Annotated in this window: 53 protein-coding genes and 1 tRNA gene (1 of these 54 cut by a window edge); 38 read left to right on the top strand and 16 right to left on the bottom strand. The window is 72.4% G+C overall.

What is annotated here, in order from left to right; translation table 11 throughout:
* The 13 genes from CK505_RS05770 to nrdF all read left to right on the top strand — a co-directional run.
* Nucleotides 1-357, top strand: the 3' portion of a protein-coding gene (locus tag CK505_RS05770) for a glutamate-5-semialdehyde dehydrogenase (protein WP_303621201.1). 1002 nt of this gene lie to the left of the window's left edge; the window shows 357 of its 1359 coding nt (coding positions 1003-1359); its start codon lies off the left edge, out of view; the stop codon is at nucleotides 355-357.
* Between the two features lie 122 nt (nucleotides 358-479).
* Nucleotides 480-728: a hypothetical protein gene (locus CK505_RS05765; protein WP_017834605.1), complete on the top strand. Its 249-nt coding sequence runs from the start codon at nucleotides 480-482 to the stop codon at nucleotides 726-728.
* A 67-nt stretch (nucleotides 729-795) separates the two neighbouring features.
* Entirely contained in the window at nucleotides 796-1470 is a 675-nt protein-coding gene (gene nadD, locus CK505_RS05760; protein ID WP_306460803.1) for a nicotinate-nucleotide adenylyltransferase, read from the top strand.
* Complete coding sequence (locus tag CK505_RS05755; protein WP_095650517.1) at nucleotides 1470-2348, top strand: hypothetical protein; 879 nt, start codon at nucleotides 1470-1472, stop codon at nucleotides 2346-2348. Before nadD ends, CK505_RS05755 begins: the two co-directional genes overlap by 1 nt.
* Nucleotides 2349-2464: 116 nt before the next feature.
* Nucleotides 2465-2875 (top strand): ribosome silencing factor, encoded by a 411-nt coding sequence (rsfS, locus tag CK505_RS05750; protein WP_017834607.1) that lies wholly within the window; start codon nucleotides 2465-2467, stop codon nucleotides 2873-2875.
* Between the two features lie 110 nt (nucleotides 2876-2985).
* Nucleotides 2986-3061 (top strand) — tRNA-Ala (locus CK505_RS05745).
* A gap of 240 nt (nucleotides 3062-3301) precedes the next feature.
* Nucleotides 3302-4519: a formaldehyde dehydrogenase, glutathione-independent gene (gene fdhA / locus CK505_RS05740; RefSeq protein WP_031283632.1), complete on the top strand. Its 1218-nt coding sequence runs from the start codon at nucleotides 3302-3304 to the stop codon at nucleotides 4517-4519.
* A 106-nt stretch (nucleotides 4520-4625) separates the two neighbouring features.
* Complete coding sequence (locus CK505_RS05735; protein WP_017834609.1) at nucleotides 4626-5696, top strand: App1 family protein; 1071 nt, start codon at nucleotides 4626-4628, stop codon at nucleotides 5694-5696.
* Between the two features lie 42 nt (nucleotides 5697-5738).
* Complete coding sequence (locus CK505_RS05730) at nucleotides 5739-7250, top strand: aldehyde dehydrogenase family protein (protein ID WP_095650516.1); 1512 nt, start codon at nucleotides 5739-5741, stop codon at nucleotides 7248-7250.
* Between the two features lie 298 nt (nucleotides 7251-7548).
* Complete coding sequence (gene nrdH, locus CK505_RS05725) at nucleotides 7549-7785, top strand: glutaredoxin-like protein NrdH (RefSeq protein WP_017834611.1); 237 nt, start codon at nucleotides 7549-7551, stop codon at nucleotides 7783-7785.
* Nucleotides 7786-7859: 74 nt separating this feature from the next.
* Nucleotides 7860-8357, top strand: coding sequence for a class Ib ribonucleoside-diphosphate reductase assembly flavoprotein NrdI (gene nrdI / locus CK505_RS05720; protein ID WP_081994584.1), 498 nt, complete (start codon nucleotides 7860-7862; stop codon nucleotides 8355-8357).
* Nucleotides 8354-10513 (top strand): class 1b ribonucleoside-diphosphate reductase subunit alpha, encoded by a 2160-nt coding sequence (nrdE, locus tag CK505_RS05715; protein WP_095650515.1) that lies wholly within the window; start codon nucleotides 8354-8356, stop codon nucleotides 10511-10513. Before nrdI ends, nrdE begins: the two co-directional genes overlap by 4 nt.
* A gap of 91 nt (nucleotides 10514-10604) precedes the next feature.
* A complete protein-coding gene (gene nrdF / locus CK505_RS05710) occupies nucleotides 10605-11603 on the top strand; it encodes a class 1b ribonucleoside-diphosphate reductase subunit beta (protein WP_017834614.1) in 999 nt (332 codons plus the stop codon).
* Nucleotides 11604-11712: 109 nt separating this feature from the next.
* On the opposite strand, the gene CK505_RS05705 is transcribed toward nrdF, so the two are convergent.
* From CK505_RS05705 to CK505_RS05695, 3 genes are all read right to left on the bottom strand, one after another.
* Nucleotides 11713-12438, bottom strand: coding sequence for a TIGR02206 family membrane protein (locus CK505_RS05705; RefSeq protein ID WP_095650514.1), 726 nt, complete (start codon nucleotides 12436-12438; stop codon nucleotides 11713-11715).
* A 54-nt stretch (nucleotides 12439-12492) separates the two neighbouring features.
* Nucleotides 12493-12915, bottom strand: coding sequence for a hypothetical protein (locus CK505_RS05700; RefSeq protein WP_095650513.1), 423 nt, complete (start codon nucleotides 12913-12915; stop codon nucleotides 12493-12495).
* 152 nt (nucleotides 12916-13067) lie between these two features.
* Nucleotides 13068-13688, bottom strand: coding sequence for a dihydrofolate reductase family protein (locus CK505_RS05695; RefSeq protein WP_095650512.1), 621 nt, complete (start codon nucleotides 13686-13688; stop codon nucleotides 13068-13070).
* Between the two features lie 303 nt (nucleotides 13689-13991).
* Between CK505_RS05695 and CK505_RS05690 the strand changes: the two genes are divergently transcribed.
* Entirely contained in the window at nucleotides 13992-15500 is a 1509-nt protein-coding gene (locus CK505_RS05690; RefSeq protein WP_095650511.1) for an MFS transporter, read from the top strand.
* 99 nt (nucleotides 15501-15599) lie between these two features.
* On the opposite strand, the gene CK505_RS05685 is transcribed toward CK505_RS05690, so the two are convergent.
* On the bottom strand, nucleotides 15600-16580 hold the full coding sequence (locus tag CK505_RS05685) for a patatin-like phospholipase family protein (protein WP_017834619.1): 981 nt from the start codon (nucleotides 16578-16580) through the stop codon (nucleotides 15600-15602).
* 497 nt (nucleotides 16581-17077) lie between these two features.
* Here CK505_RS05685 and CK505_RS05680 point away from each other — a divergent pair, with 497 nt between their 5' ends.
* A complete protein-coding gene (locus tag CK505_RS05680; RefSeq protein WP_095650510.1) occupies nucleotides 17078-18034 on the top strand; it encodes a M12 family metallopeptidase in 957 nt (318 codons plus the stop codon).
* A gap of 105 nt (nucleotides 18035-18139) precedes the next feature.
* Nucleotides 18140-20347, top strand: coding sequence for a catalase/peroxidase HPI (katG, locus tag CK505_RS05675; RefSeq protein WP_095650509.1), 2208 nt, complete (start codon nucleotides 18140-18142; stop codon nucleotides 20345-20347).
* Here katG and CK505_RS05670 read toward each other — a convergent pair.
* A complete protein-coding gene (locus CK505_RS05670; protein ID WP_095650508.1) occupies nucleotides 20316-21818 on the bottom strand; it encodes an FAD-dependent monooxygenase in 1503 nt (500 codons plus the stop codon). The two genes, katG and CK505_RS05670, sit on opposite strands and share 32 nt — an antisense overlap.
* A gap of 380 nt (nucleotides 21819-22198) precedes the next feature.
* Here CK505_RS05670 and CK505_RS05665 point away from each other — a divergent pair, with 380 nt between their 5' ends.
* Both CK505_RS05665 and CK505_RS05660 read left to right on the top strand, forming a co-directional pair.
* Nucleotides 22199-22813 carry a class I SAM-dependent methyltransferase gene (locus CK505_RS05665; protein ID WP_095650507.1) on the top strand — a complete coding sequence of 205 codons (615 nt, stop codon included), beginning with the start codon at nucleotides 22199-22201 and terminating at the stop codon, nucleotides 22811-22813.
* A gap of 49 nt (nucleotides 22814-22862) precedes the next feature.
* On the top strand, nucleotides 22863-24326 hold the full coding sequence (locus tag CK505_RS05660; protein WP_176475296.1) for a YdiU family protein: 1464 nt from the start codon (nucleotides 22863-22865) through the stop codon (nucleotides 24324-24326).
* A 15-nt stretch (nucleotides 24327-24341) separates the two neighbouring features.
* On the opposite strand, the gene CK505_RS05655 is transcribed toward CK505_RS05660, so the two are convergent.
* Nucleotides 24342-25082, bottom strand: coding sequence for a hypothetical protein (locus CK505_RS05655; protein WP_095650505.1), 741 nt, complete (start codon nucleotides 25080-25082; stop codon nucleotides 24342-24344).
* A 166-nt stretch (nucleotides 25083-25248) separates the two neighbouring features.
* Here CK505_RS05655 and CK505_RS05650 point away from each other — a divergent pair, with 166 nt between their 5' ends.
* A complete protein-coding gene (locus CK505_RS05650; RefSeq protein WP_095650504.1) occupies nucleotides 25249-25461 on the top strand; it encodes a hypothetical protein in 213 nt (70 codons plus the stop codon).
* A 105-nt stretch (nucleotides 25462-25566) separates the two neighbouring features.
* Here the strand turns inward: CK505_RS05650 and CK505_RS05645 are convergent, their stop codons facing one another.
* On the bottom strand, nucleotides 25567-26679 hold the full coding sequence (locus CK505_RS05645; protein ID WP_095650503.1) for an excalibur calcium-binding domain-containing protein: 1113 nt from the start codon (nucleotides 26677-26679) through the stop codon (nucleotides 25567-25569).
* A 265-nt stretch (nucleotides 26680-26944) separates the two neighbouring features.
* On the opposite strand from CK505_RS05645, the gene CK505_RS05640 reads away from it, so the two are divergent.
* Nucleotides 26945-27418, top strand: a complete 474-nt coding sequence (locus tag CK505_RS05640) for a hypothetical protein (protein WP_095650502.1) — start codon at nucleotides 26945-26947, stop codon at nucleotides 27416-27418.
* A gap of 73 nt (nucleotides 27419-27491) precedes the next feature.
* On the opposite strand, the gene CK505_RS05635 is transcribed toward CK505_RS05640, so the two are convergent.
* Nucleotides 27492-28730 (bottom strand): VCBS repeat-containing protein, encoded by a 1239-nt coding sequence (locus CK505_RS05635; protein WP_255250893.1) that lies wholly within the window; start codon nucleotides 28728-28730, stop codon nucleotides 27492-27494.
* 371 nt (nucleotides 28731-29101) lie between these two features.
* Entirely contained in the window at nucleotides 29102-29569 is a 468-nt protein-coding gene (locus tag CK505_RS05630; RefSeq protein ID WP_017834630.1) for an ArsI/CadI family heavy metal resistance metalloenzyme, read from the bottom strand.
* Nucleotides 29570-29823: 254 nt separating this feature from the next.
* Here CK505_RS05630 and CK505_RS05625 point away from each other — a divergent pair, with 254 nt between their 5' ends.
* From CK505_RS05625 to CK505_RS05585, 9 genes are all read left to right on the top strand, one after another.
* Nucleotides 29824-30054, top strand: coding sequence for a hypothetical protein (locus CK505_RS05625; protein WP_017834631.1), 231 nt, complete (start codon nucleotides 29824-29826; stop codon nucleotides 30052-30054).
* Between the two features lie 67 nt (nucleotides 30055-30121).
* Nucleotides 30122-31411: an aminotransferase class V-fold PLP-dependent enzyme gene (locus tag CK505_RS05620; RefSeq protein WP_095650500.1), complete on the top strand. Its 1290-nt coding sequence runs from the start codon at nucleotides 30122-30124 to the stop codon at nucleotides 31409-31411.
* Nucleotides 31408-31872: a Fe-S cluster assembly sulfur transfer protein SufU gene (sufU, locus tag CK505_RS05615; protein WP_035929092.1), complete on the top strand. Its 465-nt coding sequence runs from the start codon at nucleotides 31408-31410 to the stop codon at nucleotides 31870-31872. Before CK505_RS05620 ends, sufU begins: the two co-directional genes overlap by 4 nt.
* 97 nt (nucleotides 31873-31969) lie before the next feature.
* The gene (locus CK505_RS05610; RefSeq protein ID WP_017834634.1) at nucleotides 31970-32821 is read left to right on the top strand and encodes a Rieske (2Fe-2S) protein; all 852 of its coding nucleotides are present in this window, start codon (nucleotides 31970-31972) and stop codon (nucleotides 32819-32821) included.
* Between the two features lie 60 nt (nucleotides 32822-32881).
* On the top strand, nucleotides 32882-33889 hold the full coding sequence (locus CK505_RS05605) for an MsnO8 family LLM class oxidoreductase (protein WP_035929088.1): 1008 nt from the start codon (nucleotides 32882-32884) through the stop codon (nucleotides 33887-33889).
* A 61-nt stretch (nucleotides 33890-33950) separates the two neighbouring features.
* The gene (locus CK505_RS05600) at nucleotides 33951-34520 is read left to right on the top strand and encodes a nucleosidase (protein ID WP_017834636.1); all 570 of its coding nucleotides are present in this window, start codon (nucleotides 33951-33953) and stop codon (nucleotides 34518-34520) included.
* 44 nt (nucleotides 34521-34564) lie between these two features.
* Complete coding sequence (locus tag CK505_RS05595) at nucleotides 34565-35281, top strand: lipoate--protein ligase family protein (RefSeq protein ID WP_095650499.1); 717 nt, start codon at nucleotides 34565-34567, stop codon at nucleotides 35279-35281.
* Nucleotides 35282-35319: 38 nt separating this feature from the next.
* Nucleotides 35320-36153 carry an SOS response-associated peptidase gene (locus CK505_RS05590; protein ID WP_095650498.1) on the top strand — a complete coding sequence of 278 codons (834 nt, stop codon included), beginning with the start codon at nucleotides 35320-35322 and terminating at the stop codon, nucleotides 36151-36153.
* Between the two features lie 14 nt (nucleotides 36154-36167).
* On the top strand, nucleotides 36168-36569 hold the full coding sequence (locus CK505_RS05585; protein ID WP_017834639.1) for a pyridoxamine 5'-phosphate oxidase family protein: 402 nt from the start codon (nucleotides 36168-36170) through the stop codon (nucleotides 36567-36569).
* 124 nt (nucleotides 36570-36693) lie between these two features.
* Here CK505_RS05585 and CK505_RS05580 read toward each other — a convergent pair whose 3' ends face one another.
* The gene (locus CK505_RS05580; protein WP_017834640.1) at nucleotides 36694-37197 is read right to left on the bottom strand and encodes a GNAT family N-acetyltransferase; all 504 of its coding nucleotides are present in this window, start codon (nucleotides 37195-37197) and stop codon (nucleotides 36694-36696) included.
* 301 nt (nucleotides 37198-37498) lie between these two features.
* On the opposite strand from CK505_RS05580, the gene CK505_RS05575 reads away from it, so the two are divergent.
* The 3 genes from CK505_RS05575 (at nucleotide 37499) to CK505_RS05565 (ending at nucleotide 39840) form a co-directional block, all read left to right on the top strand.
* Nucleotides 37499-37822 carry a DUF6504 family protein gene (locus tag CK505_RS05575; RefSeq protein ID WP_017834641.1) on the top strand — a complete coding sequence of 108 codons (324 nt, stop codon included), beginning with the start codon at nucleotides 37499-37501 and terminating at the stop codon, nucleotides 37820-37822.
* Between the two features lie 79 nt (nucleotides 37823-37901).
* On the top strand, nucleotides 37902-38741 hold the full coding sequence (locus CK505_RS05570) for a fumarylacetoacetate hydrolase family protein (protein ID WP_035929081.1): 840 nt from the start codon (nucleotides 37902-37904) through the stop codon (nucleotides 38739-38741).
* A 130-nt stretch (nucleotides 38742-38871) separates the two neighbouring features.
* Nucleotides 38872-39840 carry a TIGR03885 family FMN-dependent LLM class oxidoreductase gene (locus CK505_RS05565; protein ID WP_095650497.1) on the top strand — a complete coding sequence of 323 codons (969 nt, stop codon included), beginning with the start codon at nucleotides 38872-38874 and terminating at the stop codon, nucleotides 39838-39840.
* A gap of 38 nt (nucleotides 39841-39878) precedes the next feature.
* Here CK505_RS05565 and CK505_RS05560 read toward each other — a convergent pair whose 3' ends face one another.
* Complete coding sequence (locus tag CK505_RS05560) at nucleotides 39879-40451, bottom strand: MOSC domain-containing protein (protein ID WP_095650496.1); 573 nt, start codon at nucleotides 40449-40451, stop codon at nucleotides 39879-39881.
* Between the two features lie 255 nt (nucleotides 40452-40706).
* On the opposite strand from CK505_RS05560, the gene CK505_RS05555 reads away from it, so the two are divergent.
* Nucleotides 40707-41282, top strand: coding sequence for a hypothetical protein (locus CK505_RS05555; RefSeq protein WP_095650495.1), 576 nt, complete (start codon nucleotides 40707-40709; stop codon nucleotides 41280-41282).
* A 76-nt stretch (nucleotides 41283-41358) separates the two neighbouring features.
* On the opposite strand, the gene CK505_RS05550 is transcribed toward CK505_RS05555, so the two are convergent.
* Together CK505_RS05550 and CK505_RS05545 are read right to left on the bottom strand one after the other, a co-directional pair.
* Nucleotides 41359-42456: a tartrate dehydrogenase gene (locus CK505_RS05550; protein WP_095650494.1), complete on the bottom strand. Its 1098-nt coding sequence runs from the start codon at nucleotides 42454-42456 to the stop codon at nucleotides 41359-41361.
* A gap of 127 nt (nucleotides 42457-42583) precedes the next feature.
* Nucleotides 42584-43579 (bottom strand): LysR family transcriptional regulator, encoded by a 996-nt coding sequence (locus tag CK505_RS05545; protein ID WP_095650493.1) that lies wholly within the window; start codon nucleotides 43577-43579, stop codon nucleotides 42584-42586.
* A gap of 279 nt (nucleotides 43580-43858) precedes the next feature.
* Between CK505_RS05545 and CK505_RS05540 the strand changes: the two genes are divergently transcribed.
* Both CK505_RS05540 and CK505_RS05535 read left to right on the top strand, forming a co-directional pair.
* Entirely contained in the window at nucleotides 43859-47242 is a 3384-nt protein-coding gene (locus tag CK505_RS05540) for a DNA polymerase III subunit alpha (protein WP_095650492.1), read from the top strand.
* Nucleotides 47243-47427: 185 nt separating this feature from the next.
* A complete protein-coding gene (locus CK505_RS05535; RefSeq protein ID WP_095650491.1) occupies nucleotides 47428-48459 on the top strand; it encodes a DUF2382 domain-containing protein in 1032 nt (343 codons plus the stop codon).
* A gap of 73 nt (nucleotides 48460-48532) precedes the next feature.
* On the opposite strand, the gene CK505_RS05530 is transcribed toward CK505_RS05535, so the two are convergent.
* Nucleotides 48533-49723: an MFS transporter gene (locus CK505_RS05530; RefSeq protein WP_095650490.1), complete on the bottom strand. Its 1191-nt coding sequence runs from the start codon at nucleotides 49721-49723 to the stop codon at nucleotides 48533-48535.
* 205 nt (nucleotides 49724-49928) lie between these two features.
* On the opposite strand from CK505_RS05530, the gene thrS reads away from it, so the two are divergent.
* Nucleotides 49929-52046 carry a threonine--tRNA ligase gene (gene thrS, locus CK505_RS05525; RefSeq protein WP_052133061.1) on the top strand — a complete coding sequence of 706 codons (2118 nt, stop codon included), beginning with the start codon at nucleotides 49929-49931 and terminating at the stop codon, nucleotides 52044-52046.
* Nucleotides 52043-52621, top strand: coding sequence for an HIT domain-containing protein (locus CK505_RS05520; protein WP_095650489.1), 579 nt, complete (start codon nucleotides 52043-52045; stop codon nucleotides 52619-52621). Before thrS ends, CK505_RS05520 begins: the two co-directional genes overlap by 4 nt.
* Before the next feature lie 49 nt (nucleotides 52622-52670).
* On the opposite strand, the gene CK505_RS05515 is transcribed toward CK505_RS05520, so the two are convergent.
* Nucleotides 52671-54758, bottom strand: coding sequence for a M3 family metallopeptidase (locus tag CK505_RS05515; protein WP_095650488.1), 2088 nt, complete (start codon nucleotides 54756-54758; stop codon nucleotides 52671-52673).
* Between the two features lie 203 nt (nucleotides 54759-54961).
* Between CK505_RS05515 and CK505_RS05510 the strand changes: the two genes are divergently transcribed.
* A complete protein-coding gene (locus CK505_RS05510; protein ID WP_176475295.1) occupies nucleotides 54962-56098 on the top strand; it encodes a lycopene cyclase family protein in 1137 nt (378 codons plus the stop codon).
* Nucleotides 56099-56201: 103 nt separating this feature from the next.
* Here CK505_RS05510 and CK505_RS05505 read toward each other — a convergent pair.
* The coding region (locus CK505_RS05505; protein WP_176475294.1) for a transposase at nucleotides 56202-56407 on the bottom strand (206 nt) is incomplete at its 5' end.

Here is a 56407-nt window from a genome sequence, read left to right as displayed (position 1 = left end):
CACCACCTGCGCGCCACCGACGAGGACTGGGGCACCGAATACCTGTCCATGGACCTGGCCGTGAAGGTGGTGGACTCCCTGGACGAGGCGCTCCAGCACATCGACCGGTGGTCCACCCGGCACACCGAGGCGATCGTGACCAACGACCTCGCCTCCGCCGAGCGGTTCGTCGCCGAGATCGACGCCGCCGCGGTCATGGTCAACGCCTCCACCCGCTTCACCGACGGGGGCCAGCTGGGTCTCGGCGCCGAGATCGGCATCTCCACCCAGAAGATGCACGCGCGCGGACCCATGGGCCTGGAGGAGCTGACCACCACGAAGTGGATCGTCCAGGGCGACGGGCACGTCCGCGCCTGAGCCCCGGACGCGGCGGGCCCGCCGCGGATTCAGTACGATGAGAGCCGTCCGGGCCAGCCGGCCGAGGCGGCAGGGCCGTCCACCGACCACCCGCCGCCACGCCGGCGACAGAAGGGATCCCCATGTTTCAGCAGACCGTCACCACCGTCCTCGCAGCCGCCGAGGGCGGGCACGCCGCCGCCGAGGCCGGAGTTCCCCCGTGGGTCTGGGGCGCCTCCGTGTTCGTCGTGCTGATCGGCCTCATGGTGGTGACGCTCTCCTTCGCGAACCGGGGCCTCAGCCCGGAGGTCGGCCAGCACCAGGACCCCGCCGACCTGCCCGCGGACGAGCGAGCCATGCTCGACGAGTACGCGGCCAAGCGCCACGGCTGAGCCGGGGAACCCCATCGTCGTGACGACCGCTCCGCAGGACACCGCCGCCCGGACCCGGGGCCTGCCCCTGACGGGCACGGCCGTCCCGCCCCGGAGGCCGGGCCGCACCCGGCTCGGCGTCATGGGCGGGACGTTCGACCCCATCCACCACGGCCACCTCGTGGCCGCGTCCGAGGTGGCGGGGGAGTTCGACCTCGACGAGGTCGTGTTCGTCCCGACCGGGCACCCCTGGCAGAAGGCCGCCGGGGCGGTGAGCCCCGCGGAGCACCGCTACCTCATGACGGTGATCGCCACGGCCTCCAACCCGCGGTTCACGGTCAGCCGGGTGGACATCGAGCGGGACGGTCCCACGTTCACGGTCGACACCCTGCGGGACCTGAAGCGGCAGCGCCCGGAGGCGGACCTGTTCTTCATCACGGGCGCGGACGTCATGGCGGAGATCCTGACGTGGAAGGGCGCCGAGGAGCTCTGGCAGCTCGCCCACTTCGTCGGCGTCACCCGGCCGGGCCACGACCTGGCCGCGCCCGTGGGCTCCAGCGGCGTGAACCTGCTCGAGGTGCCCGCGATGGCGATCTCCTCCACGGACTGCCGCGCCCGCGTGGCCGAGCACAAGCCCGTTTGGTACCTCGTGCCCGACGGCGTGGTGCAGTACATCAACAAGTACGGCCTCTACCTCGGACCCGAGGACGGGACGACGACGGACCACGTCGGCGCCCGCGGCGTCTCGGCGAAGGCACCCTGATGGCCGGCGAGGACGACGTGCGGGACGGCGCCGCACCGGACCCCGACTGGGCCCCGGCGCCGCCGCCCTCCGGACCGGCGCCCATCATCGACCTCGGGGGGGACGGCGTGCCGGTCCGCCCCGTCAAGCCCCTCGGGCCGCGGCGGCTGGCCCGTCTGCAGCGCGAGCTGGCCGAGCGCGCCCGCGAGCTCGAGGAGGCCGGCGCCGGCCCGGCGGACCCCGAGCTGCTCGAGAAGCAGCGCCGGTTCGCGGAGCTCGCCGCCCAGGCCGGCGCCGCGCAGGCCGACCCGGGCGCTGACACCGCGGTCCGGGAGCCGGTGGCGGCTCCGGAGGCCCCGGCGCCCGGCTCCGCACCGCCCGGCCCGGGGCAGCCCGCTGCGGCCCCGCGTCCTCCGGCGGTGCCGGAGGACCCGCAGGAGCCGCTCGAGCAGATCACCGTCGTGTTCCCCGGCGGCGGCCCGGACGGGCCGGACGAGCACGTGTCCCACGACCCGGTGCACGTCGACCCGGCCCTGTTCAGCAACCGGCTCGCCCCGGAGGACCTGGCGGCGCTCACGCACATCGAGATCGTCGCGCCCACGGATCCCGAGCACCACGGCTCCACACCGGTCGCGCCCGCCGCGGCCGGTGACCACGAGGAGCACGGGCACGCGGAGGACCCACCGGCTCCGCCGGGGGCCGTTCCGTCCGGGCCCGCGGCGTCGTGGCCCGCGGCCGAGGACGATCCGCCGGCCGCCCCCGTGCCGGCCAGCACCGCCGAGGGGCTCGAGCTGCTGGAGCCCCGGGAGTACCGCCGCCGCACGAACGGCGCCTGGTGGTTCCTGCTGCTGGCGGTGCTCGCGGCCCTCGCCGTCGTGCTCGTGCTGTTCGTGCTCTGAGCACCCCGCCGGCTCCACCGCACCGACCGTTCCCGCACCACCCGTACCTGCACGACTCGTCCACTCCAACCGTCCCCACGGGACGGGACCTCCGGTTCGCCGGGAAAGGATCCTCCTTGACTGTCAACGATCTCTCCCTCTCCATCCTCCAGGTCGCGGCCGCCGCGGCGGACGCCAAGCAGGCCCACGACATCGTGGCCCTCGACGTCAGCGAGGCCCTGGGCATCACCGACGCCTTCCTCGTCGCCTCCGCCTCCAACGAGCGGCTCGTCAACGCCGTGGTCGACGAGATCGAGGAGAAGCTCGTCGAGCGCCTCGAGCTGCGCCCGATCCGCCGCGAGGGCCGCTCCGAGGGGCGCTGGGTGCTCCTGGACTACGGCGACGTCGTGATCCACGTGCAGCACGACGAGGACCGGGCGTTCTACGCCCTCGAGCGGCTGTGGCGGGACAGCCCCGTGGTGGACCTCGGACCGCTCTCCGGCCGGACCGCCGCGGCCCCCGCCACCGACGATTTGCCTGGAGCCTGATCGGCTGTCTACTATGAATGCGTTGCCCAGCGAGGCGCTGGAACAACCGGAAAAGGGTGACTGAAAAGGAGCCCGTGAAGGTTGTGATAATGTCTCCGAGGTAACGACCTGGGGCTGTGGCGCAGCTGGTAGCGCATTTGCATGGCATGCAAAGGGTCAGGGGTTCGAGTCCCCTCAGCTCCACCAGGACGAAAGAGCCCGTTCCGCATCACGCGGGGCGGGCTCTTTCGCGTTTTCTCAGCTTCCTTCCCTTCCGTTCGTTGACGCGTCCTGTTACCGTCAGCACCACCGGCGGCCGTCCTCCGTGACCCGGGTCACAGCGAGCTCGAGGCCACAGCGTGGGGAGTTCCGTCGGGGACAAGGGCGTCGACGGTGGAGACCCACCGTGGACGCCCGTGACGGACATCCACCACGGAAGAGGTCATGATGGCAGGGAACAGAGCGGTCGCCTACAAGGGTCCCGGCAAGGTCGAGGTCATCGACACCGAGTACCCGGAGTTCGATCTCAAGGACGCGCCGGGGATCAACCCGGCCAACATCGGCCGGAAGGTCCCGCACGGGGTCATCCTCCGGACCGTGGCCACCAACATCTGCGGCTCGGACCAGCACATGGTGCGCGGGCGCACCACGGCCCCCACGGACCTGGTCCTCGGTCACGAGATCACGGGCGAGGTCATCGAGTGCGGGCCGGACGTCGAGTTCATCAAGGTCGGGGACATCGTCTCCGTCCCGTTCAACATCTCCTGCGGCCGGTGCCGCAACTGCAAGGAGCGCAAGACCGGCATCTGCCTCAACGTCAACCCGGACCGGCCGGGCTCCGCCTACGGCTACGTGGACATGGGCGGCTGGGTCGGCGGTCAGGCCGAGTACGTGCTGGTGCCCTACGCGGACTGGAACCTGCTGAAGTTCCCGGACCGGGACCAGGCCCTGGAGAAGATCATGGACCTGACCATGCTCTCCGACATCCTGCCCACCGGCTACCACGGCGTGGTGACGGCCGGGGTGGGCGTGGGCTCGACCGTCTACATCGCCGGTGCCGGACCGGTGGGCCTGGCCGCGGCGGCCTCGGCGCACCTGCTGGGAGCCGCGGTGGTGATCGTGGGCGACATGAACGAGCAGCGGCTGGCCCAGGCCCGCAGCTTCGGCTGCGAGACCGTCGACGTCTCGAAGGGCTCGCCCGCCGAGCAGATCGAGCAGATCCTGGGTGTCCCGGAGGTCGACTGCGGCGTGGACGCCGTCGGCTTCGAGGCCCGTGGGCACGGCAAGGACGCCTCCCACGAGGCCCCGGCCACCGTGCTCAACTCCCTGATGGACATCACCGCCGCCGGCGGGGCGCTGGGCATTCCGGGCCTGTACGTCACCGGGGATCCCGGAGCCGTGGACGAGGCCGCGAAGAAGGGGTCCCTGTCGATCAGCCTCGGCACGGGATGGGCGAAGTCGCTGTCCTTCACCACGGGGCAGTGCCCGGTGATGAAGTACAACCGGCAGCTGATGATGGCGATCCTGCACGACAAGATCCAGATCGCCAAGGCCGTCAACGCCAAGGCCATCCCGCTGGAGGAGGCGCCGCAGGGCTACGCCGAGTTCGACGCCGGGGCGGCCACCAAGTACGTGCTCAACCCCAACGGCTACATCAAGAACTAGTCCGCGGACCCCGACCGCCCGCGGGGCGGGCCGCACCGGACCTCCGGCGCGGCCCGCCCCGCGGGCGCCGCCGTGTCCGCGGTGTGCCCTGTGGAAGACTGGGCGCATGGCCAAGAAATCCAGCAGCTCGGAGCTCAAGCAGACCGTCGACCAGGTCGCCGAGGAAGCCATCAACGTGGGCTACCGCCTCGAGCAGCGGCTCCACCGGTTCCGGCAGCGGCGCGCCGAGGCCCGCGGGGACATCCCGGTCATGGTGGCCTTCGAGGGCTACGGCTCCGAGCACCACGTGCGGGTCCTGGGCCGGGCCCTGCTGAAGACCCGGGGGCTGATCGAGTCCACCGACGAGAGCGCCGAGTCCATCCGCGGCTGGCGCTCGTTCACCTCCGTGCCCATCGCCTTCGCCCACGTCAACATCTGGATCGACGAGTTCGAGTTCCACCTGGTGGCCGACAAGGGCGGGGTGGTCGACGTCGACCTGCAGGTGTCCCTGGCCCCCGGCGAGCACACCGTGTGGATGCAGACGGAGGGCTCCGAGACGGTCGAGTCCCGCGTGTTCGTCGTGGCCGACGAGCAGCGCATCGGGGTGGTCTCCGACATCGACGACACCGTCATGGTCACCGCCCTGCCCCGGCCCATGCTGGCCGCCTGGAACTCGTTCGTGCTCAACGAGCACGCCCGCACGCCCACCCCCGGGATGGCGGTCATGATGGACCGGCTGCTGCACCGCCACCACGAGGCGCCGTTCCTCTACCTCTCCACGGGGGCGTGGAACGTGGCGCCGACCCTGCGCCGCTTCCTCACGCGCAACGCCTACCCGGCCGGGGCCCTGCTGCTCACCGACTGGGGACCCACCACGGACCGGTGGTTCCGGGCCGGGGCCGCGCACAAGGTGCAGAACCTCGAGCGGCTGGCCCGCAATTTCCCGCACGTGCGCTGGATCCTCATCGGCGACGACGGCCAGCACGACCCCGAGATCTACAGCGGCTTCGTGCACCGCTATCCCGAGCACGTGGCCGCCATCGTGATCCGCAACCTGTCCCCGGCGGAGGCCGTGCTGGCCGGCACCCCGCTGGTCAACGAGGAGCGGCGGGTCACCATCCCCGAGGGCACGCTGTGGATCGAGGGCAACGACGGCGCCTCGATCTCGCGGCAGCTCGCGGAGCACGGCCTGCTCTGACCGGCGGGCTGCGGCGTCCGAGCCGGGCCCTACCCTGGACCCATGACCAGCACCCGCAGCACCCTCCCCGCCCCCGCACCGGCAGACGACCCGGCAGACGACCCGGCAGACGTCCCGGCAGACCCCTCGGCGGACTTCCCGGCCGTGGACGCCGCCGTCGCCGGTGCCCGGGCGGCCTTCGTGCCCGACGTCGACCTCGCGACCCGGCTGGACCGGCTGCACCGGCTCGAGGACCTCGTGCGGGAGAACCGGACGGCGCTCGAGGAGGCGCTGGCCACCGACCTCGGCAAGCCCCCGGCGGAGGCGTGGCTGACCGAGCTCGGCTTCACCCTCGACGAGATCGCCGGCATCCGCAAGGAGCTCGGCCGCTGGATGACCCCGGCCCGCGTCCCCGTCCCGCTGAGCCTCGCCCCGGCCCGCTCCCGCGTGGAGCACCAGCCGCTCGGGACCGTGCTCGTGATGGCGCCGTGGAACTATCCCGTCCAGCTCGTCCTGAGCCCGCTGGCGGGAGCGCTCGCCGCCGGCAACACCGTCGTCGTCAAGCCCTCCGAGGTCTCCGCGACCGTCTCCGGAGTGCTGGCCGAGCTGCTCGAACGCTACCTGGGGGACTGCGTGCGCGTGGTCGAGGGCGGCGTGCCGGAGACCACGAGGCTGCTCGAGCACCGCTTCGACCACGTCTTCTACACCGGCAACGGGACGGTGGCCCGGATCGTGATGGCCGCCGCGGCCCGGCACCTGACCCCGGTGACCCTCGAGCTGGGCGGGAAGTCCCCGGTCTGGGTGGACGGCTCGACCGACCTGCGCACCGCCGCCCGGCGGATCGTGTGGGGGAAGTTCCTCAATGCCGGCCAGACCTGCGTGGCCCCGGACCACGTGCTCGGCACCCCGGAGACGCTCGCCGCCCTCGAGCCGGAGCTCCTGCGGGCCGTGGAGGAGCACTACGGCGAGGACCCGTCCCGCAGCGACTCCTACGGGCGGATCGTCACCGGGCGCCACCTCGACCGGCTGGTGGGGCTCCTGGAGCAGGTCCCCGCCCACGACGTCGTCTGCGGCGGGACCGCCGAGCCGGGGGAGCGCTACCTCGCGCCCACGGTGGTGCGCTCCGCCCCGGACGGCCCGCTCATGGCCGAGGAGCTCTTCGGTCCCGTCCTGCCCCTGGTCCCGGTCGCCTCCGCGGAGCACGCCGTCGAGCTGATCACCGCCGGGGACAAGCCGCTGGCCCTCTACGTGTTCTCCGAGGAGCGCTCGGTCAAGGAGCTGTTCCGCCGGCGCACGTCCTCCGGCGGGCTGTCCTTCAACGCCCCGCTGCTGCACCTGACCAGCCCCGAGCTGCCGTTCGGCGGCGTGGGGGAGAGCGGCACCGGCGCGTACCACGGGAAGTTCTCGTTCACCACGTTCTCCCACGCGCGCGCGGTCCTGGACAAGCCGCTCGCCCCCGACACGCTGCGGGTCGTCTACCCGCCCTACCGCGGCCTGCGCGCCCGCTTGGCGGCCGCGGCGGTCGGGCTGCGCCGGTCCCGCCGCCGGACCCGACACGCCGTGTCCGAAAATTAATCCTGTCCACCGGCCGGGGGTCCCGCGGTGCGCACAGCCTGTGCACAACGGCACCCCGGCGGCGGGATTCCGCGACCCCCCGCGGAGACCCCCTGTGGATGGCCGGCGGTGGTTCTGGGGATAGCGAGAGAGGAGCTGTGGACAACCTCCACCACTGCATCTAGGGGTCGCTTCCCCTTCCTGGCACTAGATGTAGTATTGAAATCAGCCACCCGGAGAGACCCCTTCACCGCCGCAGACCCTGCGGAAGTCCCGGATCTCCCCCACAAACCACCCGATCGACCAAGGGGAAACAGCGATGTCCGTGACCGTGTACAGCAAGCCGGCCTGCGTCCAGTGCAATGCCACCTACCGGGCCCTGACCAAGAAGGGCATCGAGTACAACGTCGTCGACGTCACCGAGGACGAGGCCGCCCTGGCCCACGTCCTGGCCCTCGGCTACCAGCAGGTCCCGGTCGTCGAGACGGCGACCGAGCACTGGTCCGGCTACCGCCCGGACAAGATCACCTCCCTGGCCGTCCTCCTCTCGGCCTGAGGCCGGAGCGCCGCCCGCTTCCCCGCGGCGCCCCGGTCCATCCACCACCGACCCCATTTCGGAGCGCGGAAGCAATGAGCACGCACCACCCCGGCACCCGTCCCGGGACCGCTCAGCAGGACCACGGCGACACCGCCGCGGCACCGGACAGCCACGCCCCACTGGTGGTCTACTTCTCCTCGGTCTCCAACAACACGCACCGCTTCGTCGAGAAGCTCGACGCCCGCGTGCTGCGCCTTCCTCTTCTGACCGGGGAGGAGCCCCCCGAGATCACCGAGCCCTTCGTGCTGGCCGCCCCGACGTACGGGCGGCCCAACGGCAGCGGGGCCGTCCCGCCGCAGGTCGTGAAGTTCCTCAACAAGGAGACCAACCGGCGGTTCCTGCGCGGCGTCATCGGCGCGGGGAACACCAACTTCGGGTCGGCGTTCTGCCTGGCCGCGGACAAGATCGCGGCCAAGTGCGGCGTCCCCGTCCTCTACAAGTTCGAACTCATGGGCACCCCCGAGGATGTCCACCAGGTAAATCAAGGATTGGAACAGTTTTGGCGACAATTTCCGCAGCTCCGGGCGTGAGCGTCGAGCCCGGCCACGAGGACACGCGCGTTCCCGAGAAGTACCGGGGCCTGGGCTACCACGAGCTCAACGCCCTGCTGAACCTCTACGACGCCGACGGCCACATCCAGTTCGACGCCGACCGGCAGGCCGCCCGGCAGTACTTCCTGCAGCACGTGAACAACAACACCGTCTTCTTCCACGACCTCGAGGAGAAGCTCGACTACCTGGTCTCGCACCAGTACTACGAGCCCGAGGTCCTGGCGAAGTACAGCATGGAGTTCATCAAGGAGCTCTCCAAGCGGGCGTACTCCCGGAAGTTCCGCTTCGAGACCTTCCTGGGCGCGTTCAAGTTCTACACGTCCTACACGCTGAAGACCTTCGACGGCCAGCGCTACCTCGAGCGCTTCGAGGACCGCGTGGTCATGGTCTCCCTCTACCTCGCCGACGGCAACGAGCTGCTCGCCACGCAGCTGGTCGACGAGATCATCTCGGGGCGCTTCCAGCCGGCGACCCCCACGTTCCTCAACGCGGGCAAGCAGCAGCGCGGCGAGCTCGTCTCCTGCTTCCTGCTCCGCATCGAGGACAACATGGAGTCCATCGGGCGGTCGATCAACTCCGCCCTGCAGCTGTCCAAGCGCGGCGGCGGCGTGGCGTTCGCGCTGACCAACGTCCGCGAGGCCGGGGCCCCGATCAAGAAGATCGAGAACCAGTCCTCGGGCATCATCCCCATCATGAAGCTGCTGGAGGACTCGTTCTCCTACGCCAACCAGCTGGGCGCCCGCCAGGGCGCGGGCGCGGTATACCTGCACGCCCACCACCCGGACATCTACAGCTTCCTGGACACCAAGCGGGAGAACGCGGACGAGAAGATCCGGATCAAGACCCTCTCCCTGGGGGTGGTCATCCCCGACATCACGTTCGAGCTGGCCAAGAAGAACCAGGACATGTACCTGTTCTCCCCGTACGACGTGGAGCGGGTCTACGGCATGCCGTTCTCCGACGTCAACGTGTCCGAGAAGTACCACGAGATGGTCGCGGACGGCCGGATCACCAAGAAGAAGATCAACGCCCGCGAGTTCTTCCAGACCCTCGCCGAGGTCCAGTTCGAGTCCGGCTACCCGTACGTCATGTTCGAGGACACGGTGAACCGGGCCAACCCGATCGACGGCAAGATCATCATGTCCAACCTCTGCTCCGAGATCCTCCAGGTCTCCGAGCCGTCCACGTACCACGAGGACCTGAACTACGACGAGGTCGGCAAGGACATCTCCTGCAACCTCGGCTCCCTCAACATCGCGCTGACCATGGAGTCCCCGGACTTCGGGCAGTCCGTGGAGACCGCGATCCGCGGGCTCACCGCGGTGTCGGACATGTCCGACATCACCTCGGTGCCCTCGATCGAGCGCGGCAACCAGATGTCCCACGCCGTGGGCCTCGGGCAGATGAACCTGCACGGCTACCTCGCCAAGGAGCACATCCACTACGGCTCCGAGGAGGGCCTCGACTTCACGAACATCTACTTCTACACGGTCACGTACCACGCGGTCCGCGCGTCGAACGAGATCGCGAAGGAGCGCAAGGCGGTGTTCGCCGGCTTCGAGCGGTCCCAGTACGCGTCGGGGGAGTACTTCACCAAGTACACCGACCGTGACTGGGTCCCGGCCACCGGGCGGGTGCGGGAGCTGTTCGCCGAGGCGGGCGTGCACATCCCCACCCGGGCGGACTGGGAGCAGCTCAAGGCCTCGGTCATGGAGCACGGCATGTACAACCAGAATCTGCAGGCCGTGCCGCCGACCGGGTCGATCTCCTACATCAACAACTCGACGTCCTCGATCCACCCGATCGCCTCGAAGATCGAGATCCGGAAGGAGGGCAAGCTGGGCCGCGTGTACTACCCGGCGCCCTTCATGAACAATGAGAACCTGGAGTACTTCCAGGACGCGTACGAGATCGGCTACGAGAAGATCATCGACACCTACGCCGCGGCCACCCAGCACGTGGACCAGGGCCTGTCGCTGACCCTGTTCTTCAAGGACACGGCCACCACCCGGGACATCAACCGGGCGCAGATCTACGCGTGGCGCAAGGGCATCAAGACGATGTACTACTCCCGCATCCGCCAGCTGGCGCTGGAGGGCACCGAGGTCGAGGGCTGCGTCTCCTGCATGCTCTGACCGCCGGAGCCCCGGCGACCACCCCACAACTCCCCGCGCGCGTCCGCAGGACGCGCGCGGGGGTCCACCCCGTTCGAGGAAGAGACAGATCATGACTCTGGAGAAGAGCGAGAGCATCGACAAGGTGCAGCTGCTCCACCACCAGGCCCAGGCCATCAACTGGAACCGGATCGAGGACCCGAAGGACGACGAGGTCTGGGACCGGCTGACCGCGAACTTCTGGCTGCCCGAGAAGGTGCCGATCTCCAACGACGTCCCCTCGTGGAAGACCCTCACCGCGGAGGAGCAGCAGCTCACCATGCGGGTGTTCACCGGTCTGACGCTGCTGGACACCATCCAGGGCACCGTGGGCGCCGTCTCCCTGATCCCGGACGCCGTCACCCTGCACGAGGAGGCGGTGTACACCAACATCGCGTTCATGGAGTCGGTGCACGCGAAGTCCTACTCCTCCATCTTCTCGACGCTGTCCTCCATGAAGGAGATCGACGACGTCTTCCGCTGGTCACGGGAGAACCCGTACCTGCAGAAGAAGGCCGACATCATCATCAAGTACTACAAGGGCGACGACCCGCTGAAGAAGAAGGTGGCCTCGACCCTGCTCGAGTCCTTCCTCTTCTACTCCGGGTTCTACCTGCCCATGTACTGGTCCTCCCGGGCCAAGCTGACGAACACGGCCGACCTGGTGCGCCTCATCATCCGTGACGAGGCCGTGCACGGCTACTACATCGGCTACAAGTTCCAGCGGGCCATGGCCCTGGAGTCCCAGGAGCGCCAGGACGAGCTGAAGCTCTACACCTACGAGCTGCTCGAGGAGCTCTACGAGAACGAGGTGCGCTACACCGAGTCCCTCTACGACGGTGTCGGGTGGACCGAGGACGTCAAGAAGTTCCTGCACTACAACGCCAACAAGGCCCTGAACAACCTGGGCTTCGAGGCGCTGTTCCCCAAGGAGATGACGGACGTCTCGGCGGCCATCCTGTCCGCGCTGTCCCCGAACGCCGACGAGAACCACGACTTCTTCTCCGGCTCGGGCTCCTCCTACGTGATCGGCAAGGCCGTGAACACGGAGGACGAGGACTGGGACTTCTGATCCCGGCCTGAACCATGAGGACGACGACGGCGGTCCGGTCCACCTTCCCTAGGTGGGCCGGACCGCCGTCGTCGACAGGCATGACGCGGTGCCGTGGTGCCGTGCTGCCTCAGCCTTCCGCACCGACCCGGGGCTCGGCCGCGCTCTGTCGCCGGCTCGTCCACGGCCAGGTGATGAGCGCCCAGGCCACGGCGATGATGAGGAACTCCACCAGCAGGTACCACGGCCAGGGCCCGAACAGATCGAGGATCGAGGGGTTGTCCGGCTTGCCGTTGAGGAAGCCGTAGTTGGTCCCCAGCCAGCTGTTGAGTGCGAAGGCAGCCATGGCCCACATGACGGTGACGACCATGGCCAGGCGGTAGCTGCCCCAGTCGACGCGGCCGCGGCGTCCCCAGATCAGGTACAGGGTGGCCCAGAGGACCAGGATGTGCTGGACCCAGAGGTCGATGAAGTCGATGTGGGGGAAGTCCGGCGAGTCGAGTGCCGGGGTGAGGATGGCCTGCGGGTTGAGGGTCAGTCCCCAGTAGTAGGTGAGCGCCGTCGCCCAGCGGGCCCGTGTCCACAGGGCGATGACAGCGACCATCCACGCGAGGTCCGAGAGGTGGACCGGCAGAGAGACGTGGACGTCGAAATTGTCCGGCACCGATCGGTAGACGAGCATCGTCACCGTGTACGTGGTCAGCACCACGGCGAAGGCCCGAGAAAAAACCACCTCGGCCGGGGAATTCCAAAGGCGGCGGCCCAGCATCACCACGAGCACAGCCCCGAGGACGCAGATGCCCAGAGCAGCCCAGTGAGTGGGGCCGTAGGGTACGAAGACCTTCTCGTTCGGCATCGCCGTCCCCCCTCCACCGGGTCTCCTGGGTGGTGCGCCCGTGAGGCCAGGACATCAGATCCGGTCGTCCAGGGCCATGGGCGGGGCAATGTGGACCGGAACCGGCGCCGGACCGCCGTCCGAGCTCTTGGACTTGCCCGGACCGATGCTGCGGGTCACGGAGACCAACTGGTAGGGCCTCTTGGCCCGGGGCCGCGTGTCACGCCGGAGCAGCGCCACCCATCCTTCGCCGGCAACGTCGATCTGCTTCAAGGGCCGGGTGAGATAGCTGACCACCGTCGGCGGCGTGGTCGACCGATCGATGCAGACCCCGCCGACGAGACCGGTGTTGAAATCGCGGGTCCAGGCGTTCTTCGCCGGCGTGGCCGAGGCAATGTGCTCTGCGAACTCCGACGGCACCACGAAGGTCGCGATCCTGCCTTCCACACCCTGCAGCCGCAACGGCACCCGGTACCGCGGTGCCTCCAGCTCGTCCATCCCAGGCCCTTCTTCGCGGGTTCGGACGGCCGCATTATAGCGGATCCCTCTGGATGTCTTCCTCCACGTGATCGACGCGGCGGCGGCACCGGTCACCCGGAGACCCGGTTGCCGGTGAGAGGGATGCGGAGATCAGGGCGTCACGGGGTCGTTCACCGCGTCGGCTGGGAGACGTCCACGCCGGTGACCGGGTTGCCGGCCCGCTCGTAGACGAGCGAGACCGCTCCCTTCGGGAACGCCCGCGGCGGCTGCGCCAGGGTGAAGGCGGCCGGGACGGTGCCGTCGCCGAAGACGCGCTTGCCCGAGCCCAGCACCAGCGGATAGAGGAGCAGGTTCAGCCGGTCGACGAGGTCGTCCCTCAGCAGCGTCCGCACGAGGTCGCCGCTGCCGATGACGTGGATCTCGTCGAACCGGTCCTTGAGGGCTCGCACCTCGGCGGCGACCTCCGTCAGCACCGTGGTTCCCTCCCACGACGGGTCGGTCAGCGTGCGGGACACGACGAACTTCGGCACCGTGTTGAACTTCGCGGCGATCGGGTCGGCGTCGCCGTGGTCCGGCCAGTAGCCGGCGAAGATGTCGTAGGTCCGGCGACCGAGCAGCAGTGCGTCGATGCGCTCGATCCCGGCGCCGATCGTCGCGCCCGATTCGTCGTCGAAGTACGTCCCCTGCCAGCCACCGAGCTCGAAGCCGCCCGCACGGTCCTCGTCGGGCCCGCCCGGCGCCTGGTAGACGCCGTCGAGGGTGAGGAAGAGGTCGACCTGGATGATGCCCATGACGTGGTCCTTCGGTGTGCTCCGACAACATCCGTGGTGCCCAGTTTTTCGCCACGGGATCCGGGGGTCAACCCGTTGCCCCCGGATGACGGCGCGCCCACGCGCGAGCGAGGATCCTCGTGCGTCCTCAGCACGAAGCGCGGGCTCGTCGGCCTCAGAACGGCGGGTTCGTCCGGCGGGGATCGTCCGGTGCGGCGTGCTCGGCCGGACCCGGGAGTGGAGGGCTGCCGGGCGGTCACGGCGGTGTTCCGTCGTCGGCTCCGAGCCGTTAGCCTGTCCGCGCCCGTCACTAGACTGAGCCGCATGAACGAGCAGGAACCGGGCCGGTCCCGGGCCGCCTCGGCACCCGCAGGCCGTGCGGCGCTTCCCGCGGACGCGACCGCCACGTCCGCTCCCATCGATGCCGCCGAGGGGTCGGGGCTGATCGATCCCGAGGCCGTGGACACCTCGGTGCGCAGCCCGGCGCAGCGGTCCCGCACCTTCGCCGGGATCCTGGTGAACACCGCCCTCGCCAACATCACGACCAGCTACCTCTGGTTCGCCCTGACGTTCTGGGTGTATCTGGAGACGCGCAACGTCATCGCCACCGGGGTGGTCGGCGGCGCCTACATGCTGCTCATCGCGCTCTCCAGCATCAGCTTCGGCACCTTCGTGGACCGCTACCGCAAGCTCGCCGTGATGCGCTTCGCCGCAGCCTTCACCCTGGTGATGTTCGTGCTGGCGGGCGTCCTGTTCCTCCTCGCCCCGGCGGCCTCGATGGCGGACCTGACCCGCCCGTGGATCTGGGTCTTCGCCCTGGTCGTCCTGATCGGGGCGGTGGTGGAGAACATGCGCAACATCGCCCTGTCCACCACGGTCACGATCCTCATCGAGCCGGACCGGCGCGCCAACGCCAACGGCCTGGTGGGCATGGTGCAGGGCCTGATGTTCATCGTGACCTCGGTGCTCTCCGGGCTGTCGGTCGGACTGCTGGGCATGGGCTGGACGGTCGTGGTCGCCGTGGCGCTCACGGCCGTGGCCTTCGGGCACCTGTTGACGCTGCGCATGCCCGAGGAGGTGCGCGCCGCGGCCACGGACGCCCACGGCAGCTTCGACCTGCGGGGGGCGTTCGCCGCCGTGCTGGCCGTGTCCGGGCTGTTCGCGCTGATCCTGTTCTCGACGTTCAACAACTTCATCGGCGGCGTCTACATGGCCTTGATGGACCCGTACGGTCTGGAGATGTTTCCCGTGGAGATCTGGGGCGCGGTCTTCGCGCTCGGCGCCACCGGCTTCATCGTGGGCGGGGCGCTGATCGGCAAGTTCGGGCTGGGGTCCAATCCGCTTCGCACCATGTTGTTCGCGGTGATGGCGATGGGCGTGCTCGGCGCGGTGTTCACCGTACGGGAGTGGGCCTGGCTGTACGTCCTGGGCATCTGGCTCTACATGGCGCTCTTCCCCTTCGTGGAGGCGGCGGAACAGACGGTCATCCAGCGGGTCGTGCCGCTGGAGCGGCAGGGCCGTGTCTTCGGCTTCGCCATGGCGTTCGAGTCCGCGGCGGCGCCGGTCACCGCGTTCCTCATCGCACCGATCGCCCAGTTCTGGATCATCCCGTACGCGCGGTCCGCGGAGGGCGGCGCCCAGCTGGCCCCGCTGCTCGGCGAGGGCACCTCGCGCGGCATCGCCCTGGTGTTCCTGGTGGCCGGCATCGTCATGATCGCCGCCGCGCTGCTGGCCTTCCTGACCCCGGTCTACCGCCGGGTCTCGGCGTCGTACGCCCAGGTCGCGGCGGAGGACGCCGCGGACGGCGTCACCGCCTCCCGGTCCTCCGCATGAACGAGTCCCACCGCCGGCCCGGTGAGCCCGGGCTTCCGGCCGGCGGGCGGGACGGGGCCGGCACTCCGGCTCGACCGGATCGGCAGGCCCGGGCACGCCTCAGCGATGGGCGGCGATGTAGGCGTCGAAATCCCACGGCGGTCGGGTGGGCGAGCCGTCGAGGAACTTCTCGGCGGCCGCCCGGCCGCTGCGGTAGAGGAAGTCCCGGTCCTCGTCGGTGAGGTTGAAGTCGGTGGCGCGGATGGTGCCGGTGTCGACGAAGATCGTGCGGGCCTGGGCGTCGGGGGACTCGATGTGCATCTGGTCGTAGAAGCCGGTCATGGTCTTGAGCATCGCCCGGCTCATGCTCACCGGCCCCTTGATCGGGTACCCCGTGCCCTGGACCGCGTCCGGATGGGCCGAGAGCTTGATGCCCAGCGTGGGCCACCGCGGAACGGTGCCCGGCGGGGCGTCGAAGGCGGCGATCGGGAAGTTGGAGAGCATGCCGCCGTCGACCAGCCACGCCTTCTTCCCGTCGGCGGTGTCCCAGCGGACGGGCCGGTAGAAGAACGGGATGGACATCGAGGCCCGGACCGCCTCGACCACGTGCTGGGCGCCCCGGTCACGGCCGAAGTCGTCGTAGTCCCAGGGCAGGTAGCGCAGCCGGCCCCTGCTGATGTCCGAGGCGGTGACCACCAGCCGGTAGGACCGCTCCGGGGCGGGGGGCCGTTCCTCGTCGGTGTAGGGCAGGTCGGCGAAGGTCCGCACCCCGTACTCGTCGAGCTGGGACTGCAACCAGGATCGGAGGTGCTCGCCGAGGTAGATGCCGTTGCGGGCGAGGATCCCTGCGGCCTTGCCCGCGGTGTAGCGCGTGAGGCGGGAGCCGTCGCGGAAGTCCGGGTACTGGACGGAGCCGATGATGTCCACCAGCTTGCTCGCCGGGGCGCCGGCGGCGACCAGGGCCCCGACGATCGCTCCGGCGGAGGTGCCGGCGACCCGTTTGAAGCGGTAGCCGTGCTCCTCGAGGACCTCGATGGCTCCCACCAGGGCGATGCCCTTGACGCCCCCGCCCTCCAGCACCAGGTCGGCATACCGTTCCATGCTGTCCACGCCCCTTCGGCAGGTTCGATCCCCGAGGTCAGTACAGCAAATGCCGTGCGGGCACGGAACGGCTACCCGATATCGGGCCCCGTGTGACGAGAAAGAATTCGCCGGACAACAATCAGCGGTCGCGGAAATTCCCTGGTTTTCCCGTCCGCACACCGAAACACGCTCTGACCAGGGCACGAACCCGTGCACCGGAAATCTTCATCTCGGCGTCACATGGTCACAGCCGCAGCACGGGAACGTCCGTCTGCTTTGACGTGCGACCCACCCGTGATTATGTCGATGCACATCACTCCGCCGGTATTCTCCGTACGCCGCAAAAAAGCGTTGGAGAACGATTGCCGGGGGTCCTCCTGCCACCCCGAACGGGACGTGCGGGAGTCGCGATCACACGACAGGCGCTTGTCCAGGAGCCGAGAACGATGAATTCCTCAGTTCGTCCCTACTGTGCTGCCAAGCCACGCATCGTGCGTCCCCTCCCGGAGGGGCTGGTGGGCATCAGACAGCGCCTCGTCCGGGTGATGGCCCAGAAGTGGGTCAACGGTACCGTGCTCCGCTACGCGTTCCGAGAGGGCCCCGAGCCGCAGCGCCAGGCGGTGCGCAGCGCGTTCCGGGAGTGGAAGGACCTGGAGATCGGCCTCGGATTCCAGGAGGTGGACGAGCCGGGGGAGGCCGAGGTCCGGATCTCCTTCGACCAGGCCGACGGGTCGTGGTCCTATCTGGGCAGGGACGTCCTGACGATCGGCACCCAGGACGCGACCATGAACTTCGGCTGGGACCTGACCGACGAGTACGGGCGCACCACGGCGCTGCACGAGATCGGCCACACGATGGGCCTGCCCCACGAGCACCAGAACCCGTTCGCCGGGATCGTCTGGGACGAGGCGAAGGTCTACGCGTTCTTCGCCGGGGCACCGAACCACTGGTCCCCGGAGACCACGCACCACAACGTCCTGCGCAAACTGGGCCAGGACGAGGTGGAGGGCTCGACCTGGGACCCCGACTCGGTGATGCAGTACTCCTTCCCCGGAGGCCTCATCAAGGAGCCCGCCCGCTACCAGCCGGGCATCAGCCCTCCGGGCGGCCTGTCGGCCAAGGACCAGGACTGGGTGCGGAAGTTCTACCCGGTCCTGCCGCACGTGCTCCCGACGCTCGAGCCGTTCCGGTCCACGCCCCTGACCCTGGTCCCGGGGCAGCAGGCGGACTTCGAGATCACCCCTGCCCTGTCGCGGAAGCACCAGATCGCCACCTTCGGGACGGCGGACACCACCCTGGTGCTCTTCGAGGAGGTCGACGGAGAGCTGCGCTTCCTCGCCGGCGACGAGGACAGCGGGGAGGACCGCAACTCCACCCTGTCGGCGAAGCTCTTCCGGGGGAGGCGGTACGTCGTCCGCGTCAGGCTCGCCTGGGCAGGACAGTCCGGGGACACCGCCATCATGTGCTGGTAGCCGGGGCGGGACCGGCTCGGTTCCCTGAGCGGCGCCCCTCGGCCCAGCACCCCACCCGGCCACCGCCGGCCCCGGACCGGTACCGCCATCCTGGAAGGAAGACCCATGTCCCAGACGCCTGATGCTCCCGTGCACGGCAGCGAGAGCGAGAACCCGGCGATCGACGCGCCCACCCCCAAGACCGGTCAGCCGCGGACGGTCCAGGACTGGTGGCCCAACCAGCTGGACCTGAACGTCCTGCGGAAGCACTCGACCACGACCGACCCGCTGGGCCCCGGCTTCGACTACGCGAAGGAGTTCGCCACGCTCGACGTCGAGGAGCTCAAGCGCGACCTCGTCGAGCTCATGACCACCTCGCAGGACTGGTGGCCCGCCGACTTCGGGCACTACGGAGGGCTGTTCATCCGGATGAGCTGGCACTCGGCCGGCACCTACCGGATCGCGGACGGCCGCGGGGGAGCCGGGGAGGGCGCCCAGCGGTTCGCCCCGCTCAACAGCTGGCCGGACAACGCCAACCTGGACAAGGCCCGGCGTCTGCTGTGGCCGGTCAAGCAGAAGTACGGCCGGAAGATCTCGTGGGCCGACCTGCTGGTGCTCGCCGGGAACGTGGCGCTCGAGTCGATGGGCTTCCGGACGTTCGGCTTCGGTTTCGGGCGCGAGGACGTGTGGGAGCCCGAGGAGATGTTCTGGGGCCCGGAGGACACCTGGCTCGGCGACGAGCGCTACGCCGGCGACCGCGAGCTCTCGGGCCCGCTGGCCGCGGTCCAGATGGGGCTGATCTACGTCAACCCCGAGGGCCCCGGCGGCAACCCCGACCCGCTCGCGTCCGCCCGGGACATCCGCGACACGTTCGGCCGCATGGCGATGAACGACGAGGAGACGGTCGCGCTCATCGCCGGCGGGCACTCCTTCGGGAAGACCCACGGGGCCGGGCCCGCCGATCACGTGGGCCCCGAGCCCGAGGCGTGCCCGGTCACGGGGCAGGGCCTGGGCTGGAGGAGCAGCTACGGGACGGGCAGGGGGCCGGACACGATCACCAGCGGTCTGGAGGTGACCTGGACCAGCACCCCGACCCAGTGGGGCAACGGCTTCTTCGGCAACCTGTTCGACCACGAGTGGGAGCTGACCGAGAGCCCCGCGGGGGCCCACCAGTGGGTCGCCGAGGACGCGACCGAGACCGTCCCGGACGCCTTCGACCCGGGGCGGAAGCACCGGCCGACGATGCTGACGACCGACCTCGCGCTCCGGGCGGATCCGGTGTACGAGAAGATCTCGCGGCGGTTCCACGAGCACCCGGACGAGTTCGCCGAGGCGTTCGCCAAGGCCTGGTACAAGCTGCTGCACCGCGACATGGGCCCGGTCACGCGCTTCCTGGGGCCGTGGGTCCCGGAGCCGCAGCTGTGGCAGGACCCGGTCCCGGCGGTCGACCACGAACTGGTCGGGGACGAGGACGTCGCCGCCCTGAAGGAGACCCTCCTCGGCTCGGGGCTGACCGTGGCGCAGCTGGCCTCCACCGCGTGGGCCTCCGCGGCGAGCTTCCGGGGCACCGACAACCGGGGCGGGGCCAACGGCGCCCGCATCCGGCTCGAGCCGCAGCGCGACTGGGAGGTGAACGAGCCGGAGCGGCTGGCCGAGGTGGTGCGCGTCCTCGAGCAGGTCCGGGAGGACTTCAACGGCGGTCGGTCCGACGGCACGAGGATCTCGCTGGCCGACCTGATCGTGCTCGGCGGCTGCGCGGCCGTCGAGCGCGCGGCCCGGAACGCCGGTCACCCGGTCCAGGTCCCGTTCCGGGCCGGGCGCACGGACGCCGCGCAGGAGCAGACCGACGTCGAGTCCTTCGCGGTGCTCGAGCCGCAGGCCGACGGCTTCCGGAACTTCGTGCAGTCCGACGTGCGGCTCTCGCCCGAGACGCTGCTGCTCGACCGCGCGTACATGCTCAACCTCACCGCCCCCGAGATGACGGTCCTGGTCGGCGGCATGCGGAGCCTGGGGACGAACCACGGGCAGTCGGAGCACGGTGTCCTCACCGACCGGAAGGAGGCGCTGACCAACGACTTCTTCGTCAATCTCCTCGCCGCCGGCACGGAGTGGAGGGCGTCCGAGGATTCGGAGGAGGTCTTCGAGATCCGTGATCTCGCCACGGACGAGCTCAGGTGGACGGCCACCGCCGCCGATCTGGTCTTCGGCTCGCACTCCCAGCTGCGGGCGATCTCGGAGGTCTACGCGAGCGACGACGCGCAGGAGAAGTTCGTGCGCGACTTCGTCGCCGCGTGGGTCAAGGTCATGGAGCTCGACCGGTTCGATCTGCGCTGACGGCACGGTGACCGGCCGGCGGGCCGCACCACGTGGTGAGCGCGGCCTCGAGCCCTGACGTGTCGCCCTCGCCCACCCAGGCCACGTGCCCGTCCGGCCGGATGAGCACCGCGGTGGGCGGGGTGACCGGCCCGAGCACCGGGAGCTCCCAGCGGCCGTGGTGCGCGGCGGTGACCCGTCGCACGCGGTCCGCCCAGGGCCCGATGTCGACACCGCCGGGCGTGCCGAGCTCGAGCAGCACCGGCCGTGCCGCGTGCAGGAGGGCGAAGACCCGCGCCGGGCCGCCGGCCGTGCGGAGGTCGAGATCAGGCATGCGCCGCCCGAGCAGCGGGTGTCCCGCGCCGAGGTCGTAGTGGATGTCCAGGCCGGACATCGTCGCCGCGTACCGCCGGCGCGGCTCGTCCATGGCCAGAAGCTCGGCGACCGTCTCGCCCACGGCCCGGACGCGGTCGTCGGGGCGGCGCAGCGCGACCTGCGCCATGGTGAGGCGCAGCACGCGGGCGGCCACCGGGTGGCGTTCGGCGTGGTAGCTGTCCAGGAGGTCCTCCGGTGAGGTCCCTCCGACGACCTGGGCCAGCTTCCAGCCCAGGTTCACCGCGTCCTGAACCCCGGTGTTGAGGCCCTGCCCACCGTCCGGGGCGTGCACGTGCGCGGCGTCGCCGGCCAGCAGGACGCGCCCGTTCCGGTAGGACGCCGCCTGCCGGGTCGTGTCGGTGAACCGCGTGATCCAGGTGGGGCTGTGCACCCCGTAGTCCGTCCCGTACACCGCGACGAGCGCCGCGCGGAGATCGCGCAGGGTGGGCTCGCGGCCGGGCCCCACATGGTGCTCGGTCACCATGACCCCCGCCGGCCCTCCGTCCTGGGGCGGGCGGAAGGCGTGCTTGCCGACGGCGTCCTGGTGGATGCCCCACTCCGGCTCCTCGGCCAGCTCCACCTCGGCGAGCAGACTGCTCGTCGTCGGGTCCCACCCGGGGAACCCGATGCCCGCAGCCTTCCGGATCCGGCTCCGTCCTCCGTCGCACCCGACGACGTACTGCGCCCGCAGCGGCCGGCCGTCGGCCGGCTCGACGTCGACGCCCGTCCCGTCCTGGGCCACGCCCGTCACCTCGTGCCCGTAGCGGACCGGCACCCCCAGCTCGCCGATCCAGCCGGCCAGGAGCCGCTCGATGTGGTTCTGCCACAGCGCGAGACCGTAGGGGTGCCGGGTGGGGAAGTCGCTGAGGTCCAGGGGGGTGCCGGCGAACCCGGCGACCTGGGCGATCGTGCCCTCGGTGAGGAACCGGTCGGCGACGCCGCGCTGGTCGAGGACCTCGATGGTCCGCGCGTGCAGCCCGCCGGCGCGGGAGCCGACGAGCTCCTGACCGGTCCTCCGCTCGAGGACGACGACGTCGACCCCCGCCAGCGCCAGCTCTCCCGCCAGCATCAGACCCGTCGGCCCGCCGCCGACGACCACCACCTCGTGCTCGTCCATCCGCTGCCCTTCCGTCCGCAGGTGCCGCTCCCGGCCCGAGCATTCTGCGGCCCGACCGGGGTCTTGCCGCAAGCCCCCCGGCGCGCTGTAGCCTGAAAACGGAGGGAAGAGGGCGGGCCCGGTCACCGCCGGTCAGAGCAGTCCTCCGATCTGACCCGCCGTCTCCTGCAGCGCGGGCACGTGGCGCCGCCCTTCCTCACGGGGGCGAGCATGACCCGTGTCGGCTGGCTGGCCGGCGGCAAGATGGTGGTCCACCCCAACCGCGACGTCGACGACGACGGCAACCAGCCCGTCAACCGGGTCGCGGAGCTCGAGGCCCCGCAACGGGCCCGCCGCGACCGGACCGCGGGAGTCCGCCTGGCGGGCGGTACCCTGGCCGTGTGGTCGAGCAGAGCATGTGGATGCAGAAGGTGCGCGCGGATCCCGGGCACTCGTCGTGGTACGTCGAACGGTTCCGGACCATGGCGGCCGCCGGTGAGGACGTCGTGGGGGAGGCGCGGCTGGTCGAGGCCATGGTCCCGCCCGGCTCCCGGATCCTCGACGCCGGGTGCGGTCCCGGCCGGCTGGGCGGCCACCTGCACCGCCGCGGGCACACCGTCGTCGGGATCGACGTCGACCCCGCGCTGGTCTCCGCCGCCCGGGAGGACCACCCGGGTCCCCGGTGGCTCGTGGGGGACCTGGCCGAGCTGGACCTGCCCGCCCGGGGCGTCCCGGAGCCCTTCGACGCCGTGGTGTGCGCCGGCAACGTGATGGCCTTCCTGGCCCCCAGCACGCGCCTCGAGGTGCTGCGCCGTCTCCGCCTCCACCTGGCCGCCGACGGCCGGGTGGCCTTGGGCTTCGGCGCCGGCCGCGGCTACCCGTTCGCGGAGTTCCTGCAGGACGCCGAGCGGGCCGGGCTCGTGCCCGATGTGCTGCTCTCCACCTGGGACCTGCGCCCGTTCCGGGAGGACAGCGACTTCCTCGTGGCCGTGCTGCGGACCGCCGAGCACTCCTGATCCCGCCGACCCCTCGGCGGCGACGGGTCCGCGGGGTAGCGTGGACATCGTGAGCACCGCAGCCCTGTCCACCGTCACCTTCGAGAGCCGCTTCGCCCAGGAGCTGGGGGAGCTGTCCGTGCCCTGGCGGGCCGACGACGTCGCCGAGCCCCGGCTGCTGGTGCTCAACGAGTCCCTCGCCGCCGACCTGGGGCTGGACCCGGAGTGGCTCAGTGGCCCGGAGGGCGCACGCCTGCTGGTCGGCAACCTCGTGCCGCCCGGGGCGACACCGGTGGCGCAGGCCTACTCCGGGCACCAGTTCGGCGCGTTCTCCCCGCGCCTCGGCGACGGGCGCGCCCTGCTGCTGGGCGAGATCGTGGACGCCGGCGGCCGCCGGCGGGACCTGCACCTCAAGGGCTCCGGGCGGACGCCGTTCGCGCGCGGCGGCGACGGTCTCGCGGCGATCGGGCCCATGCTGCGCGAGTACATCGTCAGCGAGGCGATGCACGCCCTGGGCGTCCCCACCACCCGGTCCCTGGCCGTGGTGGCCACCGGGCGGCAGGTGCGCCGCGAGACACTGATGCCGGGGGCTGTGCTCGCCCGGGTGGCGAGCAGCCACCTGCGCGTGGGCACCTTCCAGTACGCCCGCGCCACGGGCGACCCCGACCTCCTGCGCCGGCTCGCCGACCACGCCATCAGCCGCCACCACCCCGGCGCCGCCGGCGCCGAGCACCCGTACCTCGCGCTCTTCGAGGCGGTCGTCGCCGCCCAGGCCTCGCTCGTGGCCCGGTGGATGCTCCTGGGGTTCGTGCACGGGGTGATGAACACCGACAACACGACCATCTCGGGGGAGACCATCGACTACGGCCCGTGCGCGTTCCTGGACGCCTTCGACCCGGCCGCGGTGTACAGCTCGATCGACCACGGCGGGCGCTACTCCTACCGGAACCAGCCGGTCGCCGCGCAGTGGAACCTCGCCCGGCTCGCCGAGGCCATGCTGCCGCTGCTGGACGAGGACCAGGACCGGGCGGTGTCCCTGGCGGAGGGGGCGCTCGGGGCGTTCGTGCCGCAGTACAGCGCGGCCTGGTCCGCGGGGATCCGCTCGAAGCTCGGCTTGCCCGAGGACCTCGACGACGAGGTCGCCTCGTTCCTGGTCGACGACCTGCTCGTGCTGCTCCAGCAGAACCGCGTCGACTGGACCTCGTTCTTCCGCGCCCTCGCCGGGACCGCCCGCACCGGCGCGACCGCCGCGCGCGACCTGGTCCTCGATCTGCCGGCCTTCGACGCCTGGGCCGAGCGCTGGCTCGCCGTGGGGCCGGACCCCGAGGCGATGGACCGCGTGAATCCCGTGCACATCCCCCGCAACCACCTCGTGGAGGAGGCCCTCGCCGCCGCCGTGGACGGCGACCTCGACCCGCTGGGACGGCTCCTGGAGGCGGTGACCGCCCCCTACGAGGAGCGTCCGGGCCTGGAGCGCTACGCCGCCGGCCCCCCGGAGGACTTCGGCGCCTACACGACCTACTGCGGGACCTGAGGCGCCGGCCCGAGGTCAGCCGCGGATGTACTCCCCGGTCACGCTGTCCACGGTGCCGTTCTCGATGCCCGTGCACTGGGCGGCGCCGGCCTCCGTCACCGGGTCGTAGTTGATGCAGAAGGCGTCGTAGTAGGGCACCCCGCTCCGCCACGCGGCCAGTGCCTCCTCGTAGCTGAACTTCGCCGGGAAGGGCACGGCCCCGACGTCCGTGCTGACCTGCACCTGGCAGGTCCCGGGGCCGCCCGGGGCGAAGGCGAGGAGCTGCCCGACGGTGTCGACGACGTCGATCCGGTCCTGGCCGGTGCTCATCGCGGCCTGGTAGGCCCGGCAGATCTCGACGGCCACGGCGCGGTCGTTCGTGTCCGCGGTGAGCCGGTGCACGAGACCGCCGCCCGGGGCCGCCTGCTGCTCGATCCCGGAGACGGTCCCGGCGTAGGGCTGCCCTTCGGGCGTCGTGGAGAACGCGGACCACGCGTCGGCGGGGACGGGCTCCGCGGGCGCGGCCCCGGGCTGCGCCGGCGACTCCGCGGCCGGCTCCTCGTCCGCGTCGTCGGGCTGCGCCGCGGGCTCCGTGGACTCCGGGGGCTCCGTGGGCTCGGGGGTCGACTCGGGAGTCGTCTCCGGGGCCGTGCCCGAGGGGGAGGGCGAGGTCCGGGCGGCGGGGGTGTCCTCCTGGACCGGGGGGTCACCGGCGCAGCCGGCCAGGGCGAGACCGGACGCGAGGAACAGACTGGTGACGACGGCCTTCGTGCTCATGGGGTGCCTCTGCTTCGCTGGGGGGCGGGGTTCCCACTGTAGGCGGGCCGGGCGGCGAACCGGGGTGGCCCGCCGGAGAGTTGCCCACCCAAGAGGGGTCAGACGGGGAGGGGCGGGCCGTGCCACGATGCGGAGGGCATGCCGCAGAACTGTGAAGGGGGCCGCTGTGCCGCACCAGATGACGCTGATGTTCCTCAACATCGCGCTGACCCTCGTCCTCGTCGTGTCGTGCTATCTGCACCTGGGCGGCGGGCGCTGGTGGTTCCCGTGCCTGTGGTTCGTCGGCATGGCCGCGGGGTCCCTGTGGGACGCGCTGCCGCACCGCCGCGCCGCGGAGTTCGCCCGCCGCGCCGGTGGTCGGACCGCCTGGCAGGGCTGAGCGCGGCCGCGCGTCCCCGGCGCCGGCCGGCGGCGGCCGCGGGGACGGTGGGGGCGGCGACGCAGCGGGTGGCGTCCGTCGTGCGGTCCCCGTCCCGCTGTCGTCCTACTCGCACGCGACGCCGTCGGAGTCGCCGTCCATGGCCTCCCGGTAACCGGGCTCCCCGCGCAGCAGCGGTGCGGCGCCGGCCTCCCGGGCGGCCGTGCAGTTGGCGTAGTGCACGGCCGCGGGCACGGGAGCCTGACCGGCCGGGGCCTTCTCGGCGGGCGCCGGGGCGGCCCCGGCGCCTCCGGGGATGTCGCCGAACGGCGTGCCGCCGGGCAGCTGCTGGTCGGGGCAGCCGGAGAGCACCTCGGCCATGGCGGTCTTCTCCGGGGCGGTGACCCACAGGCCGTAGCGGGTCTTCACCGCGATCTGGACGGCCACCATCTCGCAGGCGAAGGCCCGGTTCGGGGGCAGCCACCGCGAGGCGTCCTGGTCGGACTTCGAGCCGTTGGCCGGGCCGTCGACCGTCAGCAGGTTCAGCGGGTCGTTGGCGAGGGCCACGCGGTCGGCCGGGGAGAGCCGGCGCGCCCCGGTGACCCAGGCGTTGCCGAGCGAGACCACGTGGTCCACCTGGACGTCGGCGGAGGTCGCGACCCCGCGGACGAAGTCGATGGACGCCCCCGTGTACGGGTCGGCGAGGGTGCCGGTGTCGACCCTGCACCCGTCGGCGGAGGTGATGCCGGTCAGGTCCCGGGCCAGGACCTCGTTGCGGGAGTCCTCGCAGTCGCCGTCGGCGTCGATCCACCCGCCGAACAGGGCGTCGCGGTCGTAGTCGGACATCGTCCCGGCGGCGGCGACCGGCAGGTCCTCCAGGGCGAGGAACGCCCCCGAGGGCGGGGCGACGGCCCGGACGGGGGTCTCCGACGGCTCCGGGGCGGAGCTCGGCGACGGGGTGACCGTGGTGACCGTCCCCGGTGTCCTCGACGCCGTGGGCGAGGGCGTGCTGCCGGGCTCGGCGCTCGGGGAGGGGGCGGCGGGCACCGTCGTCACGGTCCCCGGGGCGGGGCCGGGGGCCGGGCCGGTGGACGCGGTGCTGGACGCGCAGCCCGCCACCAGCCCGATCGCCAGGACGAGGTGCAGCGGCCCCGCCACGATCCACCGGCCCGCGGCGACACCGCGGCGGGACGCCGGGTCCGCTCCCGGGGCAGGCGAGGGGAAGAGGGTGTTGCGCATGGTGCTCCTGGGGGGACGAGAGGAAGTGCGCCTGGGGGAGGGCACGCGTCGGGGGATCGCGCGGGGCACCCTCCTGTTCTACGTCCGGTGCCCGTCCGGCACCGCACGGCGCGCCGCAGAGGACGGCGGCCCCCGCGTGTGTGACGCCGGAGGTCACCGCGCCGTCCGAGGACGCCCGCGCCATCCCCGGATGAGGGGTCAGACACGCGGGGTCGCCGGGTGCGAGGATGCGGTCACGGGGATCGTCGAACGAGGGGAGGGCCTCGTGCTGACCGTGCGTGACAGGCTGCTCCTGGGGCTCTGGCTCCTGCCGGTGGCCCTCGGTCTCGTCGTGGGGCTGTACGTCGGAGACGACGACGGCACCGTCATGCTGTTCGTCACCGGTCTCGTCGCGGCCCTCTACGTGGCGGTGCTGGTCAGCACCGTCCACACCGGGCGACGCCGACGGACCGAGCCCGCCGCCGAGCCCGCCCCGGAACCGCCGGAACCGTCGGATCTCCCGGAGCACGCGGAGCCGGCCGCCGGGCACGGCCCCGACCCGCCGGGGGCCCCCGGGGAGTCCGGCCGAGCGCTCGCCGCGTCGCGCGTCCTGCCGCTGGTGCTCGCCGTCTCCGCCGCCGTCTACGTCGTCGCGGAGGGCGGCTGGACCTTCGTGGTGGTCGCCGTGCAGCTCGTCACCGTGATCACCATGGCCGCCTACGTGCACGAGCGCGGCGCGGAGCCGAAGCCCGTCACGTAGCACGGCCCCGCCCCTGTCCGTGCGGACGGGGGCGGAGCCGTGGCCCGGCCGCGACGGATCGCGGCCGGCAGGCTCACGAGAGCTGCACGTACGTGGCCGAGTGCCCGAAGCCGACGACGTCGTCGCGGCCGTCGCCGTTGACGTCACCGAGCAGGCGCGGATACCGGTCCTCCGTCCACCCCTGGTCGTAGCCGAAGGCGGCGACCTTCAGGTACACCGGGGCGAAGGTGCCGTCCGCCCGGCCGTGGGCCACGTGGACCCCGGCGTTGCCGAAGCCCACCAGGTCCTGGATGCCGTCGACGTTGATGTCCGCGTGGGTCCGCAGGTGCCGGTCGCCCCGCCACCCCTGGGCCTGGCCGAAGTCGTTCACCCGCAGTGCCACGCCGGTGTAGTTCCCTCCGTTGAGCGAGTGCGCCACGGAGACCCCGGAGTAGCCGAAGCCGATGATGTCCGCCGCGGCGTTGCCGGCGGGGTTGACATTGACGTCGGCCAGCATCCGCGGGTGCTGGCCCACGCGCCAGCCCTGGGCGTAGCCGAAGTTGCGGATCTCCAGCGCGGGCTGGGTGAACGTGTCCCCGAGCGCCGAGAAGTAGGAGACGTACGTGCCGGCGTCCCCGAAGCCCACGATGTCGGCGGTGCTGTTGCCGTCGACGTCCGCGAGCATCCGGGGGTTCTTGTCGACCCGCCAGCCGCGGTCCCAGCCGTAGCTGTCGATGCGCTTGCCGGTCCCGGTGAACGTCCGGTTGGACAGTCCGTGGGAGACGGTGACGCCCGAGTGCCCGAAGCCCACGATGTCGGCGGTCAGGTTGCCGTTGAGGTCGGCGAGCTCGCGCGGGTGCCGGTCGACGCGCCAGCCCTGGTTCCAGCCGAAGTCGCGGACCTTGAGCTGCGGCGCGGTGAAGCTGCCGTCGCCCTGGGAGTAGGCCACGTAGACGCCGGCGTCGCCGAAGCCCACGATGTCGTCCCGGCGGTCGCCGTCGACGTCCGCGAGCGTGCGCACGTGCCGTGCCCCGGACCAGCCCTGCGCGGTGCCGAAGTCGCGCACGCTCATGCGCGGCGCGCCGAAGGTGCCGTCGGCCCGGCCGAAGGCGACCTGGACGCCGGCGCCGCCGAAGCCGACGACGTCGGCGCGGCCGTCGCCGTTGACGTCCGCGAGCTCGCGCACGTGCTGGTCGGTGCGCCAGCCCTGGGCGTAGGAGAACATGGGCTGCGCGGTCGCGGCGTGGGCGGGTGCGCCCACGGCGAGCCCGGCGGTCGCCAGCACGGTGGCCGACGCGCCGGTGAGCACGCGCGAGAGGAGTGGGTGTTTCATGGCGGGTCCCCGAGGTCATGAGACGGATCGTCGGCACGGGCGCCGGTGGCGCGTGCCGGAGTCCTCGGCCGGCCCCCGGCCGACCGGGAGACGTCCCCCGGGACGCGGTGCGCCCCCGGGGAACCGGTGGCACCGGGAACGACGTCCCGGCGCCGAGGCGCAACAGCTGAGGGTGTCAGTTTACTCCTGCAACCAGGTGGTCACCAGGGGCGTTCCCTTTCGTGACGCCATTGGACGGCCCGGTCCACGGGGCTGTCCCGGCCACCACCCCGGCCACTGCTCCGGTCACCGCTCCGGCGGTGCGGCGAGGGCTGTCCTGCGCCCGCCGCGGTCGGCGGCACCCGCCGGAGTCGCCGACCGCGGCGGGGCCGTCACGGGCTGACGGGCTCCGGCCGGGGGTCGGAGGTGCAGCACGAGCCGTCGCCGCCCACCTCGGAGAGCTCCCGGCCGGTCCTGCCCTCCAGGTCGGGCCGGGCGTCGGCGGTGACGGTGTAGACCTCCCACGGCTCCCGGCCCGGTCCGGTCACCCAGACCTTGTCCTGGACGGCGTAGCAGCAGGTGGTCTGCTCCTCCGGGCGGGTGGCCAGGCCGGCGTCGGCCAGGCGCTGCGCGGCCGCCTCGACGATCTCGGTGCTCTCCACCTCCACGCCGAGGTGGTCCATGCGGGTGTCGTCACCGGGTTCGCCCTCCAGCAGCACGAGCTTCAGCGGCGGCTCCGCGATGGCGAAGTTGGCGTAGCCCGGGCGCCGTTTGGCCGGGGCCGTGCGGAACAGGGTGGAGTAGAACTCGATGGAGCGCTCGAGGTCGGCCACACGCAGGGCGAGCTGGACTCTGGACATGACGGGTTCCTTTCGGGTGCGACGAACGCTCCTTGGTATCGACGTCCGTCTATGTGGAAGAGTGCCACCAGCATCGATGGCCGTCAATACGTTCGGGTGTTCTCCTGACAGGCCGCCCACCCGGTCGCCCCGTGGGCCGCCGTCGTCCCGTACCGCCGGCTGGGGCTCCTCGCGCACCGTTCCGGGTTCGCCTTCCGCGGACCGGCGGGAGATCATGGGGGGAGACGGCCCGGCCCGCCACCCGGAAGGACACCATGCGCAAGCACCAGCACGCCGACGACGACGAGCCCCGGCGCAGCCTGTTCCGGCGCTTCGACGACTTCGCCATGCGCTTCTACGGCCCCGCCGTGCGCAGCCCCCGCGACCTCCGGGGCCAGGACCAGCCCAGCGAGCAGACGCAGCAGTGGTACCAGGACCTGCAGGACGAGTTCGTGGTCGAGAAGGACGCGAACGGCAACACCTATCTGCGCCCCCGCCACCGGTAGCCCGCCCGTGACGCCGGGAGGCGCCCGGCCGGAGAACCCCCGGCCCCGGCCCGTACAGTGTCGGAGCATGGAAGGAAACCACGTGCTGCCCCTGACCGATCCCGAGGTGCGTGCGCTGCGGGAGGACTTCCCGCTGCTGACGAACAGCCCGTCGGTCTACCTGGACTCCGGGGCGACCTCGCAGAAGCCCCTGGCCGTCCTGGACGCCGAGCGGGACTTCTACCTGCACCGCAACGCCGCGGTCCACCGCGGCGCCCACGCCCTGGCCGTGGAGGCCACCGACGCCTACGAGGAGGCCCGCCGGGTGGTGGCCGGGTTCGTGGGCGGCACCGAGCGGGAGCTGGTGTGGACCTCCAACGCCACCGAGGCGATCAACCTGATCACCTACTCCTTCTCCAACGCCTCGGCCGGACGCGGGGGAGGGACGGCCGCCCGCTTCCGGCTGGGCCCGGGAGACGAGATCGTCACCACGGAGGCCGAGCACCACGCCAACCTCATCCCGTGGCAGGAGCTGGCCGCCCGCACCGGGGCCGCCCTGCGCTGGATCCCCGTCGATGAGACCGGCGCCCTCGATCTCGGGGCCGCCGCCGAGGTCATCGGCGAGCGCACCCGGGTGGTGGCCTTCAGCCACGTCTCCAACGTCACCGGCGCGATCACCGACGTCGCCCGTCTCGTCGAGCTGGCCCGGGCGGCGGAGGCGCTGACCGTGCTGGACGCCTGCCAGTCGGTGCCGCACCTGCCCGTGGACCTCCCCGCCCTGGGGGTCGACTTCGCGGTGTTCTCCGGGCACAAGATGCTCGGTCCCACCGGCATCGGAGCGCTGTGGGGGCGGTCCGAGCTGCTGGACGCGATGCCCCCGTTCCTCACCGGCGGATCCATGATCACGAAGGTCACGATGGAGTCCGCCCGCTACCTGCCGGCTCCGACCCGCTTCGAGGCCGGCACCCAGCGGGTCGCCCAAGCCGTGGCGCTGGCCGAGGCGGTGCGCTACCTGCAGGGCATCGGGATGGAGCGGGTCGCGGCCCACGAGCACGAGCTGGGGCAGCGGCTCGCGGCCGGTCTCGCCCAGCTGGAGGGGATCCGGCTGATCGGCCCGCCCCCGGGCGCCGAACGGGTGGGTCTGGCGGCCGTGGACGTGGCGGGGGTGCACGCCCACGACGTCGGGCAGGTGCTGGACTCCGCCGGGGTGGCCGTGCGGGTGGGCCACCACTGCGCCCAGCCGCTGCACCGGGCGCTGGGGCTGACCGCCAGCACGCGGGCCAGCGCCTACCTGTACAACACCACCGCCGACGTCGACCGGTTCCTGGCCGAGCTCGCCGGGGTCCGCGGCTACTTCCGCTTGGAGAACACGCGATGAGCGCGCTGGACGGGATGTACCAGGAGGTCATCCTCGACCACGCCAAGCGGCGCTCCGGCGAGGGCCTGGCCGCCCCGGCACCCGGGCACGGGGCCGGGGAGTCCCACCAGTACAACCCCACATGCGGCGACGAGATCACCGTGCGGGTCGAGCTCGCGACCGGCCCCGGGGACGCGGAGCCGGTGGTGACCCGACTCAGCTGGGAGGGCGAGGGCTGCTCGATCTCCATGGCCGCGGCCTCCGTGCTGGCCGAGACCGCCCCCGGGATGACGCGGGCCGAGCTGGTGGAAATGATCGGCGCGTTCCGGGACCTCCTGCGCTCGCGGGGCACCGTGGTCCCCGACGAGGAGGTCCTCGGCGACGCCGCCGCCTTCGCCGGGGTCTCCCGGTTCGTGGCCCGCGTCAAGTGCGCCATGCTCGGCTGGGTCGCCGCCGAGGAGGCCCTCGACCGCGCCGGCTGAACGGCTCCCGGCGCCACCGGTCTTCACACACCAGGACGTCCTTGTCCCGCCCGGCGCGGGGTGGGACACTGACCGCCCCGGCGCTGAGGAGGCGGTCATGACACAGCTCGAGGACCTGGTGGCCCGCGTGGAGACGTGGAAGGCGCTGGACCGGGTGGCCGAGCCCCTGGCCCGCGCCGTGGGCCGGGCGGTGCGGCCCACGCCGGTGCGCAACGTGCTGAGCGGCACAGTGATCGGGCACCCCTTGCACCCCCTCCTCACCGACGTCCCGATCGGTGCGTGGACCATGGCGGCGGTGCTGGACCTGGCCGGCGGCCCCAGAACGGCCCGCGCCGCCGACGTGCTCGTGGCCGCGGGGCTGGCCGCCGCCGTCCCCACGGCGGCGACCGGGCTCAACGACTGGTCCGACACCCAGGGCGCCGACCGGCGCATCGGTCTGGTGCACGCGACCGCCAACAGCGTGGCCCTGACGTTCTACGCGGCCTCGCTCGCCGCCCGGCTCCGGGGCCGGCGCGGCGCCGGCAGGGCCCTCGCCCTGGTCGGCTACGGCTGCGTCACGGGCGGGGGCTACCTGGGCGGCCACCTCGTCTTCGCGCGGGGCGTCAACGTCAACCGCACCGCCTGGCGGAGAGGCCCACGGCGGTGGACCGACGTCCTCGCCGACGCCGAGCTCGCCGCCGGCGAGCACCGACGGGTGCCGGCCGGCAGCGTCTCGGTGCTGCTCGTCCGCGACGGGGACCGGGTCGAGGCCCTCGACAGCGTCTGCAGCCACCTGGGCGGCCCGCTCGAGGAGGGGACGGTCGACGGCGGCTGCGTCACCTGCCCCTGGCACGGCAGCACCTTCCGGCTCGCGGACGGCGCCGTGGTCCGCGGACCGGCGACCGCCGCGCAGCCCAGCTACGAGACCCGCGTCGAGGAGGGACGGATCCAGGTCCGGCGCCGGCCCTGACCGTCCCGGACTCCGGCAGCGGCCCGGAATGCTTCCGGCGCCGCCCGGGTTGTGCGCACCATGGCCCTCTCCGACGTCCCGCTCTCCCTCCTCGACCGCGCCAACACCCGGGACGGCTCCACGGAGGCCGAGGACCTCGCCCGCGTCCTGGAGCGGGCCGAGCGCGCGGAGGAGCTGGGCTACCACCGGTTCTGGGTGGCCGAGCACCACGCGGTGCCCGGGATCGCCGGGTCCGCGCCGGCGGTGCTGATGGCCGCTCTGGCCGCCCGGACCCGACGTCTCCGGATCGGCTCCGGCGGGATCATGCTCCCCAACCACCAGCCCCTCGTGGTCGCCGAGCAGGCCGCCACCCTCGAGGCCCTGCACCCCGGCCGGATCGACCTCGGCGTGGGCCGCTCCCTCGGCTTTACCGCCGCGGTCCGGGACGCGCTGCGCACCGGCAAGGAGGCCGCGGACCGCTTCGGGGACGACCTGGCCGAGCTGCTCGCGCACCTCTCCGGCGCGGCCCCGGTGACCGCCCGGCCCCGCAACCACGCCGCCACGCCGGTCTTCGTCCTGGCGACCGGCGCCGGGGTGGAGACCGCGGCCCGGGCGGGACTCGCCGTGGTGCTCGGCGGCCCGGCGATCTTCCGCGAGGGCCCCGGCGGCGGCGCCGCGGTGCTCGAGCGGTACCGCGCGCAGTTCCGCCCGTCGTCGTGGTGGCCGGAGCCCTACGCGGTGGTCTCGGCGAACGTCGCGGTGGCGCGGACCCGCGCGGCCGCCCGTGAACTGCTGCTGCCCGAGGCCCGCGCCCTGGCCGCCTCCCGCACGCGGGGCGAGTTCCCGCCCCTGGCGCCCGCACGGCCCGCGGAGCCGGACGGGCTCACGGCCCGGGAGCGGGCCCTCGTGCAGGAGACCCTCACGTCCTCCGTCCACGGCACGGCCCCGGAGGTCCGGGACCAGCTGGAACGGCTGCTCGCGCGCACCGGGGCGGACGAGCTGCTCGTGACGGGTGGCGCGCACGATCTCGACGCCCAGGCGGACTCCGACCGGCGGCTCGCCGCGCTGTTCACCACCCGCCCGGCCTGACCTCCCCGCCGGGAGGCCAGGCCGGGCGGGAGCGGGAGGGGAGTGCGGATAGAGTGACGGGGTGCCACAGCTGCTCGTTCTCGCCGCCCACCCCCTGGAGACCAAGTACTTCCCGGAGGACATCGACCTGGTCCTGACCGGTGTCGGGATGTCGGCCGCGGCGGTGCGCACCACCGAGGCGGTGCTGACCCGCTGCCCGGACCCCGCGCGCCGGGCGGAGCTGACGGTGCTCAACATCGGCAGCGCCGGCGCCCTCAAGCACGGGCTGACCGGGGTGCTCGAGCCCTCCCGGATCATCAACCGGGACGTGGACGAGGAGCTGCTGCGCGCGGCCGGGATCCCCGTGGACAACGTCATCGAGCTCGGCGGCGACGGCCCCGTGCTCGCCACCGGGGACTCCTTCGTGGCCGGCGGACCCGCCCGGGACGCCCTGGCCGCCCGGGCGGACCTCGTGGACATGGAGGGCTGGGCGATCGCGGTGGCCTGCCGGCACCTGGGCGTGCCGCTGCGGATGGTCAAGCACGTCTCGGACGCCGCCGACGAGGAGGCGGTCGCGTGGGCCGAGAAGGTCGAGCTCAGCGCCCTGGCCCTGGGGCGCTGGTTCCGCGGCAGCGGGATCACCGGGGCGTGACCTGCCGCAGGACCGTCCGGATCCGCCACTAGACTGGGGCCAGCATGAAACTTCTCCGCCAGCGCGAGTCCCTGGGCGCCCAGCAGGACTACGAGAGCGCCATGACCCTCCTCGCCGACGTGCGCCGCAGCGGGCCCGTCCTGCGCCTGTACGAACCGGCCCCCACGGTCGCCTTCGGCCGCCGGGACGAGCTGCGCCCGGGCTTCCCCGACGCCGCCCGGGCCGCCCGCGAGAGCGGGTTCGAGCCCCTGGTACGCAAGGTGGGGGGCCGCGCCGCGGCCTACCACGGCGGGTGCCTGATCATCGACCACCTCGAGGCCGCCGAGGACCCCACCTCGGGCATCCAGGACCGCTACCGGCTCTTCGGCGACATGATCGTGGCCGCCCTGGAGGAGCTCGAGGTCGAGGCCGACGTCGGCGAGATCCCGGGCGAGTACTGTGCCGGCGAGCACAGCGTGCACGGGACGCACCCGGCGTCGTCGTCCACCCCGGGCCGGAAGGTGAAGCTGGCCGGGACGGCCCAGCGGGTGGTCGCGGGCGCCTGGTACTTCAGCACCGTGCTCGTGGTCGAGCAGTCCGAGCCCATCCGCTCGGTGCTCACCGACGTCTACTCGGCCCTCGACCTGGACTGGGACCCGGCCACCGCCGGGGCCGTGGACGACCTGCGCCCGGGCACCACCGTGGCCGACGTGGAGCACGGGATCCGCAAGGTGTACGGCATGTACTCCCGGTACCTGGGGTACGGGCCGCTCACCGACTGAGCCCCGGCCGCGGGCCGGGCAGACCGAGGAGGCAGCAGATGTGCGGACGCTACGTCATCGCCCGGGCCGTGGGCGACCTCGTCGCCGCGACCGGGGCGGTCCCGGACGAGAGCCTGGGCGAGGCCGACACCGAGCGGCTGCGGGCCAACTGGAACACCGCGCCCACCACCGACGTGCCGATCGTCCTGGAACGCCTCACCGGCGGGAACGGCCGGGACGACGGGGAGCTGGTGCGCGAGCTGCACGTGGCCCGCTGGGGACTGGTCCCGGGCTGGGCCAAGGACCCGGCGGTCGGGTCGAAGATGTTCAACGCCCGCTCGGAGACCGTCCTCGAGAAGCCGTCCTTCCGCAAGGCGGTCCGGGCCCGCCGGTGCGCGGTCCCGGCCAACGGCTACTACGAGTGGAAGAAGGAGCCCGGCGCCGGGAAGGGCGGGCGCAAGCAGCCCTACTACGTCCACCCGGCCGATCCGGAGGAGACCATCTGGTTCGCCGGGATCTACGAGTGGTGGCGGGTGCCCGAGGGCACGGAGCTGCACTCCGCGGCCCTGCAGCCGGGCAGGGACGGCGGCGGGAGCACCTGGTTGCTGTCCTGCTCCATCCTCACCACCGACTCCCCGGAGCCCTCCGACGAGCACCCCGTGCTCACGGAGCTGCACGGTCTGCACGACCGGATGCCGATCCCGCTGGCGCCCGAGCACGTGGGGGACTGGCTGCGCCCCGGGGAGGACGACGCCCCGCAGCTCGTGGACCTGGTCCGGGCCGAGGCGCACCGGACGGCCGCCCGCTGGGTGCTCGACCCGGTGGGCCCGGCGGTCGGCAACGTGCGCAACAACTCCCCGGAGCTCGTCGAGCCGCAGCGGAGCCTGTTCTGAGCCCCCGGGAGCCCGTGGACCGGGTCACCGCCTTCGTCCGCGCCCACGGCGGCGGGGTCGTGGCGACCAACAGCGGCGCCGGCTGCCCCGAGTCCGCGTGGATCAACCTCGCGGCCCTCGGGGACGGGCGGCTGGTCTTCGGCACGAACGAGCGCAGCCGCAAGTACGCCAACCTCCTCGCCGATCCCCGGGTCTCCCTCGTGGTGGTCTCCGGGACGGGCCAGGAGTTCCAGCTCGAGGGCGAGGCCGCCGTGCTGGAGGGCTCCGCCGCGCAGGACGCCGGCGAGGTGCTGGAGTCCCGGCACCCGGGGGCCACGGACAAGGACAGCACCCGGCTCGTGGCGGTGCGCCCCCGCTGGGCGCGGTTCGTCGACATCGCCGCCGATCCCCCCGTCCGGGAGGAGTTCTCGCTCTGAGCCGGTCACAGAAGAGGCCCGGGACCCGCATCGCGGGTCCCGGGCCTCTTCCACGGCCGGGTGCCGGGCCCTGTTCGTGCCGGCGTCCCCTCCGGCGTCCCCCGGTCCGGAGCGCCCGCCGGGCTCAGACGTCGTCCGTCTCGGGGACCCACCGGTTGAAGTCGAGCGTCAGGTAGAGCGCGAGCGCCGCCGCGTTGTCCTCGGCGATCCGCAGGCTGACCTGGTCGTAGCCGTTGTCGTAGAGGGTGCCCATGGCGCAGCGCACCAGCTGCTCGGCCAGGCCCTGGCGGCGGCGGGAGGCCGCCGTGAACAGCTCGAAGATGTAGGGGACGTCAGGGAGGTCGTCGCCGACCCGCCGGGACAGCACGAGCGCGGCGGCCACCACGGTCCCGTCGTCGTCGACCACCACCGGCGAGGCCTCGGGCAGGAAGGGCCCGTACTCCCCGTCGAAGACTCCCCGGATCACCTGGCGGGCCTCCTCCAGACTGGAGACCCCGCCCTGCTCGTAGGAGGAGTAGTAGAGCTGGGCGAGGCTCTCGGCGTCCTCCGGGCCGGACGGACGCAGATTCACCGCGGGCTTCTTGGTGTTCGCCGCGGTGTGGGCGATCAGCGTGATGGTTCCGGTCATGGAAGGCCTCCGTGAGGTCGACGCCGGCTGCTCCGGCGGGGCGGACGAGGGACAGGGGACGTCCGGGAGGGCCGCGCAGGGCAGGCCCTCCGTGCATTCAGCGTATCCATTTCGCTGGGCTTGTCCATGCTTCGCCGTCCTCGATCGCAAAAGTGAACGGCCAGGTCGGAGCGGGTACTTCACGGGAACACCTGTTCCTTTTCCGCGCTCTTCCGGGTTAGCGTGTCGTACATGTGTTCTAGCTTCCAGGGAACAGGGCGCACCGGGGACGGGCGCCGGGCCGAGGGAGAGAGGAGCCGTCGTGGGTTTCCTGACGGAGAGCGTCGACGTGGACTGCGACACGGACGGGGTGCCGGTGGGCGTGCGCTGGCGCGGGCGGGACTACCTGGTGGCCCAGGGGCCCGTGCGCTGGTACGAGCGCCGCGCCTGGTGGTCCGAGGACGCGCGGCTGCCCAAGGACCGGGGGATCGGTGCGGTGGACCAGCAGATGTGGCGGGTCCAGGTGCAGCTGAACACCCGCTCCGAGCTGCTGACCCTCGAGCTCGTCCACACCCTCGACACCGGGCGCTGGCGGCTGCTCGCCGCCACGAGCGCCTCGGGGATCCGCGTGGTGCGCTGCGCGTAGGCCGCCTCGGTGCACCCTCCCGCCGGAGGTGCATAGGATCGTCGGTGGAGACCGCACCGCAGAACGTGAGGGAGCACCCGTGAGACTCGGCACCGTGCGACGAGACGGCACCACCCAGGCCTTCCGGCAGGAGGACGGGCGGACCGTCTATCTCCCCGTCCCCGACGTCGGGGCCCTCCTCGCCGGGGGCGACCTGCGGCTGCCGGGGGAGCCGGGCCCCGCGCCGGCCCCGGAGGACCTGGCGACGCCCGTCCTGCGCCCGGGCAAGATCCTGTGCGCCGGGCTGAACTTCTACGACCACGCGGAGGAGGTCGGCCAGGAGATCCCGGAGCACCCCACGATCTTCGCGAAGTACGCCACCGCGCTCATCGGCCCCACCGACCCCATCGCCATGCCGGAGGAGTCCGAGAAGATCGACTGGGAGGCCGAGCTCACCGTGGTGATCGGCTCGCCCCTGCGCCACGCCACGCCGGACCAGGCGCGGGCCGCGATCGCCGGGTACACCATCATGAACGACATCTCGGTGCGGGACTGGCAGGGCCGGACCTCCGAGTGGTTCCAGGGCAAGAACTTCGACCGCACCACCCCGGTGGGCCCCGTGGTGGTGACCCCTGACGAGATCGACCCCGAGGCGGGACTGGCGATCCGCTGCACCGTGGACGGCGTGCGGCACCAGGACTCCGGCACCGACCGGATGATCTTCTCCGCCGTGGAGCTGGTCGAGTACCTCAGCCGGTTCCTGACCCTCGAGCCCGGGGACCTCGTGGCCTGCGGCACTCCCGCCGGCGTGGGCCTGGCCCAGAAGCCCCGCCGGATCTGGTTGCGGGACGGCCAGGAGGTCGTCACCGAGATCGAGGGCATCGGCGAGCTGCGCAACGTCTGCACCCCCGCCGAGGACCTCCGGGCGGCGGCCGGCTGACCCGGCACCCGTCCCCACCCGGTCCCGTCCTCCCTCTCCTGCTGTCCAGATCCCACTGACCTGATCCCCGTGACCTGATCCCCGTGACCTGATCCCACTGTCCTGTTCCCGCCTTCGACCGGAGGACCCCATGGCGACGATCGGCTTCCACGCCTCCCACGAGCAGATCCCTCCCGAGCAGCTGCTGCGCGACGTCGAGCACGCCCAGCGGGCCGGCTTCGGCGCCGCCATGTGCTCGGACCATCTCGAGCCGTGGTCGCCGCACCAGGGCCACTCCGGGTTCGCCCTGTCCTGGCTGGGCGCCGCCCTGGCCACCACGGACCTGCCCTTCGGGTTCGTGCACGCCCCGGGCCGGCGCTACCACCCCGTGGTCACCGCCCAGGCCACGGCCACCCTCGCCCGCATGTTCCCCGGCCGGATCTGGACCGCTCTGGGCAGCGGACAGAAGCTCAACGAGCGGGCCGTCACCCCGGACTGGCCGGCCAAGGAGCACCGGCAGCGGTTCCTCGAGAGCAGCTTCGACGCCGTCCGCCGGCTGCACGCGGGCGAGGAGGTGTCCTGCCGCGAGCCGTTCCACGCCGACCGCGCCCGGGTCTGGGACCCGCCGGAGGTCCTGCCCGCCCTGCGCGTGGCCGCGCTCACCCCGGCGACGGTCCGCCGCTTCGCCCCCCTGGCCGACGGGTTCATCACCGTCCAGCAGCCCCTCGAGGACCTGCGCCGGATGCTCGAGGCCTGGCGCGAGGCCGGCGGCACCGGGCGGACCGCGCTGCAGGTGCACCTGAGCTGGGCGCCCTCCCCGGAGCAGGCCCGCGCGATCGCCTTCGACCAGTGGCGCACCAACGTCTTCGACCCCGTGACCATGGCCGAGCTCGCTTCGCCCCAGGACTACCTGCGCAAGGCGGTCCAGGAGGACGTGGGGGATGAGCAGATCGCCGGGGCGGTCAACGTCTCCGCCGACCTCGGCCGGCACGCCCAGTGGCTGCACGAGTACGCCGACCTCGGCTTCGACGAGATCTACCTCCACCACGTGGGGCAGGAGCAGGGCCGCTTCCTCGACGCCTTCGGGGAGACGGTGCTGCCCCAGCTGGCGCAGGCCTGACCCGGCGCGGGCCCGGGCGCCGGTCCCGGGTGGGCGGGCTACGGCAGCCGGGACGGGCGCCGCAGCACGGCCGCGCCGGCCAGCTCCGGCTCGAGCGGTACCGGGCTGTGCAGCACGGCCGGTCCGCGGTGCAGGTCGCCGCTGGACAGCGGCCGGCAGCGCAGGCCCCCTCGCCCCCGCATGGCGGCGTGCGCGCCCGGAGCCAGGACCCGGTCCATCCACACGCAGGGGTGGGCCGGGCGCCCGCCCCGCAGCCGCACGAGGGTGCCCTGGGACTCCAGCGCGAACTCCTCGCCCAGCAGCGGGGCCAGGTGGGCGCCCCGGAGGACCACGTTGCGCCGGGTCAGGAGCGGGTCGAAGGGGTCCGTGCGCAGGTCCGCGGCCATGGCCTCGAGCGCCTCGACGGCGAGCAGGGTGACGGCGGCGTCCATGTGCGCGGCCTTGCCGAAGAACCGGTCGCCCACCACGCCCTTGCCGGCCACCAGCTCGACCCGCTCGGCGTCGGTGGTGGGGACCTCCGCCGCGCCGTCCCGGGCGCGGCCGAAGTAGGCGTGCGCCGGTGACACGAGCAGGTGCAGGACCTCCACGTCGTACCGATAGGTCGCCGTCATGGCCCACACCCCTCCGTCGTCGCGGCCGCCGGTCCGGCGCCGCCTCGCTGCCGCCGGACCTCAGCATAGGCAGGGCGGGCGACACCGCGGGGCGCCGGGCCGCGCCGCCCGATCTTCCCTGCACCCGGGGAGCGCCCCGCGAGCCTGTCCCCTTTACGGATGCACACCTGGTGTCCCGGGGTGCGCGCGGGCAAGAATGGCAGCGACGGAGGACAGCCGAGGGGCACCGTGGTCCGGACGGGGGAGGGAGGTCGCGTGTCTGCCAGACGCTCCGCCGGGGGACGGTACCGGCTGGCCGGGCCGGCCGGGTCGGCCGTGGTCGTCCTCCTCGTGGTCCAGCTCCTCCTCCGGGGCGTGATCTCCGTGGCGCAGCTCGCGCTCGGAGCGGCGGCGCTCGTCGTCGTCGCGCTGGTGCTCGGCCAGCGGTTCCTCGTCCCCTGGCTGGCGCGCCGGTCCCCGAACCGGCCGCGCATCACCACGACCCGGGCGTGGACGTGCCCGATGCCCCCGGAGGAGGCCCTCGAGCGGATCCGCACGGCGTTCGAGGACCTTGGCCCGGCGGTCCGCTCCGAGGAGTGCTGCGTGGAGGTCTCGGTGGGCTCGGACGTCACCTTCCGCCGGCGCGGGACGGCCTCCGAGTTCGGGTGGCGGGCCCTGCCCCTGCGGGCCACCTTCCGGGTGGCCCCCCGCGGCGGTGGGTCCGAGGTCTCCGCCGACGTGCGGGACGACCTCGGCTGGTACCCCGAGGCGCCCGGCAGGCTCGTGGAGGACGAGATCGACCGCCGCAGCGCCTCCCTGATCGAGCGGGCGATCTGCGCCACTGGACGCTGACCGCCGCGCCCGGCGCGGCGCCGGCCGGTCCTCGGAGGTGTCCCGGGCGGGGCGGGGGCCGGAGGGACGGGAAGCCTCAGGCGGGGGTCAGGGAGGCGGCCAGGGCGTCGACGACGGCCCGGGTGATCTCGGCGGTGTCGGCGGTGCCGCCGATGTCACGGGTGAGGTGCCCGGCGGCGGTGGTGGCCTCGATCGCGGCCTCCACCCGGCGGGCCTCGGCGTGCAGCCCGAAGTGGTCCAGCATCAGGGCGGCGCTGGCGATCGCCCCGATCGGGTTGCAGATGCCCTGGCCGGCGATGTCCGGGGCGGTGCCGTGGACGGGCTCGAACATCGAGGGGAACCGGCGCTCCGGGTCGAGGTTCGCACTGGCGGCCAGGCCGAGGCTGCCGGCCAGGGCGGAGCCGAGGTCGGAGAGGATGTCGGCGTTGAGGTTGGAGGCCACCACCACGGAGAGCTCCTCGGGGTGCAGGACGAACTTGGCGCTCATCGCGTCCACCAGCACCGACTCCGTCTGCACGTCGGGGTAGTCGGCGGCGACGCGGGCGAAGACCTCGTCCCACAGCACCATGCCGTACTGCTGGGCGTTGGACTTCGTGACGCTGGAGACCTTCTTGACCGTGCGGGTGCGGGCGAGGTCGAAGGCGAAGCGGATGATGCGCTCGCAGCCCTTCTCCGTGAACAGGGAGGACTGGACGGCGACCTCGTTGCCGGGACCCCGGCCGGCGAGGTTCCGCCCGCCGAGCCCGGCGTACTCGCCCTCGCTGTTCTCCCGCACCACGACCCAGTCCAGCTCGGTGTCGTCGGCCTTGCGCAGCGGGGAGACCACGCCGGGGAGGAAGCGCACGGGGCGGATGTTGGCCCACTGGTCGAAGTTCTGGGTGATGTTCAGCCGCAGCCCCCACAGGGACACGTGGTCGGGGACGTTCTCCCACCCCACGGCCCCGAAGTAGATGGCGTCGAAGTCCTGGAGGGTCTCCAGCCCGTCGGCCGGCATCATCACCCCGTGCTGGGCGTAGTACGCACTGCCCCAGGGGAACTTGGTCCAGTCGAAGGAGAACGCCCCGTTCGACTGCTCGGCCACCGCGTCCAGGACCGTGCGGCCGGCGGCGACGACCTCCGGGCCCACGCCGTCGGCGGGGATCGAGGCGATCGTGAAGACCTGGTGCTCGGCCATGGGGTGCTCTCCTTCTCGGGTGCTCTGCTCGTGGTGTCCGCAGCGCAGTGCGGCACCGGGTTCCAGTAGAGCGCCCCGAGCACCATGAGGTCCAAGACCGGAATCCCATCCCCCGGATAGGAATCCCCTATGACACGATCCGCGGCGCGTCCTGCGGCGCCGTCCCCTCCGGCCGGCCCGCCCTCTCGGCCCGGTCCGGCGCCGTTCCCTCGGGTGCCCGGGAGCGGTCCGCGGCGTGCCGGGCCGCGTGCTCGGCGGCGACCGCCAGGAACGCGCGGGCGGCCGGGGTCAGGTGCGCCGGGCGGCTGAGCACGGCCACGTGCAGCACGGTGACCGGTTCGATCCGCAGCACCCGCAGCCCTGCGGCGCGCGCCAGCGGGGTCCAGGAGGAGGGCAGCACCGCGTGCCCGACCCCGGCCAGCACCAGCGGGAGGACCGAGGTGCGGTGGGCGACCTCGGCGGCGATCTCGACCGGCACCCCGCCGGCCAGGGCGTCGTCGATCAGCCGCCGCATCAGCGAGCCCTGCTGGGAGACGACCACCCGGTGCCCGGCCAGGTCCTCCCGGCGGATGGCGTGCCCGTCACCGAAGGTGTCCGCCTGCGGTGCCACGATGAGCACCAGGGGCTGCTGCTCCAGGTGCATCACCTCGACCTCGGCGGAGCGGAACGGGTGCTCCGAGCCCAGGACGCCGATCTCGGCGCGGCCGGTGCGCACCGCGTCGGCCACCTCCTCGGGGGTGAATGCCGCGTCCACGCTGACCGTCACGGCCGGGTGGGCTCCCGCGTAGGCAGCGATCATCGACGTGAGCGGTTCGACGCCGGGGGAGGGCATGGCGACCACGTCCAGGCGGCCGCTGCGCACCCCGCGCAGGTCGTCGACGGCGGACCGGGCGGCCTCCAGGTCCCGGACCACCACCCGGGCCGGGCCCACCAGCTCCTCGCCGGCCTCGCTGAGCACCACCCGCCGCCCGATCCGGTGGAACAGCGGCACCCCCAGTTCCCGCTCGAGGCCCTTGACGGTCTGGGACAGGGAGGGCTGGGCGATGAGCAGCTGCTCCGCGGCGCGGGTGAAGCCGCCGTGGTCCACCACGGCCAGGAAGTACGTGAGCTGCCGGACGTCCATCGTCGTCTCCTCCTGCGTCCGTGCGGCGGGGGTGCGGGCCCCTCGGTGATGCCCGTGGGTGCAGGAAACAACATGCCACAGAAGTGCGGCATCCCCTGTCCCGGAACGAGGGCGTCCCCGTGCGCGGCGCCCCTGCGGGCCGTGGGCGGATCGTCTCCCGCCCGGGCCCGGCGTCCTCCTGGGCCATCCGCGCCGCGACGGACGCCCAGGAGCCGGAGTTCCCGCGGCCCCGGCGGTTTGCAATTGACTTAAGATTCGAACACGTATTCGAATGGGGGCGTGAGCTTTCCGCACCTGCACGTCGCCACCGCCTTCAGCGCCCACTTCGGGGTCAGCCGACCTGCCGTCCTGGCGGCCGCCGCCGCGGCGGACGGCGCGGACGCCCTCGCCTGCACCGACCGGGACGGGCTCTACGGCGCGATCAAGCACCTGGGCGCGTGCCGGGAGCACGGCATCGACCCGGTCCTGGGGGTCGACCTCGCCCTGCTGGACCCCGGCCGCGAGCGCGCCCTCGGCCGCGTGGTGGTCCTGGCGGCCGGCGGCACCGCCGGTGCGGGCTACGCCGCCCTGTGCCGGCTCGTCTCCACCGCCCACGCCGCAGCGGGCCCGCCCGGGGTGACCGCCGCCGAGATCGCGGCCGCCGCACACTCGCCCCGGCACGGGGAGCCGGTCCTGACCGTCCTGCTCGGGCCCGCCTCCGACGTCGGGCAGGAGCTCGCGGCCCGCCGCTACCGCACCGGGCGCGCCGCCCTGGCCCGGTGGCGGACCCTGCTCCCCGCACCGGCGCTCGCCGTGGAGGTGGTCTCGCACCTCGCCGCCCCCGGCACGGCGTGCAGCACCTCCCACGCGGCCCGGATGCTGCGCGCCGCCCTCGAGGCGGGGCTGACCCCCGTGCTGACCAACGCGGTGCGCTACGCCACCCCCGCCGAGGCCGCCACCGCCGACGTCCTCGACGCCGCCCGCGCCCTCACCCCGCTCGAGACCCTCGGGGCGCGCGCCGGCCACGCCCCCGGCGGCAGGGCCGCCGGGCGGACCGGGACGTCCCGGCGGACGACGGCGCCGGAGCCGCTGCAGCCCAACGGCCAGGGCTGGCTCAAGTCCGCCCGGCAGATGCGCGCGCTCGCCGCGGAGATCGCCCGGGCCGCGGACCTCGGCGCGGCCGGGGCCGCGGCCCTGCTGGCGGGCACCCAGCGGGTGGCCGACCGGTGCCGGCTGGACCCGGTCGCCGACTGCGGCTGGGGGCGGCCGGTGGTGCCCGAGGCCTCCGTGCTGGGCCTGGACCGGCCGGCGCCCGCGGAGCTGCGGGCCCGGTGCGAGGCGGGGCTGGGCCGCCGCTACCCGGGCCGCCGCATGACACGGGCCGTGCGGGACCGGCTGGAGCAGGAGCTGGGGGTGATCGAGGACCTCGGCTTCGCCTCCTACTTCCTCACCGTGGCCGAGGTCTCCGCGATGATCGGGCAGATGGGGGTCCGCCACGCCGCCCGCGGCTCGGGGGTGTCCTCGCTCGTCAACTATCTGCTCGACGTCTCCCAGGTGGACCCGCTCGAGCACGAGCTGCTCTTCGAGCGCTTCCTCTCCAACGACCGCTCGACCCTCCCGGACATCGACATCGATGTCGAGTCGGCCGAGCGCCACCGCGTCTACCGGCGGATCTTCGAGCGCTTCGGCCCCGAACGGGTGAGCCTCATGAGCATGCAGAACGCCTACCGGGCCCGCGGTGCCGTCCGGGACGCCGGGCTGGCGCTCGGCATCGACCCCGAGACCGTGGACGGCGCGGCCAAGCAGCTGTGGCACCTGCCGGCCTCGGCGCTGCGGGAGACCATCGCCCGCCAGCCGGAGCTGCGGGACTTCGCCGAGCAGGTGGCCCAGGAGAAGCAGCTCGACCTCCTCGTGGACCTCACCGAGCGCCTGGACCGGCTGCCCCGGCACATCTCCATGCACCCGTGCGGGGTGATCCTGGGGGACCTGAGCCTCCTGGACCGCACCCCGGTGCAGTCCAGTGGGACGGGGATGCCCATGAGCCAGTTCGACAAGCACGACATGGACCCCATGGGCATGCTCAAGCTCGACATCCTCGGCGTGCGGATGCAGTCGGCGCTCGCCCACGCCGTCGACGAGGTGGCCCGCACCCACCCGGACCGGCCCCGCCTGGACCTCGAGGCGATCCCCGTGGACGACGGGAGGACGTTCGAGCTCATCCGCTCGACCCACACCCTGGGGTGCTTCCAGATCGAGTCCCCGGGCCAGCGCGAGCTCATCGGCAAGATGGCGCCCACGAGCTTCCGCGACCTCATCGTGGACATCTCCCTGTTCCGTCCCGGGCCGATGCACTCGGACATGGTGCGCCCCTACCTGGAGCACCGCCACGGCTGGTCCGCGCCCGTCTCGATCCACCCGTCCCTCGACCCGATCCTCGCCGAGACCCACGGCGTGACCGTCTTCCACGAGCAGGTCCTGCGCATCCTCGACACCTTCACCGGATGCGGTCTCGCCCGGGCCGACGAGCTGCGCCGCCGGCTGGGCTCCGAGCGCCAGCTCGAGGTGGAGGAGTTCTTCCGCGAGCGGGCCCGTGCGCGGGACTACCCCCTGGACGTGGTGGACAGGGTCTGGGAGACCCTGGCGGCGTTCGGCTCGTTCGGCTTCTGCAAGGCCCACGGCGCGGCGTTCGCGGTGCCCACCTACCAGTCCGCGTGGCTGAAGGCCCACCACCCGGAGGCGTTCCTCGCGGGGCTGTGGGAGCACGATCCCGGGATGTACCCCAAGCGCCTGCTCGTGGGGGAGGCGCGGCGGATGGGCATCCCCGTCCTGCCCGTGGACGTCAACCGCTCCGACGAGCACTACCGGGTGGAACGGCTCGACGACGACCCCGCCCGCCTGGGCGTGCGCCTGGCCCTCACCGGGATCCACGGGGTCTCCCGGGCAGAGGTCCGCCGGATCGTGGCGGGGCAGCCCTACGCCTCGCTCGCCGAGCTGCGGCAGCGGGCCCGTCCCTCGCGGCGCACCCTCGAGCGTCTCGCCGCCGTGGGGGCCTTCGACGGCCTGCTGCGCCGCTCCGGCGGCCCCGCGTCCCGCGCCGACCTGGTGCACGCCCTGCGGGCCCGGGCGGACAGCGGCCGGCCCGCCCGGCCGGCCGGGGAGGTCGAGGGGCAGCTGGCCCTTCCGCTCGGGGACCTCGAGCTGCGCGCCCTGCCCGCGGAGCGCCCCGAGCCCACCCTGGCGGAGAAGGTCCGCACCGAGCTGGACCTGCTCGCGGTGGACGTCTCGGCGCACCTGCTGGAGAGCTGGGCGCCTCTGCTCGGCGAGCTCGGGGTCACGCCCGCGGAGCGGCTGCTGGAGCTGCGCAACCGGTCCGAGGTGCTCGTGGCGGGGGTGCGGGTCTCGACCATGACCCCGCCCATGCGCAGCGGCCGGCGGGTGGTCTTCGTCAGCCTCGACGACGGCACGGGCGCGGTGGACTGCGCCTTCTTCTCCGACGCCCAGGCCCGCTCGGGGCAGCACCTGTTCGGCACGCGGATGCTGCTGGTGCGGGGCCGGACGCGGCGCACCGGACCGCGGGGGATCAGCATCAGCGCCGAGCAGGCCTGGGACCTGGCCGACCCCGGAACCCCGGCCGCGGTGCGCGCCGCGGCCCCGCCGATCCTCCGGGGAGCGGGGACAGGATGAGCCGGGAGACCGTCCGGATCCAGGGGTTTCACTCTCGGTGAAGCCATTGGCCAGCGAACTGATTGCCAGTATGGTTACTAATAACAGCGGACGAGCTGCACCCCGCCTCCCCGGGCGGAGATCGTCCGCGGCGAGCCCCCCGTCCAGGGGAGCCCGTTGCCTCGCAGAATAGAGAAGGAGTTCTCATGGCTACGTACGACGTGAACGCACTGCTGTCCGCCACCGCCTACGGGTCGGACGGCGACAAGATCGGCAAGGTCGAGCAGGTCTTCCTGGACGACAACACCGAAGAGGTCACCTTCGTGACCGTCAACACCGGTCTCTTCGGCACCAAGGAGAGCTTCGTCCCCGCCGACGGCGCCCAGCAGGACGGCGACCGCCTCGTCCTTCCCTACACCAAGGACGTCGTCAAGGACGCCCCGAACGTGGACGCGGACCAGCACCTCTCCCCGGCCGAGGAGGAGGAGATCTACCGCTACTACAAGATGAACTACTCCGGCACCGACGACCGCGACCGCACCGACCGTGACCGCACCGCCGGCGTTGCCGGCACCGCTGGTGCCGCCGGGACCGCCGGCGCCGCAGGTCTCGCCGACCGCGACGACCGCTACGCCGCGGACACCGACCGCAATGCCGTCCCGGCGACCGGCACTGCCGGCTACCCCGAGAACGACGGGTACACCGACCGCAACAGCACCTCGGGCATTGCCGACGTCGACCGCGACCGTACCGATGTCGACCGTGACCGTGACCGCACCGCCGGGCTCACCGACCGTGACCGCACCGACCGTGTCGACAACGGGGTGGTCCGCCACGAGGAGCAGCTGCACGTCGGCAAGGAGCGTCAGGAGACCGGCCGCGCCCGTCTGCGCAAGTACGTGGTCACGGAGAACGAGACCGTGGACGTGCCCCTCGAGCGCGAAGAGGTCCGTGTCGAGCGCACCCCGCTGAGCGGCACCGAGGCCACCGCCGGCACCATCGGCGAGGAGGACGTCGAGGTGACCCTCCACGAGGAGCGTCCCGTCGTCGCCAAGGAGACCGTGGGGGTCGAGAAGGTCGGCCTGGAGAAGGAGACCGTCCGCGACACCGAGCGCGTCGACGCCGAGGTCCGCAAGGAGCAGGTCGAGGTCGAGACGGACGCCGAGCGCGGCACCGGCCTGACCGACCGCGACCGCGGCACCGGCCTGACCGACGACGATCGCCGCGACCGCATCTGATCGCACCTGATCGACTCCGGGGCCCCCGTCACCGTTCCGGTGACGGGGGCCCCGTCGTCGTGCTGGACACGGTTCACCCCGCTGCCCGCCGGGCCTGCGTGCCGGGCACGGCCGCGTAGTAGACCAGGCCCAGCGCGACCACCGCCGCGGCCGCCACGTACATCCCCCGGTAGCCCAGCGCAGGGACCAGGGCCCCCATGAGCATCGGGCCCAGCGCCACGCCCACGTCCATGCACAGGAAGTAGGTCGAGGTGGACAGCCCCACGCGGGTGAGCGGGGCCGAGCGGACCGCGGCGGCCTGGGCCGCCGAGAGCACCGCCCCGTAGCCCACGCCCAGCACCGTGCCCGAGGCGAGCACGAGGAACGGCGAGTCCGCGGCCGCGAGCAGCAGCAGCGCCACCACGAAGAGCAGCAGCGACGGGTACAGCACCGCGTTGTCCCCGCGCCGGTCCTGCAGCCGGCCCGCGAACGGGCGGCTCACCAGGACGGTGACGGCGTAGGCCACGAAGTACGCGCCCGCGGGGCCCACGAGGTCCGCCTGCACGGCGAACGGGTTGAGGAAGGACAGGACCGCCGAGTACCCCACGCCCACGAAGAGCATGAGCGCCGAGACGGGCAGGGCCCGCGCCTCCACGAACTGCCCCACGGAGAAGGACCGCAGCCCCGCCCGCTGCTCGGCGGAGAGGCTCAGCTCGGGGACCCGGGTGACGGCTCCCACGGCGAGGCCCAGCAGGGCGACCGCCGCGCACACCCCGAAGAGCGTGTCGTAGCCCACCGCCGTGGACAGGCTCAGTCCCGCCAGGGGACCCAGCGCGGCGGCCAGGGTGGTGGAGAGCATGAAGTACCCGGTGCCCTCGCCCCGCCGGTGCGCGGGGATGAGGGCCTGGACGGACGCGGGCAGCACGGTGGTGGCCATGCCGAAGCCCACGCCGTTGAGCACCCGCACCACCAGCAGGCCCCAGAAGCCGGTGTCGAGCAGGTAGGCGGCGGCGCACAGCGCCAGCAGCACGAGCGCGGCGAGCAGCACGCGCCGGCGCCCGAGCAGCTCCATGTACTTGCCGGTGAGCAGCCGCGCCAGGACCGCCCCGACGATGAAGGCACTCGTGGCCACCCCGGCCAGCGCCTCGTCCGTGCCGAAGCGCTCCATGGCGTAGAGCGCCATGACGGTCATCAGCAGGTAGAAGTTCATGGAGATGAGGAACTGGCCCGCCCACATCAGCACGAAGCCGGCGGTCCACAGCCGGTGCGGCGGGGGAGAGGGCACCTCCCCTCCCGGTGCGGGCGGGTCGGGCGGTCCGGGAACGTCTGCGGGCATCGGGTGGCCTCACCTCCGCCGGCCATCATCTCACCGCCGCGGTCCCCACCGGCCGACAGGTACCATCGATGCAGTGCGCGCCGCCCGCCGGTGCCGCTGCCACGCGCCCCCCGTACCGGTGCGTGCCGATCCCGACCCGAGGAGCACCTTCCCCATGACCACCGTGCCCGAGCACCAGCCCGAGTCCGCCCCCCTCACGATCACCGTCGACGGCGAGCAGCGCACGGTGGGGACCGGGACGTCCGCCGCGGACCTGTACCGCGAGGACCGCTCCGTGGTGGTGGCCCGGGTCAACGGCGTGCTCAAGGACCTCGCCACCGGGCTGGCCGACGGGGACGCCGTGGAGAGGGTGCTGATCTCCGAGCCCGAGGGCCTCGAGGTGCTGCGCCACTCCGCCGCCCACGTCATGGCCCAGGCCGTGCAGCAGCTGCACGAGGACGCCAAGCTCGGCATCGGCCCGTACATCACCGACGGCTTCTACTTCGACTTCGACGTCGAGCAGGCGTTCACGCCCGAGGACCTCAAGGCCATCGAGAAGCGGATGCAGCGGATCGTGAACTCCACCCAGTCCTTCCGCCGCCGTGCGGTGAGCGAGGAGGAGGCCCGCGCCGAGATGGCGGACGAGCCGTACAAGCTCGAGCTCATCGGCCTGTCCCAGGGCCCCGGCTCCGGCGCGGACGTGGACGCCGCCGCGGAGGGCGCCTCCGTGGAGGTCGCCGCCGGCGAGCTGACGATCTACGACAACGTGGACCGCAAGACCGGGGAGACGGTCTGGAAGGACCTGTGCCGCGGCCCGCACCTGCCGGACACCAAGCTGATCGGCAACGGCTACGCCCTGATGCGCTCGGCCGCCGCCTACTGGCGCGGCTCCGAGAAGAACAAGCAGCTCCAGCGCATCTACGGCACCGCGTGGCCGTCCAAGGAGGACCTCACCGCGTACAAGAACCGCCTCGCCGAGGCGGAACGGCGCGACCACCGCCGGCTCGGCTCGGAGATGGACCTGTTCTCCTTCCCCGACGAGCTCGGCTCCGGCCTTCCGGTGTTCCACCCCCGGGGCGGGATCATCCGCAAGACCATGGAGGACTACTCCCGCGAGCGGCACACGGAGGCCGGCTACGAGTTCGTCTACACCCCGCACATCACCAAGGGCCACCTCTACGAGGTCTCCGGCCACCTCGACTGGTACCGCGAGGGCATGTTCCCCGCGATGCACGTGGACGAGGAGCGGGACCCGCAGACCGGGGAGCTGACCAAGCAGGGCCAGGACTACTACCTGAAGCCCATGAACTGCCCGATGCACAACCTCATCTTCCGCTCCCGGGGCCGCTCCTACCGGGAGCTGCCGCTGCGCCTATTCGAGTTCGGGCAGGTCTACCGGTACGAGAAGTCCGGCGTGGTGCACGGCCTGACCCGGGTGCGGGGCATGACCCAGGACGACGCCCACATCTACTGCACCCGGGAGCAGATGAAGGCGGAGCTGACCACCACGCTCGGCTTCGTGCTGGACCTGCTCAAGGACTACGGGCTGGACGACTTCTACCTCGAGCTCTCCACCAAGGACCCCGAGAAGTTCGTGGGCTCGGACGAGCTCTGGGAAGAGGCCACCAACACCCTCGCCGAGGTCGCGGCCGAGTCCGGGCTGGACCTGGTCCCGGACGCCGGCGGCGCCGCGTTCTACGGCCCCAAGATCTCGGTGCAGGCCAAGGACGCGATCGGGCGGACCTGGCAGATGTCCACCATCCAGCTCGACTTCAACCTGCCCGAGCGCTTCGACCTCGAGTACCAGGCCGCCGACGGCACCCGGCAGCGGCCCGTGATGATCCACCGTGCCCTGTTCGGCTCCGTGGAGCGGTTCATGGGGGTGCTCGTGGAGCACTACGCCGGGGCGTTCCCGGCGTGGCTGGCCCCCGTCCAGGTCGTGGCGATCCCGGTGGCCGAGGCCTTCAACGACTACCTGCAGGGCGTGGTGGACACGCTGCGGGCCCGCGGTGTGCGCGTGGAGCTCGACGCCGGCTCGGACCGGTTCCCCAAGAAGATCCGCACCGCCTCCAAGGAGAAGGTCCCGTTCGTGCTCATCGCGGGCGGGGAGGACGCCGAGGCGAACGCCGTGTCCTTCCGCTTCCGCGACGGCTCGCAGGACAACGGCGTCCCGGTCGGCGAGGCCGTGGAGCGGATCGTGGCGCACGTCCAGCGGCGGATCAACGAGGAGCCGACGGCCGCCGCCGCCGAGGACCCCCGCGCCGCCGCGGAGACGGCCGGGGTGGGGCAGTGACCGGTACGGGGCCCGACGCCGGGCCCCCGCACCACTGGATCCGCCAGGACGAGTTCGAGATCCCCGGGGTGCCCGACAGCTTCCAGCGGCTGTGGACCCCGCACCGGCTCGCCTACGTGCGCGGCGAGGACCCGTCCGTGCGGGAGGACCCCGGGTGCCCGTTCTGCAACGGCCCGCAGCGCGCGGACGAGGAGTCGCTGATCGTCCACCGCGGCGAGCACTGCTTCGTGATCCTCAACCTGTTCCCGTACAACCCCGGCCACCTCATGGTCTGCCCGTACCGGCACGTGGCCGATCTGACGGAGCTCGAGCCGGCGGAGCTGCGGGAGCTCACGGACCTGACCCGCACCGCGGTCGCCACGATCCGCGGCGTCGCGTCCCCGCACGCCTTCAACGTGGGCATCAACCTGGGGGCCGCGGCCGGCGGCTCCCTCTCGGGGCACCTGCACCAGCACGTGGTCCCGCGCTGGAACGGGGACGCCAACTTCATGCCGGTCCTCGCCGGGACCAAGGCCATCATGCAGACCCTCGGGGACACCCGCCAGGACATCGCCGACGCCTGGCCCGCGGCCTGATCCGCGTCGTCGTCACACCCGGGGCGTCCGCCCCCGGGCGCCGCGGCGCTCAGCCGCGGGCGTCCCGGGCGGGAGCACCGCGCCGCCGGTGGACGAACTCCTCCCGCGCCTGGAGTCCGCGCCGCTCCAGCAGCGCGCCGAGGTGCGGGCGGCGTCCCAGCAGGGCCTCGAAGGCCTCCATCGGGGCGGTCTCGTTGCCCCGGGAGAGCACCTCCTCGGCGAAGCGCCGCCCGTTCTCCCGGGTCGGTCCGCCGCGGGACGCGAACCACTGCGCGGTGTCGGCGTCGAGGATCTCGGACCAGATGTAGGAGTAGTAGCCCGCGGAGTAGCCGCCGGCGAAGATGTGCTTGAAGTACCCGGTCCGGTAGCGCGGGGCGATGCCGTCCACGTCCACCCCGGCGCGGGCGAGCGCCTCCTGCTCCACGGTCCGGGGGCCCGGCAGCTCGGCGGGGTCCTCGATCCCGTGCCACGCGAGATCCAGGTAGGTCGAGGCGAGGTACTCGACGGTCCGGTAGCCCTGCCCGTGCGCGGAGGCCTCCCGCAGGCCCGCGAGGGTCTCTTCGGGGATCGGCTCGCCCGTGCGGTGGTGGCGGGCGTAGTGCCGGAGCACCTCCGGGTGCAGCACCCACATCTCGTGCACCTGGGAGGGGTACTCCACGAAGTCCCGCGGCACCTTCGTCCCGGAGAACGAGGGCAGGTGCACGTCGGAGAGCAGCCCGTGCAGCGCGTGGCCGAACTCGTGGAAGACCGTCACCACCTCGTCCAGGGTCAGCAGCTTGGGCCTGCCCGCGGGCGGCCGGGTGAAGTTCGCGTTGTTGACGACGACGGGGCGCTGACCGGTCAGCCGGTTCTGGTGCACCAGCGATCCCATCCAGGCGCCGCCCTGCTTGGTGGGCCGCGTGAACCAGTCGCCCAGGAACAGCCCCACGCCGCGGCCCGCCTCGTCGGTGACCTCCCACACCCGCACCTGCGGCAGGTAGCCGTCCAGGTCGGGACGCTCGGTGAAGACCAGCCCGTAGAGCTCCCGGGCGGTGCGGAAGATCCCGTGCTCCAGCACGGACTCCAGCTCGAAGTGCTCCCGCAGCGCGGAGGCGTCCACGGCGTAGCGCTCCCGGCGCAGCCGCTCGGCCCAGAACGGCCAGTCCCACGCCTCGATCGGGTGCCCGGCCAGCTGCTCGAGCTCCGCCCGCTCCTCGAGGGCGTTGCGCACGGCGGGGCCGGTGATCCGCTCCAGCATCTCGTGCACCGCCTCCTGGGACGGCGCCGTGTTCCCGGCCATGACGTGGTCGCCGTGGCTGCGGTAGCCGAGCAGCCCGGCCTGCTCCGCGCGCAGCCGGGCGATCCGGGCGGCCACGGGCAGCAGGTCCGTGCGGCTCTGCGAGCCCTCGCCGCCGTGCTCGCCGGTGCCGCGGTTGACGGCGGCCAGATGAATCCGCCGGCGCAGCGCGCGGTCCGTGAGCACCGACAGCACGGGCTGCACGGTGAACAGCGAGGGCGTGAGCAGGTACCGGCCCGGCATCCCGTTCTCGGCGGCCGCGGAGGCGGCGGCCTCGACGTCCGTGGGGGACAGCCCGTCCAGCTCCGCTGGGTCGTCGACGACCACGGCGGAGGCGTTGACCTCCCGGATCAGGTCGTTGCCGTAGCCGATGCTCAGCTCCGAGAGCTCGTCGTTGATCTCCCGGAGCCGCCGCTGGTCGTCCAGGGTCAGCTCCGCGCCGGAGTTCGCGAACCAGGAGACGTACTCGTCCAGGGCGCGCAGCTGCCACGGCTCCAGGTCGGTGCGGTCCACCCGCCGGACCCGCGCGTAGAGCTCCTTGTTGAGCGTGAAGTCCGCCTTGTGCTCCGACAGCCGCGGGGCGAGCTCCTGGTAGATCCGCTGGATGCCCTCCGTGTTGTGCGCCGCGGTCAGCGTGAAGAAGACCGACTCGACCCGGTCCAGGGCCAGGCCCCCGCGCTCGAGGGCCTCGATGGTGTTGGCGAAGGTGGGCGGGTCCGGGTCGGCCAGGATCGCCCGCACGCACTCGAGGTCCTGGGCCATCGCCGCCTCGAAGGCCGGCAGGAAGTGCTCCTCCTTGATCCGCCCGAAGTCGGGCAGCTCGTAGGGGAGCGGGCTGGGGCGCAGGAGTGGGTTGTCCAAGGGCCGGCTTCTGTCGTGGTGGGCGGACGGGTGCGACCAAGACTAGCCTCCCGGTGCAACGGGTGTGGACGCGGGTGCCGCCGCCGATGACGACGTCGACGACCCCTGACGGATCGGCCAGACTGGACCTCGCCCCGAGGGTCACTGACGGTTTCGGGAGTGGCCGCAGAGATGCCTGCGTCCGGAGAAGGAGTGCCGTGCTCATGACCCACCCAGCGAGGGAGTACGACGTCGTCATTGCCGGCGGTGGACTTGCCGGGCGCAGCATCGCCTACTTCCTGAGCCGGGAACCAGGGCTGTCCGGGGCGCGGATCCTCCTCATCGACGACGCCGGAGATCGATACCCCCACCGCTCCCTGATCTACTGGCACGACGACGCCCTCCCGCTGCCCCTGACGCCCGCAGCCACGTTCACGAGCCTCGCGGTTGACGCAGGACCCGCCCAGCGGGTGCTGCCGCTCGAGCGCCACCGCCTGTGCCTCACCTCGTCCCGGACCGTTTTCCGATGCCTCGACGACGTCATCGATGCCAACCCTCAGATCAGCCGTCTCGACGCACGGGTTTCACGCGTACGGGCCCATGCCGACTCGGTGGACGTGGCCCTCTCCGACGGCCGGCTCGTCACGGCATCCCACTGCTTCGACAGCACCTTGCCCCCCACCGGGATCACGGCACCGCTGCTCATGTCGGGTGAGGTTCGTCGGGTGCGGACTGCGCACGACTCCTTCGACCCGTCGATCGCCACCTTCATCGATTTCCGGTCCGGTGAGCACCACCCCGTGCACTTCCACTGCGTCCTGCCGCTCTCAGCCCGAGAAGCCGTCGTCGAAGTCACCCGGATCATGCCGGGGAAGGCTCACACCCCGGAATTCTCGTTCGAACAGGCAACGTCGGACTACCTGCGCAAGGTCTGGGGTGTGAACGAGTACTCGTCGTTGTCCGTGGAGCGAGGGTCCATCCCCCTGGGCATCCGCCCCCGTTCTCCCCGCGGCCGCCATGTGCACACCGGATGTCCCGCCGGGGCCGTCAAGGCCACCACGGGCTACGGCTTCACCCGGATCCTTCGTCAGACCCAGCACATCGCCTCCACGCTGGCCTCCACCGGGTCACCTGACGCTCCCCGGCCGTCCCCACGCTTCCGCTGGTACGACAGACCCGTGCTCAAGATGTGGGAACACGACCCCGAACACGCGGTGCAGTTCATGAAAGCCGCGTTCACCTCCGGCGATGCTGATCTCGTCCTCGACTTCCTCGACGAACGGACCACGTTCGCACAGGAACGGCGGCTGCTCGGGTCCATGCCGGTCACGATGCTCCTGCAGCCGCGTCTCTGGATCTGAGCCCGTCATCAGGACCTCTCGTCCGGCCGAACCGGAACACCAACGGTCGGCACGCGGTCGCGGGACTGTCCGATAAACGGTGTGTGGGGTCCGGCGGTTTTCATCAGTGAGTGGTTCTCTCGAACCGTCCGGCGAAGGTGATCGCGAACGCGTTCAGCGCCGGCTTCCACCTCATCACCCAGCGTGCTCTACCGCCGCCGGTCGGATCAAGAGACCGGGTGACGAGGTAGAGGCACTTCAGCGCAGCAGCCTCGTTCGGGAAGTGCCCGCGCGCCCGCACCGCCCGCCGGTAGCGGGCGTTGATCGACT

The sequence above is a fragment of the Kocuria sp. WN036 genome, from assembly GCF_002287015.1.
Taxonomy (GTDB): domain Bacteria; phylum Actinomycetota; class Actinomycetes; order Actinomycetales; family Micrococcaceae; genus Kocuria; species Kocuria rosea.
This window is presented reverse-complemented; position numbering and strand designations above follow the sequence as displayed.

Coding starts and splice junctions, on each gene's coding strand:
- CK505_RS05765 (WP_017834605.1), top strand. CDS start 480: ATGTTTCAGCAGACCGTCACCACCGTCCTCGCAGCCGCCGAGGGCGGG.
- CK505_RS05755 (WP_095650517.1), top strand. CDS start 1,470: ATGGCCGGCGAGGACGACGTGCGGGACGGCGCCGCACCGGACCCCGAC.
- fdhA (WP_031283632.1), top strand. CDS start 3,302: ATGGCAGGGAACAGAGCGGTCGCCTACAAGGGTCCCGGCAAGGTCGAG.
- CK505_RS05735 (WP_017834609.1), top strand. CDS start 4,626: ATGGCCAAGAAATCCAGCAGCTCGGAGCTCAAGCAGACCGTCGACCAG.
- CK505_RS05730 (WP_095650516.1), top strand. CDS start 5,739: ATGACCAGCACCCGCAGCACCCTCCCCGCCCCCGCACCGGCAGACGAC.
- nrdH (WP_017834611.1), top strand. CDS start 7,549: ATGTCCGTGACCGTGTACAGCAAGCCGGCCTGCGTCCAGTGCAATGCC.
- nrdI (WP_081994584.1), top strand. CDS start 7,860: ATGAGCACGCACCACCCCGGCACCCGTCCCGGGACCGCTCAGCAGGAC.
- nrdF (WP_017834614.1), top strand. CDS start 10,605: ATGACTCTGGAGAAGAGCGAGAGCATCGACAAGGTGCAGCTGCTCCAC.
- CK505_RS05705 (WP_095650514.1), bottom strand. CDS start 12,438: ATGCCGAACGAGAAGGTCTTCGTACCCTACGGCCCCACTCACTGGGCT.
- CK505_RS05700 (WP_095650513.1), bottom strand. CDS start 12,915: ATGGACGAGCTGGAGGCACCGCGGTACCGGGTGCCGTTGCGGCTGCAG.
- CK505_RS05695 (WP_095650512.1), bottom strand. CDS start 13,688: ATGGGCATCATCCAGGTCGACCTCTTCCTCACCCTCGACGGCGTCTAC.
- CK505_RS05690 (WP_095650511.1), top strand. CDS start 13,992: ATGAACGAGCAGGAACCGGGCCGGTCCCGGGCCGCCTCGGCACCCGCA.
- CK505_RS05685 (WP_017834619.1), bottom strand. CDS start 16,580: ATGGAACGGTATGCCGACCTGGTGCTGGAGGGCGGGGGCGTCAAGGGC.
- katG (WP_095650509.1), top strand. CDS start 18,140: ATGTCCCAGACGCCTGATGCTCCCGTGCACGGCAGCGAGAGCGAGAAC.
- CK505_RS05670 (WP_095650508.1), bottom strand. CDS start 21,818: ATGGACGAGCACGAGGTGGTGGTCGTCGGCGGCGGGCCGACGGGTCTG.
- CK505_RS05655 (WP_095650505.1), bottom strand. CDS start 25,082: ATGAGCACGAAGGCCGTCGTCACCAGTCTGTTCCTCGCGTCCGGTCTC.
- CK505_RS05645 (WP_095650503.1), bottom strand. CDS start 26,679: ATGCGCAACACCCTCTTCCCCTCGCCTGCCCCGGGAGCGGACCCGGCG.
- CK505_RS05635 (WP_255250893.1), bottom strand. CDS start 28,730: ATGAAACACCCACTCCTCTCGCGCGTGCTCACCGGCGCGTCGGCCACC.
- CK505_RS05630 (WP_017834630.1), bottom strand. CDS start 29,569: ATGTCCAGAGTCCAGCTCGCCCTGCGTGTGGCCGACCTCGAGCGCTCC.
- CK505_RS05625 (WP_017834631.1), top strand. CDS start 29,824: ATGCGCAAGCACCAGCACGCCGACGACGACGAGCCCCGGCGCAGCCTG.
- CK505_RS05620 (WP_095650500.1), top strand. CDS start 30,122: ATGGAAGGAAACCACGTGCTGCCCCTGACCGATCCCGAGGTGCGTGCG.
- sufU (WP_035929092.1), top strand. CDS start 31,408: ATGAGCGCGCTGGACGGGATGTACCAGGAGGTCATCCTCGACCACGCC.
- CK505_RS05610 (WP_017834634.1), top strand. CDS start 31,970: ATGACACAGCTCGAGGACCTGGTGGCCCGCGTGGAGACGTGGAAGGCG.
- CK505_RS05605 (WP_035929088.1), top strand. CDS start 32,882: ATGGCCCTCTCCGACGTCCCGCTCTCCCTCCTCGACCGCGCCAACACC.
- CK505_RS05595 (WP_095650499.1), top strand. CDS start 34,565: ATGAAACTTCTCCGCCAGCGCGAGTCCCTGGGCGCCCAGCAGGACTAC.
- CK505_RS05590 (WP_095650498.1), top strand. CDS start 35,320: ATGTGCGGACGCTACGTCATCGCCCGGGCCGTGGGCGACCTCGTCGCC.
- CK505_RS05580 (WP_017834640.1), bottom strand. CDS start 37,197: ATGACCGGAACCATCACGCTGATCGCCCACACCGCGGCGAACACCAAG.
- CK505_RS05565 (WP_095650497.1), top strand. CDS start 38,872: ATGGCGACGATCGGCTTCCACGCCTCCCACGAGCAGATCCCTCCCGAG.
- CK505_RS05560 (WP_095650496.1), bottom strand. CDS start 40,451: ATGACGGCGACCTATCGGTACGACGTGGAGGTCCTGCACCTGCTCGTG.
- CK505_RS05550 (WP_095650494.1), bottom strand. CDS start 42,456: ATGGCCGAGCACCAGGTCTTCACGATCGCCTCGATCCCCGCCGACGGC.
- CK505_RS05545 (WP_095650493.1), bottom strand. CDS start 43,579: ATGGACGTCCGGCAGCTCACGTACTTCCTGGCCGTGGTGGACCACGGC.
- CK505_RS05535 (WP_095650491.1), top strand. CDS start 47,428: ATGGCTACGTACGACGTGAACGCACTGCTGTCCGCCACCGCCTACGGG.
- thrS (WP_052133061.1), top strand. CDS start 49,929: ATGACCACCGTGCCCGAGCACCAGCCCGAGTCCGCCCCCCTCACGATC.
- CK505_RS05510 (WP_176475295.1), top strand. CDS start 54,962: ATGACCCACCCAGCGAGGGAGTACGACGTCGTCATTGCCGGCGGTGGA.